General features: G+C 59.9%; 54 protein-coding genes and 1 riboswitch (1 of these 55 running past the window's edge). Of the genes, 22 read left to right on the plus strand and 32 right to left on the minus strand.

All coding sequences use genetic code 11. From position 1 onward, the window contains the following. On the minus strand, positions 1 to 197 hold the 5' portion of the coding sequence (locus tag ACIPIZ_RS06510) for a cystathionine gamma-synthase (protein WP_105705022.1). It extends 976 nt beyond the left edge of the window; the window shows 197 of its 1,173 coding nt (coding positions 1-197); its start codon is at positions 195 to 197; its stop codon lies off the left edge, out of view. Beyond that, entirely contained in the window at positions 194 to 1,570 is a 1,377-nt protein-coding gene (locus tag ACIPIZ_RS06515) for a pyridoxal-phosphate dependent enzyme (RefSeq protein ID WP_122660907.1), read from the minus strand. Before ACIPIZ_RS06515 ends, ACIPIZ_RS06510 begins: the two co-directional genes overlap by 4 nt. A 423-nt stretch (positions 1,571 to 1,993) precedes the next feature. Here ACIPIZ_RS06515 and metE point away from each other — a divergent pair, with 423 nt between their 5' ends. Together metE and ACIPIZ_RS06525 are read left to right on the plus strand one after the other, a co-directional pair. Then, positions 1,994 to 4,282: a 5-methyltetrahydropteroyltriglutamate--homocysteine S-methyltransferase gene (gene metE / locus ACIPIZ_RS06520; RefSeq protein WP_122854406.1), complete on the plus strand. Its 2,289-nt coding sequence runs from the start codon at positions 1,994 to 1,996 to the stop codon at positions 4,280 to 4,282. A gap of 217 nt (positions 4,283 to 4,499) precedes the next feature. Then, entirely contained in the window at positions 4,500 to 5,051 is a 552-nt protein-coding gene (locus tag ACIPIZ_RS06525) for a GNAT family N-acetyltransferase (RefSeq protein WP_401164612.1), read from the plus strand. Here the strand turns inward: ACIPIZ_RS06525 and ACIPIZ_RS06530 are convergent. The 4 genes from ACIPIZ_RS06530 to ACIPIZ_RS06545 form a co-directional block, all read right to left on the minus strand. Beyond that, a complete protein-coding gene (locus ACIPIZ_RS06530) occupies positions 4,990 to 5,754 on the minus strand; it encodes an ABC transporter ATP-binding protein (RefSeq protein WP_150647349.1) in 765 nt (254 codons plus the stop codon). The two genes, ACIPIZ_RS06525 and ACIPIZ_RS06530, sit on opposite strands and share 62 nt — an antisense overlap. Beyond that, the gene (locus ACIPIZ_RS06535; protein WP_177330988.1) at positions 5,751 to 6,755 is read right to left on the minus strand and encodes an iron ABC transporter permease; all 1,005 of its coding nucleotides are present in this window, start codon (positions 6,753 to 6,755) and stop codon (positions 5,751 to 5,753) included. The genes ACIPIZ_RS06530 and ACIPIZ_RS06535 overlap by 4 nt, the downstream gene beginning before the upstream one ends. A gap of 8 nt (positions 6,756 to 6,763) precedes the next feature. Continuing rightward, positions 6,764 to 7,777 carry an ABC transporter substrate-binding protein gene (locus ACIPIZ_RS06540; protein ID WP_064392993.1) on the minus strand — a complete coding sequence of 338 codons (1,014 nt, stop codon included), beginning with the start codon at positions 7,775 to 7,777 and terminating at the stop codon, positions 6,764 to 6,766. Between the two features lie 143 nt (positions 7,778 to 7,920). Beyond that, positions 7,921 to 8,115: riboswitch (cobalamin riboswitch) on the minus strand. Between the two features lie 42 nt (positions 8,116 to 8,157). Continuing rightward, on the minus strand, positions 8,158 to 9,093 hold the full coding sequence (locus ACIPIZ_RS06545; RefSeq protein WP_401164615.1) for a Ppx/GppA family phosphatase: 936 nt from the start codon (positions 9,091 to 9,093) through the stop codon (positions 8,158 to 8,160). A gap of 8 nt (positions 9,094 to 9,101) precedes the next feature. Between ACIPIZ_RS06545 and ACIPIZ_RS06550 the strand changes: the two genes are divergently transcribed. Continuing rightward, entirely contained in the window at positions 9,102 to 9,380 is a 279-nt protein-coding gene (locus tag ACIPIZ_RS06550) for a hypothetical protein (protein WP_146117521.1), read from the plus strand. Positions 9,381 to 9,445: 65 nt separating this feature from the next. On the opposite strand, the gene phnX is transcribed toward ACIPIZ_RS06550, so the two are convergent. From phnX to phnD, 7 genes are all read right to left on the minus strand, one after another. Beyond that, entirely contained in the window at positions 9,446 to 10,273 is an 828-nt protein-coding gene (phnX, locus tag ACIPIZ_RS06555; protein WP_064392991.1) for a phosphonoacetaldehyde hydrolase, read from the minus strand. 74 nt (positions 10,274 to 10,347) lie between these two features. After that, on the minus strand, positions 10,348 to 11,217 hold the full coding sequence (locus ACIPIZ_RS06560) for a LysR substrate-binding domain-containing protein (protein ID WP_064392990.1): 870 nt from the start codon (positions 11,215 to 11,217) through the stop codon (positions 10,348 to 10,350). A gap of 10 nt (positions 11,218 to 11,227) precedes the next feature. Then, a complete protein-coding gene (locus tag ACIPIZ_RS06565; protein WP_110720946.1) occupies positions 11,228 to 12,523 on the minus strand; it encodes an MFS transporter in 1,296 nt (431 codons plus the stop codon). Positions 12,524 to 12,654: 131 nt separating this feature from the next. Beyond that, positions 12,655 to 13,746 carry an iron-containing alcohol dehydrogenase PsrA gene (psrA, locus tag ACIPIZ_RS06570; RefSeq protein WP_401164618.1) on the minus strand — a complete coding sequence of 364 codons (1,092 nt, stop codon included), beginning with the start codon at positions 13,744 to 13,746 and terminating at the stop codon, positions 12,655 to 12,657. A 110-nt stretch (positions 13,747 to 13,856) separates the two neighbouring features. Then, positions 13,857 to 14,675 carry a phosphonate ABC transporter, permease protein PhnE gene (gene phnE / locus ACIPIZ_RS06575; RefSeq protein WP_105705032.1) on the minus strand — a complete coding sequence of 273 codons (819 nt, stop codon included), beginning with the start codon at positions 14,673 to 14,675 and terminating at the stop codon, positions 13,857 to 13,859. 2 nt (positions 14,676 to 14,677) lie between these two features. After that, positions 14,678 to 15,469, minus strand: a complete 792-nt coding sequence (gene phnC / locus ACIPIZ_RS06580) for a phosphonate ABC transporter ATP-binding protein (protein WP_401164619.1) — start codon at positions 15,467 to 15,469, stop codon at positions 14,678 to 14,680. Further along, positions 15,466 to 16,332, minus strand: a complete 867-nt coding sequence (phnD, locus tag ACIPIZ_RS06585) for a phosphonate ABC transporter substrate-binding protein (protein ID WP_105705033.1) — start codon at positions 16,330 to 16,332, stop codon at positions 15,466 to 15,468. Before phnD ends, phnC begins: the two co-directional genes overlap by 4 nt. 109 nt (positions 16,333 to 16,441) lie before the next feature. Here phnD and ACIPIZ_RS06590 point away from each other — a divergent pair, with 109 nt between their 5' ends. The 3 genes from ACIPIZ_RS06590 (at position 16,442) to map (ending at position 18,379) form a co-directional block, all read left to right on the plus strand. After that, the gene (locus ACIPIZ_RS06590) at positions 16,442 to 17,299 is read left to right on the plus strand and encodes a LysR substrate-binding domain-containing protein (RefSeq protein ID WP_253484445.1); all 858 of its coding nucleotides are present in this window, start codon (positions 16,442 to 16,444) and stop codon (positions 17,297 to 17,299) included. A gap of 64 nt (positions 17,300 to 17,363) precedes the next feature. Beyond that, complete coding sequence (locus ACIPIZ_RS06595) at positions 17,364 to 17,591, plus strand: ParD-like family protein (protein WP_007918027.1); 228 nt, start codon at positions 17,364 to 17,366, stop codon at positions 17,589 to 17,591. Beyond that, positions 17,588 to 18,379, plus strand: a complete 792-nt coding sequence (gene map / locus ACIPIZ_RS06600) for a type I methionyl aminopeptidase (RefSeq protein WP_122854178.1) — start codon at positions 17,588 to 17,590, stop codon at positions 18,377 to 18,379. Before ACIPIZ_RS06595 ends, map begins: the two co-directional genes overlap by 4 nt. A gap of 210 nt (positions 18,380 to 18,589) precedes the next feature. Here map and ACIPIZ_RS06605 read toward each other — a convergent pair whose 3' ends face one another. Together ACIPIZ_RS06605 and ACIPIZ_RS06610 are read right to left on the minus strand one after the other, a co-directional pair. Beyond that, on the minus strand, positions 18,590 to 19,483 hold the full coding sequence (locus ACIPIZ_RS06605) for an alpha/beta fold hydrolase (RefSeq protein ID WP_322846892.1): 894 nt from the start codon (positions 19,481 to 19,483) through the stop codon (positions 18,590 to 18,592). A gap of 31 nt (positions 19,484 to 19,514) precedes the next feature. Further along, positions 19,515 to 20,312 carry a crotonase/enoyl-CoA hydratase family protein gene (locus tag ACIPIZ_RS06610; RefSeq protein ID WP_064392982.1) on the minus strand — a complete coding sequence of 266 codons (798 nt, stop codon included), beginning with the start codon at positions 20,310 to 20,312 and terminating at the stop codon, positions 19,515 to 19,517. 149 nt (positions 20,313 to 20,461) lie between these two features. Here ACIPIZ_RS06610 and ACIPIZ_RS06615 point away from each other — a divergent pair, with 149 nt between their 5' ends. Together ACIPIZ_RS06615 and ACIPIZ_RS06620 are read left to right on the plus strand one after the other, a co-directional pair. Then, positions 20,462 to 21,037 carry a TetR/AcrR family transcriptional regulator gene (locus ACIPIZ_RS06615; RefSeq protein ID WP_038368069.1) on the plus strand — a complete coding sequence of 192 codons (576 nt, stop codon included), beginning with the start codon at positions 20,462 to 20,464 and terminating at the stop codon, positions 21,035 to 21,037. An 82-nt stretch (positions 21,038 to 21,119) separates the two neighbouring features. Beyond that, positions 21,120 to 21,845, plus strand: coding sequence for a transporter substrate-binding domain-containing protein (locus ACIPIZ_RS06620; protein WP_122660897.1), 726 nt, complete (start codon positions 21,120 to 21,122; stop codon positions 21,843 to 21,845). Positions 21,846 to 22,125: 280 nt separating this feature from the next. Here ACIPIZ_RS06620 and ACIPIZ_RS06625 read toward each other — a convergent pair whose 3' ends face one another. From ACIPIZ_RS06625 to ribBA, 5 genes are all read right to left on the minus strand, one after another. Next, complete coding sequence (locus ACIPIZ_RS06625) at positions 22,126 to 23,280, minus strand: ABC transporter ATP-binding protein (protein WP_134173701.1); 1,155 nt, start codon at positions 23,278 to 23,280, stop codon at positions 22,126 to 22,128. A 17-nt stretch (positions 23,281 to 23,297) separates the two neighbouring features. Then, a complete protein-coding gene (locus tag ACIPIZ_RS06630; protein WP_007918021.1) occupies positions 23,298 to 24,107 on the minus strand; it encodes an ABC transporter permease in 810 nt (269 codons plus the stop codon). 6 nt (positions 24,108 to 24,113) lie between these two features. Next, entirely contained in the window at positions 24,114 to 25,061 is a 948-nt protein-coding gene (locus ACIPIZ_RS06635) for an ABC transporter permease (protein WP_401164793.1), read from the minus strand. Beyond that, positions 25,058 to 26,083 carry an ABC transporter substrate-binding protein gene (locus ACIPIZ_RS06640; RefSeq protein ID WP_064392978.1) on the minus strand — a complete coding sequence of 342 codons (1,026 nt, stop codon included), beginning with the start codon at positions 26,081 to 26,083 and terminating at the stop codon, positions 25,058 to 25,060. Before ACIPIZ_RS06640 ends, ACIPIZ_RS06635 begins: the two co-directional genes overlap by 4 nt. 320 nt (positions 26,084 to 26,403) lie before the next feature. After that, positions 26,404 to 27,513, minus strand: a complete 1,110-nt coding sequence (gene ribBA, locus ACIPIZ_RS06645; protein WP_122660895.1) for a bifunctional 3,4-dihydroxy-2-butanone-4-phosphate synthase/GTP cyclohydrolase II — start codon at positions 27,511 to 27,513, stop codon at positions 26,404 to 26,406. Positions 27,514 to 27,581: 68 nt separating this feature from the next. Here ribBA and ACIPIZ_RS06650 point away from each other — a divergent pair, with 68 nt between their 5' ends. Further along, positions 27,582 to 27,878 carry a DUF1330 domain-containing protein gene (locus ACIPIZ_RS06650; RefSeq protein ID WP_401164622.1) on the plus strand — a complete coding sequence of 99 codons (297 nt, stop codon included), beginning with the start codon at positions 27,582 to 27,584 and terminating at the stop codon, positions 27,876 to 27,878. Between the two features lie 144 nt (positions 27,879 to 28,022). On the opposite strand, the gene ACIPIZ_RS06655 is transcribed toward ACIPIZ_RS06650, so the two are convergent. The 7 genes from ACIPIZ_RS06655 to ACIPIZ_RS06685 form a co-directional block, all read right to left on the minus strand. Next, positions 28,023 to 28,586 (minus strand): NUDIX hydrolase, encoded by a 564-nt coding sequence (locus ACIPIZ_RS06655; protein WP_105705040.1) that lies wholly within the window; start codon positions 28,584 to 28,586, stop codon positions 28,023 to 28,025. 1 nt (position 28,587) lies between these two features. After that, on the minus strand, positions 28,588 to 29,340 hold the full coding sequence (locus ACIPIZ_RS06660) for a GntR family transcriptional regulator (RefSeq protein ID WP_064392974.1): 753 nt from the start codon (positions 29,338 to 29,340) through the stop codon (positions 28,588 to 28,590). A gap of 42 nt (positions 29,341 to 29,382) precedes the next feature. Next, positions 29,383 to 29,787 carry a carboxymuconolactone decarboxylase family protein gene (locus tag ACIPIZ_RS06665; protein ID WP_064392973.1) on the minus strand — a complete coding sequence of 135 codons (405 nt, stop codon included), beginning with the start codon at positions 29,785 to 29,787 and terminating at the stop codon, positions 29,383 to 29,385. Between the two features lie 135 nt (positions 29,788 to 29,922). After that, positions 29,923 to 30,408, minus strand: a complete 486-nt coding sequence (locus ACIPIZ_RS06670) for a flavin reductase family protein (RefSeq protein ID WP_016984497.1) — start codon at positions 30,406 to 30,408, stop codon at positions 29,923 to 29,925. A gap of 12 nt (positions 30,409 to 30,420) precedes the next feature. After that, positions 30,421 to 31,902: an aldehyde dehydrogenase gene (locus ACIPIZ_RS06675; RefSeq protein ID WP_008088056.1), complete on the minus strand. Its 1,482-nt coding sequence runs from the start codon at positions 31,900 to 31,902 to the stop codon at positions 30,421 to 30,423. Continuing rightward, positions 31,899 to 32,732 carry an alpha/beta fold hydrolase gene (locus ACIPIZ_RS06680; protein ID WP_008088048.1) on the minus strand — a complete coding sequence of 278 codons (834 nt, stop codon included), beginning with the start codon at positions 32,730 to 32,732 and terminating at the stop codon, positions 31,899 to 31,901. The genes ACIPIZ_RS06675 and ACIPIZ_RS06680 overlap by 4 nt, the downstream gene beginning before the upstream one ends. Before the next feature lie 31 nt (positions 32,733 to 32,763). Then, positions 32,764 to 33,354 (minus strand): amino acid synthesis family protein, encoded by a 591-nt coding sequence (locus tag ACIPIZ_RS06685; RefSeq protein ID WP_007917992.1) that lies wholly within the window; start codon positions 33,352 to 33,354, stop codon positions 32,764 to 32,766. A 237-nt stretch (positions 33,355 to 33,591) separates the two neighbouring features. Between ACIPIZ_RS06685 and ACIPIZ_RS06690 the strand changes: the two genes are divergently transcribed. From ACIPIZ_RS06690 to ACIPIZ_RS06700, 3 genes are all read left to right on the plus strand, one after another. Beyond that, positions 33,592 to 34,560, plus strand: coding sequence for a hypothetical protein (locus ACIPIZ_RS06690; RefSeq protein WP_064392972.1), 969 nt, complete (start codon positions 33,592 to 33,594; stop codon positions 34,558 to 34,560). 267 nt (positions 34,561 to 34,827) lie between these two features. Further along, on the plus strand, positions 34,828 to 35,871 hold the full coding sequence (locus ACIPIZ_RS06695; RefSeq protein WP_122854173.1) for a YCF48-related protein: 1,044 nt from the start codon (positions 34,828 to 34,830) through the stop codon (positions 35,869 to 35,871). Then, entirely contained in the window at positions 35,868 to 38,252 is a 2,385-nt protein-coding gene (locus ACIPIZ_RS06700; RefSeq protein ID WP_064392970.1) for an RND family transporter, read from the plus strand. Before ACIPIZ_RS06695 ends, ACIPIZ_RS06700 begins: the two co-directional genes overlap by 4 nt. Positions 38,253 to 38,617: 365 nt before the next feature. On the opposite strand, the gene ACIPIZ_RS06705 is transcribed toward ACIPIZ_RS06700, so the two are convergent. Further along, positions 38,618 to 39,337 carry a FadR/GntR family transcriptional regulator gene (locus tag ACIPIZ_RS06705; protein ID WP_064392969.1) on the minus strand — a complete coding sequence of 240 codons (720 nt, stop codon included), beginning with the start codon at positions 39,335 to 39,337 and terminating at the stop codon, positions 38,618 to 38,620. Between the two features lie 185 nt (positions 39,338 to 39,522). Next, positions 39,523 to 41,259, minus strand: coding sequence for an IlvD/Edd family dehydratase (locus ACIPIZ_RS06710; protein ID WP_007917984.1), 1,737 nt, complete (start codon positions 41,257 to 41,259; stop codon positions 39,523 to 39,525). A 193-nt stretch (positions 41,260 to 41,452) separates the two neighbouring features. Between ACIPIZ_RS06710 and ACIPIZ_RS06715 the strand changes: the two genes are divergently transcribed. The 8 genes from ACIPIZ_RS06715 to ACIPIZ_RS06750 all read left to right on the plus strand — a co-directional run bounded on the left by ACIPIZ_RS06715 (position 41,453) and on the right by ACIPIZ_RS06750 (position 48,316). After that, on the plus strand, positions 41,453 to 42,775 hold the full coding sequence (locus ACIPIZ_RS06715; RefSeq protein WP_008088041.1) for an MFS transporter: 1,323 nt from the start codon (positions 41,453 to 41,455) through the stop codon (positions 42,773 to 42,775). Positions 42,776 to 42,921: 146 nt separating this feature from the next. Beyond that, positions 42,922 to 43,914 carry an AraD1 family protein gene (gene araD1, locus ACIPIZ_RS06720; RefSeq protein ID WP_122660890.1) on the plus strand — a complete coding sequence of 331 codons (993 nt, stop codon included), beginning with the start codon at positions 42,922 to 42,924 and terminating at the stop codon, positions 43,912 to 43,914. Between the two features lie 9 nt (positions 43,915 to 43,923). Continuing rightward, positions 43,924 to 45,504 carry an aldehyde dehydrogenase (NADP(+)) gene (locus ACIPIZ_RS06725; RefSeq protein ID WP_064392967.1) on the plus strand — a complete coding sequence of 527 codons (1,581 nt, stop codon included), beginning with the start codon at positions 43,924 to 43,926 and terminating at the stop codon, positions 45,502 to 45,504. 166 nt (positions 45,505 to 45,670) lie between these two features. After that, a complete protein-coding gene (locus tag ACIPIZ_RS06730; RefSeq protein WP_064392966.1) occupies positions 45,671 to 45,982 on the plus strand; it encodes a DUF5629 family protein in 312 nt (103 codons plus the stop codon). Beyond that, on the plus strand, positions 45,969 to 47,144 hold the full coding sequence (locus ACIPIZ_RS06735; protein WP_105705046.1) for a lactonase family protein: 1,176 nt from the start codon (positions 45,969 to 45,971) through the stop codon (positions 47,142 to 47,144). Before ACIPIZ_RS06730 ends, ACIPIZ_RS06735 begins: the two co-directional genes overlap by 14 nt. Before the next feature lie 156 nt (positions 47,145 to 47,300). After that, positions 47,301 to 47,480 carry a hypothetical protein gene (locus ACIPIZ_RS06740; protein ID WP_026000548.1) on the plus strand — a complete coding sequence of 60 codons (180 nt, stop codon included), beginning with the start codon at positions 47,301 to 47,303 and terminating at the stop codon, positions 47,478 to 47,480. Positions 47,481 to 47,849: 369 nt separating this feature from the next. Further along, positions 47,850 to 48,062, plus strand: coding sequence for a hypothetical protein (locus tag ACIPIZ_RS06745; protein WP_236430203.1), 213 nt, complete (start codon positions 47,850 to 47,852; stop codon positions 48,060 to 48,062). Continuing rightward, entirely contained in the window at positions 48,059 to 48,316 is a 258-nt protein-coding gene (locus ACIPIZ_RS06750) for a hypothetical protein (protein ID WP_064392963.1), read from the plus strand. Before ACIPIZ_RS06745 ends, ACIPIZ_RS06750 begins: the two co-directional genes overlap by 4 nt. Before the next feature lie 134 nt (positions 48,317 to 48,450). Here the strand turns inward: ACIPIZ_RS06750 and ACIPIZ_RS06755 are convergent, their stop codons facing one another. From ACIPIZ_RS06755 to ACIPIZ_RS06765, 3 genes are read right to left on the minus strand one after another with little or no spacing between them, the layout of a single operon-like run. Further along, positions 48,451 to 49,035, minus strand: coding sequence for a glutathione S-transferase (locus ACIPIZ_RS06755; protein ID WP_105705048.1), 585 nt, complete (start codon positions 49,033 to 49,035; stop codon positions 48,451 to 48,453). After that, positions 49,032 to 52,673, minus strand: a complete 3,642-nt coding sequence (locus ACIPIZ_RS06760; RefSeq protein WP_401164631.1) for an AAA family ATPase — start codon at positions 52,671 to 52,673, stop codon at positions 49,032 to 49,034. Before ACIPIZ_RS06760 ends, ACIPIZ_RS06755 begins: the two co-directional genes overlap by 4 nt. Continuing rightward, positions 52,670 to 53,914 carry an exonuclease SbcCD subunit D C-terminal domain-containing protein gene (locus ACIPIZ_RS06765; RefSeq protein ID WP_401164633.1) on the minus strand — a complete coding sequence of 415 codons (1,245 nt, stop codon included), beginning with the start codon at positions 53,912 to 53,914 and terminating at the stop codon, positions 52,670 to 52,672. Before ACIPIZ_RS06765 ends, ACIPIZ_RS06760 begins: the two co-directional genes overlap by 4 nt. Before the next feature lie 212 nt (positions 53,915 to 54,126). On the opposite strand from ACIPIZ_RS06765, the gene ACIPIZ_RS06770 reads away from it, so the two are divergent. Continuing rightward, a complete protein-coding gene (locus ACIPIZ_RS06770) occupies positions 54,127 to 54,618 on the plus strand; it encodes a hypothetical protein (RefSeq protein ID WP_122854166.1) in 492 nt (163 codons plus the stop codon). 1 nt (position 54,619) lies between these two features. After that, complete coding sequence (locus tag ACIPIZ_RS06775) at positions 54,620 to 54,964, plus strand: hypothetical protein (protein ID WP_038369275.1); 345 nt, start codon at positions 54,620 to 54,622, stop codon at positions 54,962 to 54,964. The last annotated feature ends 113 nt before the right edge of the window (positions 54,965 to 55,077 follow it).

Raw genomic sequence — 55,077 nt, forward strand, 5'->3', positions numbered from 1 at the left:
CAGCGTTCCAAGGCAAAACGCGTCGGGTTGTGCGAGCGGCCGTAATCGAAACCCTTGTGCACGCCGGGGCTGTCTTGCAGGTAGGTGGAGTTGGCGTAGATCGGCGGCATCAGCGCGCCGGTGGTCGGATCCGGCGCCTGCCCGGCATGGATCACCCGGGTCGCGAAGCCTTGGGATTTATCGTCGTGCTGACTCATGCGAGGGATCTCCGTAATTGGTTGAGCATGTCGGTGCGGGTGATCAGGCCATGGAAGCCTGATGTATCGGCAATGATGGCGACGAGGCCACGGCTGAGCACCGATTCCAGTTCAGCGAGGCTGGCGCCGGGCGCGAGGGTCTGCAGCTTGTCGGTCATCACGCTGGACACCGATTGGCTGAAGCGGGCCGCATCTTCGTGCACCGGCAACAGGATGTCGGATTCGTCAATCACGCCGACCAGTTGCTTGCCTTCAACCAGCACCGGCAATTGCGAAACATCCGCCAGACGCATGCGCTGGAACGCGGTCAGCAGGGTGTCGTCGGGGCCGACGCTGATCACGCGGCCGTCCTCGAAACGCCGGGCGATCAGGTCGCGCAAATCGCCGTAGCCCTTGCGCTGCAGCAGGCCTTGATCGGTCATCCACTGATCGTTGTAGACCTTCGACAGATAGCGCGTGCCGGTGTCGCAGACAAAACTCACCACACGTTTCGGCTCGGTCTGTTCGCGGCAATAACGCAACGCCGCAGCGAGCAGGGTGCCGGTCGACGAGCCACCGAGAATGCCTTCAGCCTTGAGCAACTGGCGGGCGTGATCGAAGCTTTCCTCATCGCTGATGGAGTAGGCGTGGCGCACGCTGGAGAGGTCAGTGATCGACGGAATGAAATCTTCACCGATGCCTTCCACCGCCCATGAGCCGGGCGTCGGCAGGGAGCCGTCGCGACTGTATTGCGCCATCACCGAACCGACCGGGTCGGCCAGGACCATTTCCAGATCCGGTTGCACACGTTTGAAGAAACGGCTCAGGCCCGTCAGCGTGCCCGCCGAACCGACACCGACGACGATGGCGTCCAGATCATGTTCGGTCTGCGCCCAGATCTCCGGCGCGGTGCTGCACTCGTGGGCCAGCGGGTTGGCCGGGTTGTTGAACTGGTCGGCGAAGAATGCGCCGGGAATGTCTTTCGCCAAACGGGCGGCGACGTCCTGGTAATACTCGGGATGACCCTTGCCGACGTCGGAGCGGGTGATGTGTACTTCGGCGCCCATGGCCTTCAAGTGCAGGACTTTCTCGGTAGACATTTTGTCCGGTACCACCAGCACCACGCGGTAGCCTTTGGCGCGGCCAACCAGTGCCAGGCCCAGGCCGGTGTTGCCGGCGGTGGCTTCGACAATCGTGCCGCCGGGTTGCAGGCGACCATCGCGCTCAGCGGCGTCGATCATGGCCAGACCGATGCGGTCCTTGATCGAACCACCGGGGTTCTGCGACTCGAGTTTGAGAAACAGCGTGCAAGGCCCGGTGTCGAAGCGGGTGACTTGAACCAGTGGAGTATTGCCGATCAGCCCAAGTACGGCAGGGCGTGATTCCTTTGACATTTCTTCACCTCTTTGTGGTGTTGATCGCGTTCCGTTCGCGGGGAAAAGACTCGCGTGCAACATAGGCTCAGACATCGGCTGTCGCAACCTTTAGTCGGTCGCCAATTCAGCCATTTCGATCTAACGATAGATCGAAATCAAAGACCTGCCGGGGTACTTTCGGGTGCGTTTATACGGAGGCGTCATCGAGTTTTCAAAGGGCGTCTTCATGGCGACGAACAGCTTGAATTGCCGAGAAATTTCCTGCTGCAAAAACTGTTCAGCCGTCGGGCGCTCGCTCAGCTCTGGAGTGCTTTCAGGCGTCTGGCTGTGATCATTTGATCATGAGGGAAACTTGTGTTGATCAAGATTAAATTGAGTTTGTCTCACTAACGACCGATGCCGACAATGGCCACCATCAACAAGACATTGGAGTTGTTTGTTATGGCACTGGCCCATTCCCTTGGATTTCCGCGCATCGGTCGCGACCGCGAACTGAAGAAAGCGCAAGAGGCGTTCTGGAAAGGAGAACTGAACGAGGCCGGCCTGCGTGAAGTGGGTCGCGAACTGCGCAAGGCCCATTGGGACTTGCAGAAAAACGCCGGCATCGAGTTGCTGCCGGTTGGTGATTTCGCCTGGTACGACCAGGTGCTGACCCACTCGCTGATGTTCGGTGTGATCCCTGAGCGCTTCCGTCCGCACGACGGCAAAACCAACCTGCACACCCTGTTCGGCATGGCCCGAGGCGTCAGCGACAGTTGCTGCGGCGGGGCACACGCTCAGGAAATGACCAAGTGGTTCGACACCAACTATCACTACCTGGTCCCTGAATTCAGCGCGGATCAACAGTTTCAGTTGGGTTGGGATCAACTCTTTGAAGAAGTCGAAGAAGCTCGCGCACTGGGTCACAATGTCAAACCGGTGATCATCGGCCCGCTGACTTATTTGTGGCTGGGCAAGGCCAAGGGCGCCGAGTTCGACAAGCTGGAACTGCTTGATCGCCTGCTGCCGCTGTACGGGCAGATTTTCGCGCGTCTCGCCGCTCAAGGCGTGGAGTGGGTGCAGATCGACGAGCCGATTCTGGTGCTCGATCTGCCGCAAGAATGGAAGAACGCTTTCGAGCGTGCCTACAACCAGATCCAGCGCGATCCGCTGAAGAAGCTGCTGGCGACTTACTTCGGTGGCCTGGAAGAAAACCTTGGCCTGGCCGCCAACCTGCCGGTCGACGGTTTGCACATTGATCTGGTGCGCGCACCGGAGCAATACCCGACCATTCTTGATCGCTTGCCGGCTTATAAAGTGTTGTCCCTGGGCGTGGTCAATGGCCGTAACGTCTGGCGCTGCGATCTGGAAAGTGCCTTGGCGACTTTGCAGCACGCACATGAGCGTCTCGGTGATCGCCTGTGGGTTGCGCCGTCCTGTTCGCTATTGCACAGCCCGGTGGATCTCGGTCGTGAGGACAAACTCGATGCCGAGCTGAAAAGCTGGCTGGCCTTTGCCGTACAGAAGTGCGAAGAAGTGGCTGTGCTGGCTCAGGCTGTCAACCAGCCCGAAGCGCCGCAAGTCCTGCGTGCACTGACCGAGAGCCGTTCGGTGCAGGCCGCCCGCGCGGCGTCGCCACGTATTCACAAGCCTGCCGTTCAGGCTCGGGTGGCGGCAATCACCGCCAAGGACAGCCAGCGTCAATCACTGTTTGCCAAGCGCATTGCCAAGCAGCGCGCTGGCCTGGATCTGCCGCTGTTCCCGACCACGACCATCGGTTCGTTCCCGCAAACTGCATCGATCCGCCTCGCGCGCCAATCGTTCAAGCAAGGCAAACTGACCCTGGCCGAATATACCGAAGCCATGCACAGCGAAATTCGCCATGCGGTGGAAATCCAGGAGCGTTTGGGCCTCGATGTGCTGGTGCACGGTGAAGCCGAACGCAACGATATGGTCGAATACTTCGCCGAGCAACTCGACGGCTACGTGTTCACCCGTTTCGGCTGGGTACAAAGTTACGGTTCGCGCTGCGTGAAACCGGCGGTGATTTTCGGCGACCTCAGTCGTCCGAAAGCCATGACGGTCGAGTGGATCCGCTACGCCCAGGGCCTGACTGACAAGGTCATGAAAGGCATGCTGACCGGCCCGGTGACCATGCTGATGTGGTCGTTCCCGCGTGAAGACGTCAGCCGTGAGGTACAGGCTCGGCAACTGGCGCTGGCAATCCGTGACGAAGTGATCGATCTGGAAGCCGCCGGCATCAAGATCGTGCAGATCGACGAAGCAGCATTCCGTGAAGGCCTGCCGTTGCGTCAGGCGCAGTGGCAGCATTATCTGGACTGGGCGACCGAAGTGTTCCGTCTGTGCGCCTCTGGTGTGCGTGACGAAACCCAGATCCATACGCACATGTGCTACAGCGAATTCAACGATGTGATCGAATCGATTGCGGCGATGGATGCCGACGTGATCACCATCGAAACCTCGCGTTCGGACATGGAACTGCTGGATGCCTTCGAAGCTTTCGCTTACCCGAACGAAATTGGCCCGGGCGTCTATGACATCCACTCACCACGCATTCCGGACGCTTCGGAAATGGCCAACCTGTTGCGCAAGGCCGCCAAGCGCATTCCTGCCGAGCGGCTGTGGGTCAACCCGGATTGCGGTTTGAAAACCCGTGGCTGGCCGGAGACCGAAGCGGCGCTGGTGCACATGGTCACCGCCGCCCGCCAGCTGCGCAAAGAGCTGGCGTAACACCTGAATCACCTGAATGCACACAACCCCTTGTAGGAGTGAGCCTGCTCGCGATAGCGGTGTGTCAGTCAAATCATCGGTGACTGACACACCGCTATCGCGAGCAGGCTCACTCCTACAGGGGGTGTGTATGTATTCTCAGAAACGGGAATTCTCATGGCATCGCCGGGAGGCTGTTGCTACTGTGCCCAGCCGCAGTCCAGGTGTTTGCCGCTACATGAGTGATCAACCCGTTATCCAGGCTGTTTCCGACGCCGACATTCCTGAAGTTCTTGATTTTGTACTAAAGGCCCGTGCCGAGCTTTTCCCCAAGCTCAGCGCGACCGGCATGCCTGATGATCTGGCGCGTTTTGCCGAGGTTTATCTGCGTGGGGCAGGGCGCTTTCTGATCGCTCGCCACGAAGGGCAGATCGTTGCCTCCATCGGCTATCTCGCCTATGACCGGCGCTTCCCGCACTTGCTCTATCCGGACGTTAAAGTGGTGGAAATCGTCCGTCTGTTTGTCTTGCCATCGCAGCGCCGCTCAGGGCTGGCCGGCGCGCTGTATCGATCACTCAAGGAACTGGCACTCGCCGACGGAGTTGAGGTGATCTACCTGCACACCCATCCGTTTCTGCCGGGGGCCATCGCGTTTTGGCAACGGCAGGGTTTCGAGATTATTGACGTCGACGCTGACCCGGTCTGGCAGACCACGCACATGCACGCCGTCATGAGTGGAATCGAAGAATCTGCGCCCCATCAAACGGGTCCGTCAAATAGTGCGCCCTGACCCCGAACGTCTCCTGTAAGCGCTGCGGTGTCAGCACCGTCAAGGGTTCGCCCAACGCCACCAGTCGCCCGCGCTCCAGCACCGCCAGACGATCGCATTTCAACGCCTGATTAAGATCGTGCAGAGCGATCAGCGTGGTCACCGGCAACGCTTGCACCACGTTGAGAATGGTCAGTTGATGCTGAATGTCGAGGTGGTTGGCCGGCTCGTCCAGCAACAGGATTTGCGGTCGCTGCGCCAGTGCCCGAGCGATGTGTACCCGTTGTCGCTCGCCGCCGGACAGACTGCGCCAGAGACGGGTGCGCAGGTGCATCGCGTCAACGTCAGTCAACGCCTGCTCAACGATGGCGTCGTCCACCTGCGACCACGGTTGCAGCGCCGACAACCAAGGGGTGCGTCCCAGCGCCACCGCATCGAAGACGCGGATGCCGTCATCGGTGTCGGCCTGTTGTTCGACCACCGCAAGCTTTTGCGCAATGCTGCGCCGGGCCATTATGCCCAGGCGCTGACCTTCGAGCAGGACCTCGCCAGCGCTCGGTTCACGTAGCCCGGCCAGCAACTTCAACAGGGTGGATTTGCCCGAGCCATTCGGTCCGACGATGCCCAGGGTTTCGCCGCGCTGAACCTCAAGGCTGACACCGTTGAGCAACTCGGCGCCGCGTACCTTGAAGGTCAACCCGGCGCAACTCAGAACACTGCTCATCGCGCCGATCTCCGACCCACCAGAATCAGGGCAAACACCGGCGCCCCGACCAGTGCGGTAATCACCCCGACGGGAATCACCTGACCCTTGATCAAGGTGCGTGACAACACGTCAGCGGCAATCAGAAACACCGCGCCACCCAACGCACTGGCCGGCAACAGCCGAGCATGCCCGGTGCCGAGCAACAGCCGCGCGGCGTGGGGAATTACCAACCCGACAAAACCGATCGAACCGACAATCGACACCATCACCGCCGTCACCAGCGCCGCACAACCAATCAGCAAAATCTGTACGCGCCGCACCGGTATTCCCAGGGACGCAGCGGAATCGGCGCCAAAGGTAAACGCATCCAGCGCCCGCCGATGCCACAGACACACGACCAATCCCGCCACGGCCACCGGCACTGCCAGCCACACCGATGGCCAGCGCACCCCGCCAAGATTACCCAGCAGCCAGAACATGATGCCGCGCGCCTGTTCGGAACTGGCCGAGCGGGTAATCAGAAACGCCGTCAGCGCATTGAACAGCTGCGAGCCGGCGATCCCTGCGAGAATGATCTGCCCGGTGCCACTGGCCGAGCCGCTGACCCGCGCCAGCACAATTACCAGCACGAACGCCGTGACTGCACCGGCGAAGGCACCGACTGACAAGGAGATGATACCGGCGCCAACACCGAGTAACGCCACCATCACCGCACCGGTCGAAGCGCCGGCAGAAATCCCCAGCAGATAGGGATCGGCCAGCGGGTTGCGCAACAGCGACTGCAAAATCACCCCGCACGTCGCCAGTCCGGCACCGCATGCGGCCGCGACCAGTGCGCGGGTCAGGCGATAGTTCCAGACGATGCCTTCGTCGATAGGATCCAGCGCGTACCCGGCGCCCCACAATTTGTTCGCCAGCACTTGCACGACCACGCCCGGTTCAATCGAGGTTTCACCGATGGCCACGCCAGCGACCACTGCCATCAACAGTGTCGCCAGGGCCAGCAGCGTGCGGATCAGGCTGGCACTCATTGCGACAGGTCATAGCCGTTGATGGCCGTGGCCAGTTGCTCGATGCCGTCGAACATGCGCAGGCTGGCCTGCATGGCCATGGCGTCGAGAATGATGATGCGGTTGTGTTTCACCGCGTCCATGTTGCGCGTCACCGGGTCGCTGCGCAGGAAGGCAAGTTTCTTTTCATAGTCGTCGGCGGGAAAGCGTCGACGATCCATGCGCGCGATGACCAGGAAGGTCGGGTTGGCCTTGGCGATGGTTTCCCAGCCAACCGTTGGCCACTCTTCATCGGACTCCACCACGTTGCGCACGCCGAGGGTGCTGAGCATGAAATCGGGAATGCCTTTGTGCCCGGCCACAAACGGCTCGATGTCCATTTCGGCGCTGGAGAACCAGACCAGTGCGCTGGCGTCCTTGAGCTGTTTGCCCTGGGCGGTGGCGATGGATTTGGCGAGGCTGGCCTTGAGCTGATCATTGAGCTGCTGCCCGCGATCCTGCACATCAAAGATTTGCGCCAGTTGGCTCACGCTTTTGTAAATCGTATCGATGCGAAACGGTGCCAGCCGCGTGCCGTCGGCGCCAACGAGGTTGTCCTTGGCTTCGCAATCGGAGGGCAGCAGGTACGTCGGAATCTTCAATTCATGAAACTGCTCGCGGGTGCCGACCGCGCCTTGCGGGCCGACCATCCATTCCAGCTCCACGGCGACCAGTTCCGGGCGCTTGCCGATGACCGCTTCAAAACTCGGTTCGTTATCGGCCAGACGCTCGATCTTGTCGTCCTGCGGCTTGTACTTGGCCAGCACATTGTTGAACCACAGCGAGGTGCCGACGACTTTGTCGCCCAGGCCCATGGCGTAGAGCATTTCCGTGCCGGCCTGGCCGATGGTCACGGTGCGCGTCGGTGCGTGTTGGAAGGTCAGGGTGCTGCCGCAGTTCTCGACCGTCAGCGGATACACCGTCGGGGCCGCCTGCGCCAAGGCGCCAAGGGTCAGGCCGGTGATGAGGGTGGCGATGCGGGGCAGCAGCATGGGGCAGTCTCCGAGGGAACCGTACGGGGAGCGGGAGAGTACGGTCTGGAAACACACCATCGAACGCGGTCAGGAAAACAGCGCAAGGCCGGTCATCAAACAAAGACGCGCACGGCACGATGTCCTTCCCGGACACCCCGCCGGTTAGTAGTCACTGTGCCGGCAGGTCTCCTGACTGATGCGTCATCGCCTGGCTCCGGCCTTCCCGGGATTCACCCAGTGGCAGTCGTGGAGCAGGCTCGGCACCTACAGTTGCGGGGGCAGTTCCGATCAGTGCTGAGCAAGCACCTCGGATTCCCTATTATTCCCGTTCGGGAACCGGCGGCGGCATGGTAGTCGATCGAGCCGCTGAAGGGGAGACGAATCTGCCGTGGCGAGGATTAGTGTTGGCTCATCAAACCGTGCAGCACGCCTAAACGCAGGCCCGGTTCGGAGGGCACCATCTGCGCAATGCCGAACACTTTGAAGGCCGCCAGCATCAACACCAGCCCACCAGGCAGAATGCTTTGGCGATGGGGTTGCAGGCCGGCGAGCTTGAGCTGGTGCACGTTGTTCACTTTCAGCAAAAGCAGCGACAGGCGCAGCAGCCCGCCGTAGGTGATGCCGTCCTGACCGAAGTCGTTGAGACGATTGGCCTTGAGCACTTTGGCGAGCATGCGTGCGGTGCCGGAGGAACCGATGGTCTGCTGCCAGCCCTGAGCACGGTAGCGTCGTGCAACTCTTTCAAACTGCAGGATGGCGAAGCGTTCGGCTTCCTGTAGCGCGCCGGCGGACAGATCACCGCCGCGAAAGAACCGCGTGCTCAGCGTGCCGCTGCCGATGGCGATGCTTTCGGTGAGCAACGGCTGTGAACCCTGGCCGAGGATCAGCTCGGTGGAGCCGCCACCGATGTCGACCACCAGGCGCATGTCTGCGGCGCTCGGCAAGGCGTGAGTCACGCCGGCATAGACCAGCCGCGCCTCTTCATGGCCGCAAATGACATCGATGGGAAAGCCCAGATGCCGTTCGGCACTGGCCAGAAACAGTTGCGCGTTATCGGCCTCGCGTACGGCGCTGGTCGCCACCGCACGAACCCGGCCGGCCTCGAAACCGCGCAGTTTTTTACCGAACCGCGCCAACGCCTGCCAGCCACGATCCAGTGCCAACGCATCCAGCACGCCGCCGTCAAAACCCTCGGCCAGACGCACCGGTTCGCGCAAGGTTTTCACTTCCTGAATCTGCAAGCCCTTTCGACAGCGCACCGATTGGCCGATCATCAGGCGAAAGGCATTCGAACCCAGGTCGATGGCGGCAAACAGCGAGGCGTCGTCTTTCATGGGAATCCTTGCAGAGCATCCGTCGCGAGGCTCAAGACGGTTTGCGAGGATTCTGCCGTGATCTTGATGACATCCTGATGACGGGGCAGGGGCGGTTGAATGAATTTTCGGCTGTCATGACACTGTCATTATCCGGCGTCTATGCTGAGGCCAATACATCGCGTGTTCTTAAAGTTTTTGCTGCCGGTTTTGGCAGCTTTTTTTTGCCCGCGATTTGGCAATGCCGCGAACTGATCGTTCCCACGCTCCGCGTGGTAATGCCTCTAGGGACGCTCCGCGTCCAGTGACGCGGAGCGTCACGGGCTGCATTCCCACGCGGAGCGTGGGAACGATCAGGGGTAAGGGGGATGCGTCAGCAGGCTTGCGGGGTTTCGCCGCGCGCCAGGCGTGCGTTGATGTCGTCGATGACCTCAGGCAGTTCGGCGATGGTTTCGATCAGGTAGTGCGGACGTGAAGGCGCGAACATCTTGCCGATCCGCGCACGTTCCTCTGCCAGTCGATCCGACGGCAACGCCTTGTATTGCTCATAGGTCAGGCCCAGTGCGTTGCCGGAACAGGTCAACGCCACCGTCCACATACCGGCGGCGCGCCCTTCGAGAATCCCCGGCCAGGTGTCGTCGACCTTGACGCAAGCTGCCACGTCATCGATGCCCAAGGCAATCACGTTAGCCAATGCCTGCGCCGGATATGGCCGGCCATTCGGCACCTCATCGGTGGCGACGACATGATCAGCGACGTAGCCATTTTCCCGCGCCAGTTCGACGACCTTGGCCATCACCACCGCCGGATAACCGGAGCACGAGCCGATTTTCAAACCTTTGTTGCGCAACGCCGCAATGGCTTCGAGTGCGCCCGGGATCAACGCCGAATGCAGGGCGATTTTCTCGATTTGCAACGGCATGAAGCGCTCGTAGATCGCCGTCACATCGTCATCGCTCGGCAAGCGGTCGAACGCCGCACGATAACGCTCGGCAATCTGCGGCAGGTTGCACAGGGTGCGGATGTGATCCCACTTGCCCATGCCCATCGGCCCGCGCGCTTCTTCCAGCGACACGGCGACGCCGAACTCGGCAAAGGCCTCGACGAATATCTGCGTCGGTGCAAACGAGCCGAAATCGACAACGGTGCCGGCCCAGTCGAGGATCGCGGCTTGCAGGTGAGTCGGTTGTTGGTACTGCATGGTCAATCTCCGTTTTCAGGTAAGCGTGGACCGTCCCTCGGTGATGAGGTAGGCGGTTCAAGGGTCAGTGCTGATCAGGTCAGCGGTGGATTCGCATCAAACAGTTCGGCAATTACTGGCCGGTTCCTGCGGATACCGAGGCAGCACAGGTGGTATTCGATAAAGAACGGGTGGCCGACAAAGGTGATCGGGGTGGTGCCGGGTGTTTCGGCGTACTCGACGGCCGAGACAAACCCGATGCCGATGCCCTTGACGATGGCGTGCACGATGGCTTCGCGGCTGTTGAGTTGCATGACGCAATTGAGCTCGATGTCGAGGCGCTTGCAGCTTTCTTCCACCAGTTGGCGGGTGCGCGCACTTTGCTCGCGCATCACCCATTTTTCGCGGCTGATTTCGTTGATGTGTACCTGCGCCTGACTGGCCCACGGATGGTCATCGCGCACCACAGCGATGATCGGATAACGGTGATACAGCCGCGTATGGAAGCGCTCATCGAATTCCGAAAGCGCCAGAATCGCCACGTCGATGTCGAAGTTGAACAGCCGCGCCAGGGTGTCCTTTTCCGAAGAAAACGAGGTTTCCAGTTCGATATCCGGGTGGCGCTGCATCAGCTCATACGTCAGGTTCATCGCAATCGGCGGCGACACTGCGCCGAGGCGCAACATGCCGGTCTTGCGCTGCTTGAAACTCTGCAACAGCTGCACGGCCTCATCCTCCTGACCGAACAGGCCTTGGGTGATGGCGTAGAGCTTGTGTCCGGCTGCACTCATCTCGATGTAGCGTCCACGCCGATGGAACAGCTCGACCGAGAAGGTGTTTTCCAGCGCGTTGACCTGCTCGCTGACGGTCGGCTGACCGACGCTGAGAAACTCGGCAGCAAGGGTAAAACTGCCGGTCTTGGCCACCGCATGGAACGAACGCAACCACTTGTGATACTGGTACATGCAAGCCCCGTCAGCGTCGAATGAACAAGGCCACTGCCGCGCTGCACAGGCAGGCGCTGGTGACCACTATGAAGATGAGAGACGTGTTTGCCGTGGTGTCAAGCAGACGCCCGATCAGTGGCTCGGCCAATCCGGCGAACAGGTAGGACGAAAAATTCATGATCCCGGTCGCCGTACCGGCGCGTTTGGCACCGACCAGATCCGGGCACAGTGCCCAGAAACTCGACGCCGGGCCATAAACGAAGAAGCCACAAAGGAACAACGCCACCAGGCCGATCACGCTGTGCGGCGGCAGGCTCCACATCCACAGGCTGGTCGCGGCGCCGAGGAACATGTAGAGCATGATCGCCAGATACCGCTTGGAGCCGAACAACTTGTCCGACACCCAGCCGTTGCTCAGTGCACCGACTGCCATGCCGACGGGGAGGGCGACGGTGATCCATTTCGGATCGATCATGCCGTCACCGCTTTTCCAGTCAGCGCCGAGAAAGTGCACCGGTACCCAAACGATCAAGCCGTAGCGCGCCGCGTTTTGAAAGCCCAGTGACAGCGCGGCGATCAGCAGCCGGGGATTTTTCAGCACGGCTTTATAGCGTTGAGCCGAGGACTCGACTTCGCCATGCGCGGCTTCCTGATGTTTGTCGTCGGCGTTGGCCACGCCAGTATCACCTACCGGTTCGAAGCCCAGATCCTGCGGCCGTTCGCGGGCAACCAGATAGAAAATGATCCCGCCGGCGAGCATCAGCAGCACCGGCAAACGGAAGATCCAGCGCCATTCCAGTTGCAGCACTTCGAGCACGACGATGGAGGTGACGTACGACAGAATCGACGCGCAACCGGCGGCGAAAGTGTAGAAACCATAGACCTTGCCGCGCTCGCCCGCCGCCCACCAATTCGCAATCAACCGACCGCCCGGCGCCCAGCCCAAGGCCTGAAAGTAGCCGTTGACGCCCCACGGCAGGATCAAACTGGTGAAACCGCCGGCAAAACTGGTCACCCAGTTCGCCGCGCAGGACAGCACTGCGCCGAGGGTCATGATGCGCCGGCCACCGAACTTGTCGGCGAGGTTGCCGTTGATTGCCTGACCAATCGCGTAGGCCCAGAGCATCGCCGCAGAGGCCCAGCCGAGGGTTTCCTTGCTCAAACCGAACTCGGCCTGAATCCCCGGAATGGCAAAACCGAAGGTCTGCCGACCGGTGTAGAAAAACAGGTAACAGAACATCGCCGCCAGCAGCATGCGCCACTGGGCGACCCGGAACGAGGCAGAACGGACGGCGAGACCAGGCATTGTTTCGGCACGATTCATGATCTTTTCCTTATTGTTGTGGGTTCCCGCCGTTTGTCGTCGGCGGGTGCACTCTTTTTTGGTGCGGCAGGAAATCACCGCGGCGTTGTACGCCGCCGGCTGTGCTTGGGTCGTTCAGGTTGCGGGCGAGGTCAGGCGGCTTGTGAACCGATGAAGTTCTTGCCGCGCGCGCCCTGCATCGCGAGGTGGATGATGTCTTCGGCGTCCTTGGCCGAGACGCCGTAATCGGCAAACTCGGTCTTCACCCCGAGGCTGTGCAGGAACTCGCGCAATTGCTGTTGCGCAGTGAGCAGATCTTCGCCGAATACCCGTTGCAGGACGCGGTCACGTGTTGCGTCATGACCCCAAGCCAAGCCGAGCACCAACGGCAGGGTGAAAGAGCAGGCGATGCCGTGGGGCAAGCCGTGGCGCAAGGTCATCTCATAGGAAATCGAATGCGCCAGCGCGGTTTTGGTGTTGGAAAACGCCAGCCCGGCCTTGAGTGCGGCCAGTGCCATGCGCGTGCGCAACTCTTGGCTCGACAGGTCTTTGTGCAAACGGGGCAGGCATTCGAGAATGTCCTCAATCGCAGAAATGGCGAAAGTGTCGGAGACCGGGTTGGCGTTGACGTTCCAGATCGCTTCCAGCGCGTGGGACAACGCATCGAGACCGGTGGACACGGTGACGCTGGCCGGCACGGTGAGCATCAATTGCGGATCAATAATCGCCACGCGCGGCCAGGTGCAATCCAGGTGCAGCGAGTATTTCTTCTGGCTGGCGCTGTCCCAGATCGTCGCCCACGGCGTGACTTCGCTGCCGGTGCCGGCGGTGGTCGGCGCGGCGATCAACTGTTTGCAGCGTGCCGGGGTGAACGGTTTGCCGGCCGCCAGCAGCGCCAACAGTTCATCGAAATGCCCGGATTCGGTGCCGACGATCAACGCTTTGGCGGTGTCGATGGCGCTGCCGCCACCCACGGCGAGTACCACGTCACATTCGCCGGCGTGCTGCCAGAAATGCTCGTAAGTGCTGCGCAGATGGCCGACGTCGGGGTTGGGCTGGACGTCTTCGACAATGTAGATCAGACGTTCGCCGAGCAAGCGTTGCAAACGGTCCACCAAGCCCAGCCCTCGGGCTTCAGGGAAGGTTACGAGGGCGACGCGCTGTTGCTCGGTGATGGCGGCGAGGTCTTGCAGGCTGCCCCAGCCGAAGCGGGTATCGACGGGGTTCTGAAAACGGGCAGTCATGGTGGATCCTTCTTGTTGTTGTCGTGTGGCCACATACTCGATGGCGGTCGACAACGGTACAAATCGATAAATCGCAGGTTTGAATCGGCTCAGCCGATAGCCGCTTTGCGCTAGCGCGCCGAACCGCTCTGGATAGCCGCGCGCAGGCGACTGGAGATGGCGTCGGCGACGATCACCATGAAGGTGATAACGATGATGCAGGTCGCGGTTTCCTGATATTTGAACAACTTCAGACTGCTCACCAGTTCGAAACCCAAGCCACCAGCGCCGACCATGCCGAGCACCGTGGCCGAGCGCAGGTTGACCTCGAAGCGGTACAGAATCACGGCAATCCACGCGGTGATGACTTGCGGCAAAACGCCAAACACGATCACCTGTAGCGGCCGGGCACCGGTCGCTTGCAGCGCTTCAATCGGGCCTTGGTCGATCTCTTCGATGCTCTCGGCGAAGAACTTGCCGAGCATGCCCAGGCCATGCAGCGCCAATGCCAATACACCGGGGAACGGGCCGAGGCCGACCGCCGAGACAAAGATCAGCGCGAGGATCAGTTCGTTGATGCTGCGGGTGAAATTCAGCGCCTGACGCGTGGTGTGAAACAGCCAACGATTGCGGCTCAGATTACGCGCCGCGAGAAACGACAGCGGAATCGCCAGCAACACGCCGAGCAGGGTGCCCCAAATGGCGATCTGCAAGGTTTCCACCGCTGGCGCGACCAGACGCGGAAGAATGCTCAGGTCCGGTGGGAAGGTGCGTGAAAGGAAATCACCGATTTGCGGCAATCCCGCTGCAAGTTCTCCGAGACTGAGTTGAGCACCTTGCGCGCTCCAGTTCAGTGTCCACAGCACAATCAGGACGACGGCGCCCGTAGTCAGCCAACTGCGCGGGCCACGCGGACGATCGCCGACCCACTGATAGTTTTGCGATTGCATGTTCAGGCCCTCGAGGCAGCGCGGTAGGACAGGGTGGGCGTCGGGATGTCAGCGGAGAACTCTGTGGATTGCCCCGGATAGATTCGCGCCAGATCCGCTTCGGTCATGCTCGACGCTTGGCCATCGAACACCAGACTGCCGTGAGCGAGGCCGACCACGCGGTCGCCAAACTCGCGGGCGTATTCGACCTGATGCAGATTGCACAGCACGGTGATGCCCAGTTCGCGGGTGGCATCGCGCAGGTACTGCAACATCAGTCGCGCGGTTTTCGGGTCGAGGCTGGCGATCGGCTCATCGGCCAGAATCACCTGCGGCCGCTGCGCCAAGGCGCGGGCAATGCCGACGCGCTGCTTCTGCCCGCCGGACAGCGAATCGGTGCGCTCACCAGCCTTGTGCGCCAGTTCGACGCGCTCCAGGCATTGCATTGCCAGCGCCACATCGTCACGGCGAAACAGTTGCAGAATCGAGGCGAGGGTGCCGACGGAACCGAGGCGCCCGGTCAGCACATTCTTCAATACGCTCAGGCGCGGCACGACGTTGTGGTGCTGAAAAATCATCGCGACTTCACGGCGCAAAACGCTGGTATCAGGGCAGGCGAGGGCGTCGATGCCGGCCACGTTCAACGTGCCGCTGTCGGCCTGCGCCAAGCGATTGATGCAACGCAGCAAAGTCGATTTGCCGGCGCCCGACTGACCGAGCACCACGACGAATTCGCCCGCAGCGACGTCAAGGTCGATGCCGCGCAACACCGGGTTGCTGCCGTAATGCTTGGTCAATTGACGGATGCTGATCATTTCATGCTCCGCAAATCGAGATCGAGCACCTTGGCGGTTTCGCGTACCACGTCATAGGACGCGTCGGTGGTGGGCTGGAAGCCATTGAGCACGCCCTGATCACCCCACGGCACGTCCTTGATCGAAGCCAGCGCGTCGGCGATTTTCTTCTTCAGTTGCGGATCGAGCGCCTTGCGCCAGACCATCGGCGATTCGGGGATCGGCCTGGAACTCCAGACAATTTCGAAGTCATCCTGCTTGACCACACCTTTGGCCACGGCGCTGGCAAAGATGCGGTCAGCCACGGCGGCGGCGTCGACTTTCTTGTTCTCGACCGCGAGGATACTGGCGTCGTGGGAACCGGAGAAAATCACCCGTTTGAACAGCGTGTCCGGGGCGAACCCTGCCTGCTCCAATCCTGCTTTCGGGAACAGATGACCGGATGCCGAACTCGGGTCGACGAACGCGAATGTATGGCCCTTGAGGTCGGCCAGCGAATGAATGCCGCTGTCCTTGCGTGCCAGAATCACGCTTTTGTAAGCGCTCTGGCCGGTCTTCTTGGTCACCGCCACCGAGAACGCTTCGACGTCCGCCACCGAGGTCGCCAGCACGTAGGAGAACGGCCCGAGGTACGCGACGTCGAGTTTGCCCGAGCGCAGCGCTTCGATGATGCCGTTGTAGTCGGTGGCCACGAACGGCACCACCGGCATGCCGATTTTGGCTTGCAGATCGTCGAGCACTTGTTTGCTCGATTCGATCATCGCTTGGGAGTCTTCCGAAGGGATCAGGCCAATGGTCAGTTTGTCCTTGGCCCAGACCTGGCTGGCACTCAAGGCAAGTACGGCAAGGCTGGCGGCACGCAGAAACTGGTTAATTGTTTTCATGGCATTCCACGGTGTGGTTGGGAGTTGCCACAGGCTAGGTCTGTCACGTGACAGTCATTCAATCAATTCAATATGGGAAACGGCAGTTAACTATTGATGGAGTCTATGGATGTCGAGCGCTAAGTTGCGGGCCTTTCTCGCCGTCGCCCGCCACGGCAGTTTCAGTGCCGGGGCGCGGGCGTCAGGCTTGAGCCAACCGACCCTGACCACTCAGGTGCAGGCCTTGGAACGTCAGCACAATGTTGAGCTTTTCCACCGGCGTGGGCGGCGGATCGAGTTGTCGGATGTGGGTCGGCAACTGCTGCCTATCGCTCAGCGCATCGCCCTGCTGGAACTGGAAGCGCATAACCTGATGCGTGATTCCGGGCGGCTCGACAGCGGCCAGCTCAAGGTCGGTGCGGTGGGGCCGTTTCATGTGATCGAGATGGTCGACAGTTATTTGCAACAGCATCCGAACATCGACGTGTCGATCCGCGTCGGCAACTCGGCGCAAGTGTTGTCGGATCTGGAAAATTACGTGACAGATATCGCCGTGTTGGCTGGGCGTCAGGATGATCCGGCGTTGAGTTCAGTGCGTTATGCGCGGCACGCAATCATCTTGTTTGCGCACCATGAGCATCCGCTGGCCAATCGTGGCAGCGTGCGGCTGGAGGCACTGGAAGGGCAGCGTTTGCTGCAACGCGAACCCGGCTCGACCACGCGGCTGGTACTGGAACAGGCGCTGATTGCCGCGCAGGTCAAACCGCGCATTGCCATGGAAATCGGCAGTCGTGAGGCGTTGCGGGAAGCGGTGGTGCGTGGGTTGGGGTTGGGTGTGGTGTCGGAAGCGGAGTTTATTGCTGACCCCAAAATACGCACGATCAGAATCGAAGGCGAGGAGCTGTTTACGGAAACGTATTTGTATTGTCTGGCCGAGCGGCGTTCCAGTCGGCTCATCTCATCGTTTTTCGACGCGGCGCTGGGTTAATTTGCAATTTCGCATAAGGCTTGGCTAATATACGTTCCATATACACATCGTATCGGATCCATATATGGGCATCGTAAAGATTTCAGAGGACATGCACGAGAACCTGCGTATCTCCAGCAACGCCCTCAGCCGCTCGATCAACGCGCAGGCCGAGCACTGGATGCGCATCGGCATGCTCGCCGAACTGCATCCCAACCTCGACCACAGCGCCATTTGCCGCTTGCTGATCCGCGCCGAACAGAACGGCGGGCTGGATCTGCAACAACTGACTCAGGAAGCCGTCAGCGCATGAGAAACCAGATCAAGATCAACACCCCGGCCGACATCGCGCAATCTCGCGCTGCCGGCAAACTCGCCGCTGAAGTGCTGGCGATGCTAGTGCCACACGTCAAGGCGGGCGTCACCACTGATCAGCTCGATCAACTGTGCAACGACTACATCGTCAACGTGCAGAAAGCCGTGCCGGCCAACGTCGGCTATCACGGTTTTCCGAAAACCGTCTGCGCCTCGGTCAATGATGTGGTCTGTCACGGCATTCCGTCGGGCACGCCGTTGAAGGATGGCGACATCGTCAACCTCGACATCGCGGTGATCAAGGACGGCTGGTTCGGCGACACCAGCCGCATGTACGTGGTCGGTGAGGCAACACCCGAGGCGCAGCATCTGATCAAGACTACCTATGACGCCATGTGCGCGGGGATTCGCGTGGTCAAGCCGGGCGCCACCTTGGGCGATATCGGCCACGCGATCCAGACGTTGGCGGAAAAGGAAGGCTTCAGCGTCGTGCGTGAGTATTGCGGGCACGGGATCGGCAAGGTCTATCACGATGAGCCGCAAATCCTGCATTACGGCTTTCCCGATCAGGGCATGAAGCTCAAGGCCGGGATGATTTTTACCGTGGAGCCGATGCTCAATGCCGGTAAACGTCATGTGAAAAACATGCCGGATGGCTGGACGGTGCTGACCAAGGATGGCTCGTTGTCAGCGCAGTGGGAGCATATGGTGGCGGTGACGGAGACGGGCTTCGAAATCCTCACCGCCTGGCCCGACGACATCGAAGGCTATTCCCCGATCACCTAAACACCATAAACCCTCTGTGGGAGCTCGCTCGCGAAGACGCCGTGTCAGTCAACATCAACATTGAATGACACAGCGCATTCGCGAGCAGGCTCGCTCCCACAGTTGGAATGCACTCCTGTAGGAGCTGTCGAGTGAAACGAGGCTGCGATCTGTTGATCTTGTTTTTAACAGCAAGATCAACAGATCGCAGCCTGCGGCAGCTCCTACAAGTTATGTGGTGTGTGCAGGGGCGCTTTGCAGCCAATCAAGCACCTCATCCCACAACGGCTGTGCGCTTTCGCGGAAGTAACCCATGTGCCCGTACGGTTTGCTGCCCAGTGGCGGCTGCAGATCCAGCAATGTCAGCGGTGCATTCACCATGGCTTTGACAAACGCATCGCGCGAACGCGGTGGCGCCCACGGATCATCGACCGACGTGGCGAAAACGCATGGCGTTGTGACCTCGGCGTAGAGCGCATGCAGATGGCTCATCTGGGGGTCGTCGAAGTAGTAGTGGGGGAATTTGCACCAGCGTTTCCAGTCGTTGTAAACGCCCAGCGGCAAATCATCGCCCATGCCCAGCATGCTCCAGGCCATGTAGCCTTTGCGGGCGACAATCACCGGCAGCACAAACGTCCACATCAGACGGATTTTCCAGGCCTCGGTTCGGGACATCCAGCCGCTCCACCCCGCGCCACTGCCCAGGGTGTAGCAAGCTGTCAGGGCGGGGTGATTGGGCAACAGACCAATCGCGTGACCACCAAACGAATGGCCGACCCAATACAACGGCAACGCTTCCTGGCTTAGCAGGTCCACTGCCGCCGCCAGATCCTGATAAGCCCAATCCAGATAAGACATCTCAAAGCCTTTGAGGGAAGCCGGCTTCGATTCACCGATGCCCCGGTAATCGAGGGTCAGGACATTGAAGCCCTGACGCGCTGCATGCTCGGCAAAGCGCCGATAAAAACGCTGTTGCACCCCGGTGGCGCCGGCCATGATCAGGTTGCCTTTGACCGCGCCCGGCGCGCTGTAGCGCTTGGCTGACAACGGATAACCATCGCGGGCAATGAGGGCGATGTCCTGTCTCTGGATCGATTCGGTGAAGGCTGCGGCCATGGTGTTCATGAAATTGTTCCGAGTGAGTTGAGCAAAGCCTTCAGCGACCTTTGAACTGCGGTTCGCGCTTTTGCATCATCGCCATGACGCCTTCGCGGACATCCTCGGTTTTGATCAGGGCCAGCAGTTGTTCATCAAGCTTCGACAGTGCCACATCGTCTCCCTGATCCTGCGCCAGAAACGCCGATTGCAGCGTCGCCTGAATCGCCAGAGGCGCAGCCTTGGCAATGCATTCGGCGTATTCGATGGCGCGTGCCAGAGTCTGGCCGGGTGCGACCACTTCGGTCAGCAGGCGCATGTGCAGGGCGGCAGTGGCATCGAACTCTTCCCCCGTGAGCATGTAGCGCATGGCGGCGGTCCAGCCCGCTGCGCGGGTGAAGCGCACGGTGGAACCGCCGGCGGGTGAGATCCCGCGCAACACTTCCAGATGAGCGAAACGGGCATTGGTGGCGGCAATGCTGATGTCGGCGTTGAGCATCAATTCGATGCCCGCCGTCCAGCAAATGCCTTCAATGGCAACCACCACCGGTTTACGCCTGCGCGGTTTGGAAACGCCCCATGGGTCGATGCCTTCTTCAGGATACTTGAAGGCGCCTGACACCAGTTTTGGCGTCAGTTCCATCAAGTCCAGACCCGCAGTGAAGTGCTCGCCATGGGCGAACAGCACGGCGCAGCGCAGTTCGTCATTGCGCTCATACTCGCCGATGGCCAATGCCAGGTCCGTCAGCATTGCACTGTCGAATGCGTTGCGTTTGCCGGCGCGATCCAGACCGATCAAAAACAACTGACCGCGTTGTTCGCGGGTGACTCGGCCGGGGCCACTGTTGGCTTCGTTCATCTCTGCTCTCCCTGATTTTTTGTCGGCGGCCAGTTACTGACCATCCGTTCGGTAAATAGAAACTAAACGAACAGTTGGTAACCGTCAAATTGAGAAGGGCAGGCTTATGTCATAGAATCACCGCCAGTTATCCGGATCAGGAAATACTCGTGCGACCGTTGAAAATCCCCCGTGAAGAGCTGCTTCTGCGGTGCGCCAATACCTTCAAGCGCCTTGGCTATCATGGCACCACCATGGACGTGCTTGCGTCCGCTTGCGGCTTTACCAAGGCTTCGTTCTATCACCACTATCCGAACAAGGAGGCCTTGCTGCGTGACGTGCTCGACTGGACGCATCAGGTCATCAACCAGACCTTGTTTGCCGTGGCCTTCGACGAAAAACTCACGCCACAAGAACGCCTGAGCAAAATGGGCCGCAAGGCTGCGCGGCTGTTTCAGGATGACTCGATTGGTTGCCTGATGGGCGTGGTGGCGGTCGATGCGGCGTACGGTAAAAGTGAATTGCTGGAGCCGATTCGCGGTTTTTTCGATGCATGGGCCAAGGCGTTTGCGCATTTGCTGGAAGGCGAGGTCGATGAGGGACAAGCCTTGCTGACCGCTCGACAATGGGTGGCGGATTACGAGGGGGCGATTCTGCTGGCGCGGGTCTATGGTGACGCGGCTTACATTGATGCGGTGACGCGTCGGGCGCTGGAACATTTGAGTGCCTGTCAGGCACCGACATAAGGCTTACCCGCTGGGTGTTGTGTCCTCGACAGTTGTCAGTCACGACACACACTGATTTCTTATCCAATCAGGGAGCAACACGATGAGTGTAATCACCCCGGCCGTGATGGCCGATCTCGCGCCCGACGGCGTGCTGCATGCCGCCATCAACTTCGGTAACCCGGTGCTGGCGCAGCGCAGAGCAGATGGTGCGCCGCAAGGTGTTTCGGTGGCTTTGGCGATCGCGCTGGCTGCCGAGCTGGGTGTCGAACTGGAGATGCGCACCTTTGATGCGGCGGGCAAGGTCTTCGCGGCGTTGGAAGAGGGCGTATGGAATCTGGCATTCCTCGCCATCGAGCCGGTGCGTGAGGCGCAGATTGCGTTCAGCGAGCCGTACGTGATCATTGAAGGGACTTATCTGGTCGAGGCGCAGGCCTCGTATCGCAACGTCGAGGATCTCGATCAGCCAGGATTGCGACTGGCCGTTGGCAAAGGCGCAGCCTACGACCTGTTCCTCAGTCGCACGCTGCAGCACGCACAATTGGAGCGTGCCGAAACCTCGGCGGGTGCCGTTGACCTGTTTATCGAGCAACACCTGGATGCCGCCGCCGGTGTCCGTCAGCCATTGCAGAAAGTCGCGGATGCCGACGCGCGTTACCGCGTGCTGGACGGCGCGTTCACGGCGATTCGCCAGGCCATGGCGGTGCCCCGTGGGCGGGAGGCAGGCGCAGCGTATGTGCGGGCGTTCGTCGAGCGCAAGAAGGCTGAAGGGTTTGTCGCTGCAGCGCTGGCCGAGAGTGGGCAGGGCGATGTGACGGTCGCGCCTTGAGAGCAAAAAAAAGAGCCACCGCAGCCCGACGCTGGGGTGGCCCTGAGGGGGACATTCTTGAAATGACGGCAGACCCTGTGGGAGCGAGCTTGCTCGCGAATGCGGTGTGTCATTCAACATTGCTGGTGACTGACACGGCCCCTTCGCGAGCAAGCTCGCTCCCACATTTGCAATGCATTCCTGTAGGAGCTGTCGAGTGAAACGAGGCTGCGATCTTTTGATCTTGTTTTTAACGGCAAGATCAAAAGATCGCAGCCTGCGGCAGCTCCTACAGGGGATTTCAGTGAGAACCGGCGGCTTTGTTGAGGTCGCTTTCGGTCCATTCGGTGTAGACGCAAGCATCAGCGGTGGCCCAGCGTACCTGCACCGGATCCCCGGCCTTGAGCGGCATGCCGGCAGCGGACAAGGCCTTGACTGTCATCGAAGTCCCGCCCGAAGTGACCACGCTGCACGTCTGGCTCTCACCCAGAAACAACACTTCCACAACCTTCGCTGATACCTCATTCCAACCCGACGGCAGCGGTTCGCTGATTGCTTGCGCCACGCTCAACGCCAGTGCCTTTTCCGGCCGCACCATCAGCAAAACATCCTGATCGGTGTGCAACCCAGCGGTCAGGCGAATCGACAATGACTGTCCTTCAAACGAAGCCGCCGCATTACCCTGCGCCTTGAGCTTGAGGAAGTTCGAGTTGCCCAGAAACGACGCCACAAACGCATTCGGCGGATTCTGATAAAGGTCGTAACCGCTGCCCAATCCCACAATCTTGCCGTGACTGAAAATCGCGATGCGTTGCGACAAGCGCATGGCTTCTTCCTGGTCGTGGGTCACGTAAACAATGGTGATGCCCAGACGGCGATGCAGTTGGCGCAGTTCGTCTTGCAAATCCTCGCGCAGTTTTTTATCCAGCGCACCGAGCGGTTCGTCCATCAGCAAAATGCGTGGTTCGTAAACCAGCGCCCGGGCGATGGCGACACGTTGTTGCTGGCCGCCAGACAGTTGCGAAGGGCGGCGATGCGCGAACTGCTCAAGCTGCACCAGTTTCAGCATCGCATCGACGCGTTTGTCGCGCTCAGCCGCTGCGAGTTTGCGAATCGCCAAAGGAAAAGCAATGTTGTCGCGCACCGACAGATGCGGGAACAGCGAATAGCGCTGGAACACCATGCCGATGTCACGCTTGTGCGGCGGCACATTCACCAGCGATTGACCGTTGACGAGGATCTCGCCGCTGCTCGGCGTTTCAAACCCGGCGAGCATCGATAGTGTGGTGCTTTTGCCCGAGCCGCTGGAGCCGAGGAAGGTGAGGAATTCACCGTCCTTGATGTCCAGCGAGATGTTGTCGACGGCGGCAAAGTCGCCGTAGTGTTTGTTCAGGTTGCGCAGGCTGACCAGGGGTTTGTCGTTCTGCTGGGAAGCGTCTTTGATCACGGCACTCATGTCGTACTCCTGGGCGCTCAGGCGCTGATTTCGTTGCGCCGGCGCAATGCGGCGGCGATCACCATGACTAGAACAGACAAGCCGATCAGCAACGTCGAAGCGACGGCGATCACCGGTGTCAGGTCCTGGCGCAGGGTGGTCCACATTTTCACGGGAAGGGTTTGCAGGGTGGGGCTGGCCATCATCACGCTGAGCACCACTTCGTCCCACGAAACGAGGAAGGCGAAGAGGGCGCCGGCGACCATGCCCGGACGGATCGCCGGGAAGGTCACCTTGAACACCGCTTGCAGGCGCGAGGCACCGCAGATCACCGCCGCGTCTTCAATCGACTGATCGAACAGCTTCAGCGAGTTGATGATCGAGATGATGGTGAACGGCAACGCGACAATCACATGGCTGACCACGAAGGCGAACATGGTCCCGGTGTAACCGAGCTTGAGGAACAGCGCGTACACCGCCACGGCGATGATCACCAACGGCACAATCATCGGCAGGGTGAACAGACCGTAGAGCATTTCCCGGCCGGGAAAACGTCCGCGCACCAGCGCAAACGCCGTCGGCAAACCGAGAGCCACGGCGCAGATCGTGGTCAGTACAGCGACCTTGAGGCTGGCCGCTGCAGCGTTCATCCAGTCGGGATTGGAGAAGAACTGGCCGTACCATTTCAGCGTCCAGCCCGGCGGCGGAAACACCAGCCACTGCGAAGAGCCGAACGACAGCAGCACGATAAACACGATCGGCAACAGCAGGAACAGACCGATCAGCCCGGTGGTGGCATACAAGCCGAAGCGCATGCGCCGGCTCATCGCATTGGGGGTCAGGAGCATGTCGGCTTACCTCGCGTTACTGGCGCCAACCGGGGATTCCGGCTGAAGCTTCAGGTAGAAGTAGAACAGCACCAAAGTGATCGCGATCAGCAACGCGGCGCCGGCACTGGCCAGGCCCCAGTTGAGGAACGATTGCACCTGCTGAATGATGAACTCCGGCAGCATCATGTTCTGCGCCCCGCCGAGCAGCGCCGGGGTGACGTAGTAACCGAGCGACATGACGAACACCATCAAGCCACCGGAGGCCAGACCCGGCCGACACAGCGGCAGGAACACCCGGAAGAAGTTGGTCCACGGACTGGCGCCGCAGATCGAACCGGCCTGCAGAATCATCGGGTCAATGGCCTGCATGGTTGCCTGCAACGGCAGGACGATGAACGGGATCATGATGTAACTCATGCCGATCACCACGCCGGTGAGGTTATGGACCATTTCCAGCGGCTGATCGATGATGCCCATCGCCATCAGAGCCTTGTTGATCACGCCCGACGCTTGCAGCAAAACCAGCCATGAATAGGTGCGGGCGAGCAGGCTGGTCCACATCGACAGCAGCACGATGTTGAGGATCCAGCGCCCCCAGCCGCGCGGCACCAGGGTGATCGCCCAGGCCAGCGGAAAGCCCAGCAGCAAGCTGAACAGTGTCACCAGCCCGGCCACCGAAAAGGTGTTGAGCAGCACTCGCGCATAAGCAGAGTTGGCGAAAAGTTGTTCATAGTTGCCGAGGCCCGGGGTCGGTTCGAGCACGCCGCGCAACAGCAGGCCAATCAACGGCGCGAGAAAGAACAGGCCGATGAACAGCAGCGCTGGTACGAGGTTGCCGGCGCCGCGCCAGCGTTGTTTGAGGGACGGGGCTTGCTGCATCGCAACCGCCTGGGTTCCGTGGGCCGAGCCGGCAGCGCAGGTCGCGCTCCCGGTGGCAGTGGAGGGACGGGACGCGGTGGCCGCCATTTTCATTTGACCAGCCATTCGTTCCACCGTGTCGCGATGGCCTGGCCGTTTTTGGCCCAGTACGCGAAATCTAGAGTGATCTGATCCTTAGCGTAGGCAGTCGGCAGGTTGGGGGCCAGCGTCGAATCCAGACGCTCCACACTGTCGAGGTTGACCGGGGCGTAGGCGGTCAGGTTGGAGAAGTCGGCCTGGCCCTTGGCGCTGCTGGCGGCGGCGAGAAACTTCATCGCCGCGTCCTTGTTTTTCGAGCCTTTTGGAATCACCAGAATGTCGGCCATGACCAGGTTCTGTTTCCAGCTCACACCGACCGGTGCGCCGTCTTCTTGCAGGGCATGAATGCGGCCGTTCCAGAACTGGCCCATGCTCGCTTCACCGGACGCCAGCAGTTGCTGCGACTGCGCGCCGCCGCCCCACCAGACGATGTCTTTCTTGATGGTGTCGAGTTTCTTGAAGGCGCGATCCAGATCCAGCGGGTAGAGCTTGTCGGCGGCCACGCCGTCGGCCAGCAGCGCCAATTCGAGCACGCCGGGGCTTGGCCATTTGTACAGGGCGCGTTTGCCGGGCCAGGTTTTGGTGTCGAACAGGGCGCTCCAGTCCTGCGGTTTGTTGGCGCCGAGTTTGCCCTCGTTGTAGCCGAGGACGAAGGAGAAGAAGAACGAGCCGACACCGTGATCGCTAACGAATCGCGGGTCGATCTTGTCGCGCTGGATGACTTTGAAATCGAGGGGTTCGAGCAGGCCTTCAGCGGCGGCGCGCAGGGCAAAGTCGGCTTCGACATCGACCACGTCCCACTGAACGTTGCCGCTCTCGACCATGGCTTTCAGTTTGCCGTAGTCGGTCGGGCCATCCTGCACGACGGTGATGCCGCTGGCCTTGCTGAACGGATCGGCCCAGGCCTGTTTCTGCGCGTCCTGGGTGCTTCCGCCCCAGCTGACGAAGTTCACGCTTTCGGCAGCCATTGCAGCCTGGCCGGTGACGCTGAGCAGTCCCGCAAAAAAGATCGCGGTTGCAGCTTTGTTCAACACCATGTTCACGCCCTCATTGTTGTGTTTTTGAGCGGGCTTGCGTTGTTGCCCGCCTATCGGGAGCAGTAGATGGACGTTCGTTGGAGTGTCCGGTCTATGGAATATCATATTATGGTATTCCAAACTTTGTGCAAGCACTTTGCCTTACCGGTTATCTGGCGGCTGTCCTTTTTCGTGGTTCGAAGAAATGGATCTGAAATGCAAACCCCCTGTAGGAGTGAGCCTGCTCGCGATAGCGGTGTGACATTCAGCAATAATGTTGACTGACACACCGCTATCGCGAGCAGGCTCACTCCTACATTTGGATTTGTGTTCGTCGTGGGTTATTCGGTGAAGGGGATGCTCTCGACCACTTCCAGGTCATACCCGGTCAACCCGGCGTATTTGAGTGGCGGCCCAAGATGCCGCAGCTTACCCACCCCCAGATTCTGCAAAATCTGCGCCCCAGTCCCCACCTCCGAATAAATCCGCGATTGCGAACGGCTGAACTGCCGTGGCGGCTGGGTCAATTGCGGTACGCGCTCCAGCAACGCCTGCGAAGACTCATGATTGGCCAGCACCACAACAACCCCATGCCCCTCAGCCGCGACCCGTTGCAGCGCCGCCCACAGCGTCCAGTTGCTCGGCCCGCTGTACTCGGCGCCGACCAGATCACGCAGTGGATCGATCACGTGCACGCGCACCAGCGTCGGCTCTTCACGGCGCAGATCGCCCATGACCATCGCCATGTGCACGCCGCCCTCGATGCGATCCTCAAAGGTGATCAAGCGGAACGTGCCATGCACCGTCGGCAGCTCGCGTTCGCCAATCCGCTCGATGGTGTGCTCGGTGCTCAGGCGATAGTGGATCAGGTCGGCGATGGTGCCGATCTTGATCCCGTGCTTGCGCGCGAACACTTCCAGATCCGGGCGACGGGCCATGGTGCCGTCGTCGTTCATCACCTCGACAATCACCGAGGCCGGGGTAAAACCGGCCAATCGAGCCAGATCACAACCGGCTTCGGTATGCCCAGCACGCGTCAGCACGCCACCTTCCTTGGCGCGTAGCGGAAAGATATGGCCCGGCTGCACCAGGTCTTCAGCGCGAGCATTTGGCGCGACGGCGGCGGCCACGGTGCAGGCGCGATCAGCCGCCGAGATGCCGGTGGTCACGCCAACCGCCGCTTCAATCGACACGGTGAACGCGGTGCTGAACACGCTGCCATTGGCCGGCACCATTTGCTCCAGGCCCAGACGCTGGCAGTGGGCGTCGGTGAGCGTCAGGCAAATCAGCCCGCGCGCTTCACGGGCCATGAAGCTGATCGCCTCAGGCGTGCAACGGTCGGCGGCCAGCAACAGGTCTCCTTCGTTTTCGCGGTCTTCGTCATCGACCAGCAAAACCATTTTGCCGAGGCGATAATCTTCGATGATTTCTTCAATGCTGTTGAAGGCCATGCTGGACTCTCAGGGTTCGTTGGAAATATATTGGTATACCATAATACAAAATCAACAAAGAGGTCACTATGAAGGCGTACTGGATTGCTCATGTGGATATAGCCGATGCCGATCACTACAGCCAATACACCCAGCGCGCGCCGGCAGCCTTCGCCGCGTTTGGCGCGAAGTTTCTGGCAAGAGGCGGGCGCAGCGAGGCGATGGAAGGGCGCGAGACGCCGCAACGCAGCGTGGTGATTGAATTCGACAGTTATGAGCAGGCGGTGGCGTGCTATCGCTCGGCGGCGTATCAGGAAGCGAAAAGTTATCGCGAGGAATGGGCGAGGGCGGAGATCATCATCGTCGAAGGTATCGCCCCAGCTTAAGCAACACCACAAACCCCGCGTATTGATCGTTCCCACGCTCCGCGTGGGAATGCAGCCCGGGACGCTCCGCGTCCCTTTCAACGCCGAACGCGGAGCGTCCGAAGAGGCATTCCCACGCGGAGCGTGGGAACGATCAGATCGTGATCAGCGGATAAAGTGGATCTTGCCGCTGTCGTCATTGCCCATGTAAATCCCATACACCCCAGCCTGGCGCTCTTCGATATAGCGCTCAAGAATCTGCCGGATCGCCGGGTAATAGATCTGTTCCCACGGAATGTCTTCAGGCGCGAAGAATTTGTAATCCATGGTCTCAGGCCCGTACTGCCCGGTGATCTCCTGCGCGATCGCACGAAAGATGATGTACACCTCGCTGATCTTCGGCACGCTGAAAATCGAGTACGGCGAGACGATTTCCGCACGCACGCCGCTTTCTTCCCAGACTTCGCGGATCGCCGCTTGCTCGGTGGTCTCGCCGCTTTCCATGAAGCCGGCCGGCAGCGTCCAAGTGCCCGGGCGCGGGGGAATCGCCCGTTGGCACAAGAGGTATTTGCCGTCCTGCTCGATGATGCAGCCGGCGATGATCTTCGGGTTTACATAGTGGATGTAGCCGCAACCGCGGCACATCAGGCGCTCGTGCGTATCGCCCGGCGGTATCTGCTGACCGAGGTCAGGGCCACCGCATTTCGGGCAAAAGCTCGGGCTGAACATGTCATTGACCTATGCGTGGTTCTTTCAGCGCGATCGGCAGGGTGATCGCGGGCGTAGCGCCGGTTTCTTCCTGTTTGCGCTTGAGATAGTCGAGGGCCACGGCAGCCGCTGCGCGAACGTGATCGACACAGGCCTGATGCGCCGCCAGCGGATCGCCGCTCTTGATCGCCGCGACCATTTTTTCCATTTCCTGATTACTCGCGCCGCGACGGTTTTCCTGGGACACCGAGGTCGCGCGCAAGTAGCTGATGCGCGCCTGCAACTGACGCAACTGAGTGGCCGCAACATGGTTGCCCGAGCCTTCGAGCAGCACATCGTAGAAGCCCTGCACCGAGTCGATGACCTGTTGCAACTCGCCGTCCTTCAACGCTTTGCGATTGTCGTCGAGGGCTTTTTCCAGGGCTTTGATGTCCTTGGCCTTGGCGCGCAGGGTGAACAGCTGCACGATCAAACCTTCAAGCACGCAGCGCAGTTCGTAGATATCGACGGCGTCGGCCAATGTGATGATGGCGACACGCGGACCTTTGGCATCGGCGAACTCGACCAGGCCTTCGGATTCCAGGTGACGCAAGGCTTCACGCACGGAGGTGCGGCTGACGCCCAGGCGATCGCACAGATCGCGCTCGACCAGACGATCACCGGGCATGAGCTGAAAATTCATGATCGCGCTACGCAGTTTGTCCAGCACGATTTCGCGCAGGGTAACGGGGTTGCGATTGACCTTGAAGCTGTCGTCGAGGGGCTGGCGTTTCATGGGGTCCGCTCTTTAAGTTGGCTGTCCATGCCAGACGGGCATCTAAACAGCCGAGGGGTTAACTGAGGCTTCGGCGTCGGCTTCGGCAAAGGCTTCACGGGCCAGCCGGAAACTGTCCACGGCTGCCGGAACGCCGCAATAAATGCCGACCTGAAGCAGAATTTCGCGTATTTGCTCACGACTCAGGCCGTTACGCAAGGCGCCGCGTACATGCAGTTTCAGTTCGTGCGGGCGGTTGAGCGCCGAGATCATCGCCAGGTTGATCATGCTGCGCTCCTTGAGCGACAGGCCTTCGCGTCCCCAGACGTGGCCCCAACAGTATTCGGTGACCATTTCCTGCAGGGGGCGGGTGAAGTCGTCGGCGTTATCGATTGAGCGCTGCACGTAGGTTTCACCGAGTACCTGAGTGCGGATTTTCAGGCCTTTTTCGTACTTTTCGTTACTCATAAATCCTCCAGTCACCACAAATCCCTTGTAGGAGTGAGCCTGCTCGCGATAGCGGTGGATCAGTCGACATCAATGTTGAATGTCAGTCCGCCAATCGCGAGCAGGCTCACTCCTACAGGGGGTGGTGTGAATCCGTCAGGCCAGTGTCGGCAACGGCCCGAGCTTGCCTTTGTGGTAAATCATCGGCGTCACCGGTTGCGCGGGCAGGATCAGGTTCTTCACCGCGCCAACGATAATCGCGTGATCACCACCATCGTATTCCCGCCACAACTCGCACTCGATGATCGCCGTCGCCTTGGCCAGAATCGGGTTACCGAGCTCGCTCAGATGCCACTCGATGTCCTTGGCCTTGTCCTTGCCCTTACCGGCGAAGGCGTAGGCCTCGGCAGTCTGGTCAGCTGACAGCAAATGGATCGCGAACTTCTTGCTGTCGCGCAACACCGGATACGTGTCGGAAGCATAGTTGGGACAGAACAACACCAGCGCCGGGTCAATTGATAGCGCGCTGAAGGCGCTGGCGGTGATGCCGACAATGCCGCCTTCCGGGTCAACGGTAGTAACCACCGTGACGCCGGACGGGAACGAGCTCATGACGTCTTTGTAAATGCCGGGTTCGATCATTTCGCAGGACTCCTAGCGCATCACAAACGGATCAGGCATCGGTGCCTGGGAGAGGTTGATCCACACCGTTTTCAGTTCGGTGTAGGCCAGCACCGAATCGATGCCGCTTTCGCGTCCATAGCCACTGTTCTTGAAGCCGCCGATCGGTGCCATCGCTGACACCGCGCGGTAAGTGTTGACCCAGATAATCCCCGAGCGCACATCGCGAGCGAGGCGATGGGCGCGACCGAGATCGCGGGTCCAGATGCCGGCCGCCAGGCCGAACTGCGAGTCGTTGGCAATCGCCAGCGCTTCGGCTTCATCCTTGAAACGAATCACCGAAGCCACCGGGCCGAAGACTTCTTCCTGCATGATCTTCATCGAATTGCGGTCGCATTCGAACAGCGTTGGCTCGTAGAACCAGCCTTCGCCGAGATCCGTTGGGCGCTTGCCGCCGGTACGCAAACGCGCGCCCTCGGCGATAGCATCGGCAACCAGACCTTCGACCACCGCCAGTTGCTGCGCGGTGGCCATCGGGCCCATTTCGCTGTTGTCTTCCTGCGGATTACCGATGCGAATGCGCTGGGCGCGCTCGACCAGTCGGTTGACGAATTCGTCGTAGATTTCATCCTGCACCAGCAAGCGCGAACCGGACACGCAACTCTGCCCGGAGGCGGCATAGATCCCGGCAATCGCGCCGTTGATCGCGCTGTCCAGATCGGCGTCGGCGAAGATGATGTTCGGCGACTTGCCGCCCAGTTCCAGCGACAGCTTGGCGAAGTTCTCCGCGCTGCTGCGCACCACATGCCGCGCCGTCGCCGCGCCGCCGGTGAAGGCGATCTTGCGAATCAGCGGATGGCGGGTGAGGGCGGCGCCAGTACTCGGGCCGTAACCGGTGACGACGTTGACCACACCCGGCGGAATCCCCGCTTCGAGGGCCAGCCGCGCCAGCTCAAGAATGGTTGCCGAGGCGTGTTCGGACGGCTTGATCACAATCGTGTTGCCGGCGGCCAGGGCCGGGGCGAGTTTGATCGCGGTCAGGTACAGCGGGCTGTTCCACGGAATGATCGCCGCGACCACGCCCATCGCTTCGTGCACGGTGTAAGCGAACAAATCCGGCTTATCCAGCGGCAACGTGCCGCCTTCAAGCTTGTCGGCAAGGCCGGCGGTGTAGTGGAAAAACTCCGGCAGATAGCTGACCTGACCACGGGTTTCGCGGATCAGCTTGCCGTTGTCGCGGCTTTCCAGCTGCGCCAGTTGTTCCTTGTTCTCTGCGATCAAATCACCGAGACGGCGCAGTAACTTGCCGCGTGCGGTGGCGGTCAGGCCGCGCCACGCCGGGCTGTCGAAAGCAGTCTGTGCCGATTGCACGGCGCGTTCGACGTCCGCCTCATCGGCGTCAGGCAGTTCGGCCCAGGCTTGCGCCGTGGCCGGATTGAGGCTTTCGAAGGTTTTCCCGGAGAGGGCGTCGACCCATTCTCCGCCGATGCACATCTGGAAGCGTGCGAGTGTCATGCAACGATCCCCTTTATATGGTTTTGTCGGGAGTGTGCGAATTGGAGAAATTCCAGCAGCGTCTGATTGACCAGACGCGGCGACTCTACGGGCATCATATGCCGTTGCTCGGGCAGCACGGCAACCTTTGCACCGGGGATGCGTCGTGCCAGTTGCTCGGCCATTTCCGGGGTCGAACCGGGGTCGAGTTCGCCCGTGGCGATCAGCGTCGGCGCCTGAATGCTGCCCAGGTCGTCGGCGCGGTACATGTCTTGGGTGGCGAACAATTCATAAGTGGTCAGGTAACCCTGCGGATCATTATTGGCGAGGGTCTGGCGCAATGCGGCGATCTGCGCCGGATTGGCCGCCTGATACTCGCGGCTGAACCAGCGTGACAGCGCCGCTTCGGCATTGGCGTCCGGGCCGTGTTCGGCCGCTTGCGCGGTACGAGCGATGACACCGGCACGCTGTTCTTCACTGCGGTTGAACACGCTGTTCAACACCACCAGGCTTTGCAGGCGCTGCGGGTAATGCAGGGCAAAGGCCCGCGCGACCAGACCGCCCATGGAGAAACCGATCACTGCGGCCTGTGGCAAATTCAGGTGATCGAGCAGCTCCAGCAACTGATCGGCGTAACCGAGCAGGTTGGTGCCGCTGGCCGGTCGCGGGCTGGCGCCATGGCCGAGCATGTCGTAGGCGATCACTTGATATTGGCTGGACAGGCCGACAATCTGCCCGCCCCACATTTCTTTGTTCAGGCCCACGCCGTGGATCAAAACCACGGGCTGGCCTTGGCCGGTCGCCAGGTAACTGGTGCCAGCCGGGGTGAGTTCAGCGGTGAGCCGAATCATGGAGCGCTCCTGCAATGCCTTTTTATTGTGGTTACTGGGCTTTTTCGGCGGCCAGTTCTTCCAGATCGATGTAGCGGTTGCCGATGCGCGGGTGCAGACGACCACCGTCGGCGCAGCCGAGTACGACAACGATTTCGTCGGCGCGCGGCGCGTCTTCGATCTGCATTTCCAGGGTGATGTAGTGCGAACGCTGACCTTCGTCGTCCTTGTGCATCATCGGGATCTGGATCGAAGTGCCCGGACCGCCGCGCTTGTTGGTGAAGCTCAGGTAGCTCTTGGCGTTGACGGCTTCGCGGTAGTGGTTGCCGAAGCGCAGGGTGTGGATCACGGCGGAGGCGTGTTCGATCTCGCCGTCAGCGCCGACCACAGCGGCCTTGCCGTAGGCCTCGATCTTTTCCGCACCGCCGATGATGCCGACCAGACGCTCAACCATCAGCGCACCGAGGTCGGAGCAGTTGGCGCGGATCTGCGGCTTGAGGTCTTCGACGAAACCGTTGCCCACCCAAGGGTTTTTCATCACCACGGCGAGGCCGACCATGGTCACTGGCTTGTCAGTGGCTTTGCCGCCTTCGATGAAGGTTTCTTCGACATAGCTGACGATCTTGCGAATTTCGAAACTCATGAGCTGCTCCGTTGAGGGATTGAGAGTGTCTGTGCGTCTGATGGTATACCATAATACCGATCGTGCAAGTCCTCGTAGAGAATTTATGGATCAATGGATGGGCGAGGTGTGAAACGACCACGGCGGGTGGCCTCTGGCTGTAGAGAGAGGCTGCGGGGAACCTGAAAATCTGATCGAACATCACCGCCGACCGTGAGATAAAGTCGGCATTTTTTCAGGAAAGGGTGTTCACGGAAGATGCTTGTTTACATTTCAACCTATTTGATTGCCGCTCTGATTCTCGAAGTAATCAGGCGCAACATGAAGGCTCCGCTGTTTATTCGAACAAGGCTCAAACATTTTCCGTGGAAGCTCAATTACAGCCTTGGTTGGTGGGGAACTGATGAATACCTGGCTGCCGTGACTGCTGGATCCTTCCTGTTGCTGATCGTCTTCACCTTTTGGGTAGCCTTCGGTAGTTCAATCAGCAAACTGGTCGGATGGGGGTTATGGGCGATTATCTCTATCAGCTCGTCAGTTTTATTCATCAGATATTTCAAACTGATTCCCAAACTTCTGGCCAATATCTGGTGGCTCACCTTGTTGACTGCGTTGATAGCTATCGGTATCGGGCAATATTCGAGCATTTTGGCTGATAACTTTATTGTCAGTTACACCCGAACCGATGCTGGACAGTTCCCTGCCGCACAGAAAGCTATAGGAGTGGTGATATCGGTATTTTTATGGACATTTTTTGCATCCCTGATACTTGGTATTCTGGCCTTTGGCGCGTTCGTGATTTTGAACATTTTGGCGCAGAGCTCTGTTGATCCGCTGAAGCATTTACGTCTACCCCCTCAGTTTGGAAGAGGATACAAACCGGGCCGTAGCGAAATAAGATTCAGGAGTTTGCGCATGATCGTACTGGGCGGGCCTTTTTTTACGTTCTTGAGCCTTCTATATATGTGGGAGTTTCCGCTCACGCATGCGGATGAGGGGCTGCAAGAAACACTAGTGTTCTCCTCATTCCATCTTCATCCCCGAGACTGCGCCATTCCCGGCATGCCACAAGGCGCCAGAGCGGCATTGATCAGCGAAAAACAAGCGGTTATCGCCATTCCTGAGGCCAAGGGTTATGTCTTCGAGACCATGCCCTGCGATGTCCAGTCAACGCGGGTTCTCGAAGAAGAGGCTGCCAAAAGACTGAAGCAGGATGACTACTTTTGACGGTTGTTGCCAAACCCGAGTTCTCGGCGCGTCATTACCTCGGCGAATGACCGGACATTCACCCTGAACCTTGATCCCGCGCGGTTAACAAAAGATAACGTGGCGCCGATTGTCAGACGTTTCTAAAGCCCGATAGGATGAGCCAGCTTCCGAAGTGGCTCTGGATTGCGGGTTTCAGGACTATGCTCCTGAGCAGCCATCAGCGGAGCACACTTGCGGCGCCCTTGAAGGCCAGATGGCCTAACAATAATAAATAGGGGAAGGTCTATGAGTCGTTGCCGCCCGCCGGCGTTACGCAACACCGCGTTGCTGGCCACAGCACTCTCTCTGCTGGGCTTTGCCACGTTATCGGCACCGTTGATGGCCGCCGAGGCGCCTGCCGACGTGGTCTATGCCACCGAATCCAGCAAAGCGGCGAAAAGCCTGATTCTCGATGTCGTCCACGCCGGTGCGCGTCTGGTCGCGGTCGGGGATCGCGGGCACATTCTCTATTCCGATGACCAGGGCAAGACCTGGACCCAGGCCAAGGTGCCGAGCCGGCAACTGCTGACCGCGGTGTATTTCGTCGATGACAAGCACGGCTGGGCGGTCGGTCACGACGCACAAATCCTCGCCAGCGCAGACGGCGGTCTGACCTGGACCAAACAATTCGAAGACCTCAAACGTGAATCGCCGCTGCTCGACGTCTGGTTCAAGGACGTCAACAGCGGCCTTGCCGTGGGCGCGTACGGCGCGCTGCTGGAAACCACCGATGGCGGCAAGAACTGGGAAGACGTCAGCGACCGCCTCGACAACGAAGATCAATTCCACCTCAACGCCATCGCGGCGGTGAAGGACGCCGGTCTGTTTATCGTCGGCGAGTCGGGCAGTATGTTCCGCTCCGCCGACGACGGTCAGACCTGGGAAAAACTCGAAGGCCCGTACGAAGGCTCGCTGTTCGGTGTGATCGGCACGGCACAACCGCAAACCCTGCTGGCTTACGGCTTGCGCGGCAATCTTTATCGCTCCACGGATTTTGGCAGCAACTGGGAGCAGGTCGAGCTGAAAGCCGCGCGCGGTGCGCTGGAGTTCGGCCTGTCCGGCGCGACCCTGCTTGAAGACGGTTCGATCGTCATCGTCGGCAACGGCGGTTCGGTGATCAGCAGCAGCGACAACGGCGAAACGTTCAGCGTGTTCAACCGCCCGGATCGCATCTCGCTGTCTTCCGTCACCGCTGCCGGCGACGGCAACCTGATTCTGACCGGGCAGGGTGGCGTTCACACCACACAGCCAAACGGCGCCGAAGTTAATAATAAGAAGGCGGGGCTATGACTTCCTTGATCACTCCTCAGCAGGACAAGGCGACGTTTCTTGAGCGCCTGATCTTCAACAACCGCCCGGCCGTGATCCTGATCTGTCTGGTGGTGAGCATTTTCCTGTTCTGGCAGGCCACGCTGATTCGGCCGTCGACCAGTTTCGAAAAAATGATCCCGCTCAAGCATCCGTTCATCGAGAAGATGATGGAGCACCGCAACGATCTGGCCAACCTCGGTAACACCGTGCGCATTTCGGTGGAAGCCAAGGACGGTGACATCTTCTCCAAGGAGTACATGGAGACCCTGCGCCAGATCAACGACGAGGTGTTCTACATCTCCGGCGTTGACCGCTCCGGGCTGAAGTCGCTGTGGAGTCCGAGCGTGCGCTGGACCGAAGTGACCGAAGAGGGTTTCGCCGGCGGTGAAGTGATCCCGCAGAGCTACAACGGCTCGCAGGACAGCCTCGACCTTCTGCGCAACAACGTGCTCAAGTCCGGCCAGGTCGGGCGGCTGGTGGCCAACGACTTCAAGTCGAGCATCGTCGACATCCCGCTGCTGGAGTCCTACCCGGACCCGGAAGACCAGGGCAAGTTGCTCGCGCTGGACTATCGCAAGTTCTCCCATGAACTCGAAGACAAGATCCGCAACAAGTTCGAAGCGCAGAACCCTAACGTCAAAATCCACATCGTCGGTTTCGCCAAGAAGGTCGGCGACCTGATCGACGGTCTGGTGATGGTGGTGTTGTTCTTCGGCATCGCTTTCGTCATCACCCTGATCCTTCTGTTGTGGTTCACCAACTGCGTGCGCAGCACCATTGCGGTGTTGAGTACGACACTGGTGGCGGTGGTCTGGCAGCTTGGTCTGATGCACTTCTTCGGTTTCGGGCTCGATCCGTATTCGATGCTGGTGCCGTTCCTGATTTTCGCAATCGGTATTTCCCACGGCGTGCAGAAGATCAACGGTATCGCCCTGCAATCCAGCGAGGCCGACAACGCATTGACCGCGGCGCGGCGCACCTTCCGGCAACTGTTCCTGCCGGGGATGATCGCGATTCTCGCCGACGCGGTGGGCTTCATCACGCTGCTGATCATCGATATCGGTGTAATCCGTGAACTGGCCATCGGCGCGTCGATCGGCGTGGCGGTGATCGTGTTCACCAACCTGATCCTGCTGCCGGTGGCAATTTCCTATGTCGGCATCAGTAAACGCGCGATCGCCAAGAGCAAGAAGGATGCTAATCGCGAACACCCGTTCTGGCGCCTGCTGTCGAACTTCGCCAACCCGAAAGTCGCACGCATCTCGGTGCTGCTGGCGCTGATCGCCTTTGGTGGCGGCCTCTGGTACAGCCAGAACCTGAAAATCGGTGACCTCGACCAGGGCGCGCCGGAGCTGCGTCCGGACTCGCGCTACAACAAGGACAACAATTTCATCATCAGCAATTACTCCACCAGCTCTGACGTATTGGTGGTAATGGTCAAGACCAAGGCTGAAGGTTGCTCGCGTTATGAAGCCATGGCGCCGATCGATCAGTTGATGTGGAAGATGCAGAACACCGAGGGCGTGCAGTCGGCGATCTCGCTGGTGACCGTGTCCAAGCAGATGATCAAGGGCATGAACGAGGGCAACCTGAAATGGGAAACCCTGTCGCGCAACCCGGACGTGCTGAACAACTCGATTGCCCGTGCTGACGGTCTGTACAACAACAGTTGCTCGCTGGCGCCGGTGCTGGTGTTCCTCAACGATCACAAGGCAGAAACCCTCGATCGGGCAGTTCACGCGGTGCAGGAATTCGCCAAGGACAACAACAAGGACGGTCTGGAATTCATCCTCGCGGCCGGTAACGCCGGGATCGAAGCGGCCACCAACGAAGTCATCAAACAGGCTGAGCTGACCATCCTGATTCTGGTGTACATCTGCGTGGCGGTGATGTGCATGATCACCTTCCGTTCTTGGGCGGCGACCTTGTGCATCGTCCTGCCGCTGGTACTGACCTCGGTACTCGGCAACGCACTGATGGCGTTCATGGGCATCGGCGTGAAGGTTGCGACCTTGCCGGTGGTGGCGTTGGGTGTGGGGATTGGTGTCGACTACGGCATCTATATCTACAGCCGTCTGGAGAGTTTCCTGCGTGCTGGCTTGCCGTTGCAGGAAGCCTATTACCAGACGCTGAAGTCCACCGGTAAAGCCGTGCTGTTCACCGGCCTGTGCCTGGCGATTGGCGTGTGCACCTGGATCTTCTCGGCGATCAAGTTCCAGGCTGACATGGGCCTGATGCTGACCTTCATGTTGCTGTGGAACATGTTCGGTGCGCTGTGGCTGCTGCCGGCACTGGCGAAGTTCCTGATCAAGCCGGAGAAACTGGCGGGGCAGAAGGGTAACTCGCTGTTTGCGCATTGATCTGAAGGGCTGAAACGACAAAGCCGCAACCTTTGGGTTGCGGCTTTTTTTGTGGCTGAAGATCAAGAGCCCCTCACCCTAACCCTCTCCCGGGGGGAGAGGGGACTGACCGAGGTGTGCGGCTTGATCCATCGACCTGAGATACCGAGTTGATTATGGCTTTAAAGCAAATCACTCGACTTGAGATACCGAGTCGATTATGGATTCACAGCAAATCGTTCGACTGGAGATGTCGAGTCGGTTATGGATTCACTACAAATCGTTCAAGTCGGCGTAAATCTCGAATATCCCCCGGTCGGTCCCCTCTACCTCTGGGCGGTCCGACGTTTCGGGAGGGCTAGGGTGAGGGCAAGCAGTCTCAAGCCTTAAGTCAGTTCAGCGCCAAGCACAACACTCAAAGCACTACGCGCATCATCCAGCTGCACCAACGTCGCATGCCGAGCACCGAGGGCATCACGATTCTCGATCGCCGTCAAAATCGCCTTATGCCGAGGCAACGCCAACTCATGCAGATTCGGCCGCTGATTCGAATGCTTCAACGCCTCGGCAATCGCCACCGACAACATGTTGCACAGGTTCGCCAGCAAATCATTGTGCGTCGCATCGGCAATCCGGCTATGGAAATCCAGATCCGGCTGCAACAGCGCCTCCGGCGTCGGCGCCGCTTCCATGCGCTGATAGGCCTCACCAATCGCGGCAATATCCGCCTCTGTCGCATGTTGAGCGGCGAGGGCGGCAGCAGCGGGTTCAATAATGCTGCGCACACTGGTCAGCACATTGAAGAACTCATTCTGCGGGCTGCTTTGCATCAGCCAGTGCAGCACGTCCGGGTCGAGCATGTGCCATTCGCGGCGCGCCTTGACCACCGTGCCGACGCGGGGTTTGGAATACACCAGACCCTTGGCCACCAACACCCGCGTGGCTTCGCGCAAGACCGGCCGGCTAACCGCGTACTCCTCGCAGAGCAAGGCTTCGGCGGGCAGTTTATCGTCGGGCAAAAAGCGTCCGGAGACGATCTGCATGCCCAGTTCCTGGACGATGCGCGAGTGCATGCTTTTGCGGTCGGAGGGTTTGCGGTAATCCATGGGGAACGGCGCGATCCTGAGCGATGGAGATGCCGCGCATCATAGCAGGCGTGCGGCATTCTTGAGGCTGATGCATAGCAAATGTAGGAGTGAGCCTGCTCGCGATTGCGGTGTGTCAGTTACCAGAGTTATCAACTGACAGATTGCTATCGCGAGCAGGCTCACTCCTACAGGGGGCGGTGGGCTTAGTGAGAATGGCGCGGTACTTCGGCGCCTCGGCAACCAACGAGGAAATCAAAGTCACAACCCTGATCCGCCTGCAGCACATGATCGATGTACAGCTGACGATAGCCACCCACCAGCAACTGCTGCGGTGGCTGCAGATCGGCCATGCGCGCGGCCAGTTCGGCATCCGGAATATCCAGATGCAAACGCCCGGTGGCGCAATCCAGCTCGATCCAGTCGCCTTCCTTCACCGTGGCCAAAGGTCCGCCAGCCGCCGCTTCCGGCGCCACGTGCAACACCACTGTGCCGTACGCCGTGCCACTCATCCGCGCATCGGAAATGCGCACCATGTCGGTCACACCCTGCGCCAGCAACTTGGCCGGCAAGCCCATGTTGCCGACTTCAGCCATGCCCGGATAACCCTTCGGCCCGCAGTTCTTCATCACCAGAATCGAATCTTTATCGACATCCAGCTCCGGATCGTTGATCCGCGCCTTGTACATGTCGAAGTTCTCGAACACCACCGCGCGCCCACGATGCTGCATCAGTTCCGGCGTCGCGGCGGACGGCTTGAGCACCGCACCCAGTGGCGCCAGATTGCCGCGCAACACACAGATGCCACCGTCGGCGCGAATCGGATTGTCGAGGGTGCGGATCACCTCGTCTTCGCCATAAATCGGCGCGTCCTTGGTGTTCTCGCCGATGGACTTGCCGTTGACCGTCAGCGCATTCGGGTTGGGAATCAGATTGGCTTCACCGAGACGACGCAGCACCGCTGGCAAACCACCGGCGTAATAGAACTCTTCCATCAGGAAACGCCCGGACGGTTGCAGGTCGACGATGGTTGGCATGCCGCGACCGATGCGCGTCCAATCGTCCAGATCCAACTCGACGCCAATGCGCCCGGCGATGGCTTTCAAGTGAATCACCGCGTTGGTCGAGCCACCGATGGCGGCGTTCACGCGGATAGCGTTTTCGAAGGCTTCCTTGGTCAGGATCTTCGACAGTTTCAGATCTTCGCGAACCATCTCCACCGCACGCATACCGGACATGTGCGCCAGCACATAACGTCGTGCGTCCACCGCCGGAATCGCCGCGTTGTGCGGCAGCGAAGTGCCGAGCGCTTCAGCCATGCAGGCCATGGTCGATGCGGTGCCCATGGTGTTGCAAGTGCCTGCCGAACGCGACATGCCGCCCTCGGCCGCGAGGAAATCGTCGATGGTGATGGTGCCAGCCTTGACCTGTTCGCTGAGCTGCCAGACCACAGTGCCGGAGCCGATGTCCTTGCCCTTGTGCTTGCCGTTCAACATCGGCCCGCCAGTCACAACAATCGCCGGCACATCGCAACTGGCCGCGCCCATCAGCAGCGCCGGGGTGGTTTTGTCGCACCCGGTCAACAGCACCACGCCGTCAATCGGGTTACCGCGAATCGCTTCTTCAACGTCCATGCTCGCCAGGTTGCGGGTGAGCATGGCGGTCGGGCGCAGGTTCGATTCGCCGTTGGAGAACACCGGGAATTCCACCGGGAAGCCACCGGCCTCGATCACCCCACGTTTAACGTGCTCCGCGATCTGGCGGAAGTGCGCGTTGCACGGGGTCAGTTCCGACCAGGTGTTGCAGATGCCGATGATCGGCTTGCCATGGAACTGGTGGTCGGCGATGCCCTGATTCTTCATCCAGCTGCGGTACATGAAGCCGTTCTTGTCGGCCGTGCCAAACCATTGGGCGGAGCGCAGGGTGGGTTTCTTATCAGACATGATCGATTCTCTTATTGTATGACTATAGTGTTCCAGCTACGGCCTAATCTAAGCGTAAAATCCTGCGTTTGGAAGTGTTGTTGGTGAATTAGTATTACTATATAGTCGTTTTCGACGGAGGGATGGCCCTGACGGTTTTCCGTGAGAGGCGTCCCCCGAGGTTCTATAAAAACAACAATCGGAGACCGATCTCATGAGCCAGGAACTGCGGCTGATACGGCGCATAACGCTGAAACTGATTCCCTTCCTGATCCTGCTGTACCTGATCGCCTATGTGGATCGCTCCGCCGTCGGCTTCGCCAAGCTGCACATGGGCGCCGACATTGGCATCGGCGATGCGGCTTACGGCCTCGGCGCCGGGCTGTTCTTCATTGGCTACTTCCTTCTCGAAATCCCCAGTAACCTGATGCTCGAACGCTTCGGCGCACGCCGCTGGTTCGCGCGGATCATGATCACCTGGGGCGCCATCACTATCGGCATGGCCTTCGTCCAGGGCCCGCACAGTTTCTACGTGATGCGCTTTCTGCTCGGCGCGGCAGAGGCGGGGTTCTTCCCCGGCGTTCTCTACTACATCACCCAATGGTTCCCGGTGCGCCATCGCGGCAAGATCCTCGGGCTGTTCATCCTCTCGCAACCGATTGCGATGATGATCACAGGTCCCGTTTCCGGCGGTTTGCTTGGCATGGACGGCGTTCTCGGTCTGCATGGCTGGCAGTGGCTGTTCATTGTCATTGGCACCCCGGCGATCCTGCTGACCTGGCCGGTGCTGCGCTGGTTGCCGGACGGCCCACAGCAAGTGAAATGGATGGATCAGGCCGAGAAAGACTGGCTCACCGGCGAACTGAAAAAGGATCTGCAGGAATACGGCCAGACCCGTCACGGCAATCCGCTGCATGCGCTGAAAGACAAACGCGTGTTGCTGCTGGCGCTGTTTTACCTGCCGGTGACGTTGAGCATTTATGGCTTGGGTTTGTGGTTGCCGACGCTGATCAAACAGTTCGGTGGCAGCGATCTGGTCACCGGTTTCGTCTCGTCGGTGCCGTACATCTTCGGGATCATCGGATTGCTGATCGTACCGCGCAGTTCTGACCGCTTGAATGATCGCTACGGGCACCTCGCCGTGCTTTATGTGCTGGGCGCGATTGGCCTGTTCATGAGCGCCTGGCTGTCGTTGCCGGTGGCGCAACTGGCGGCATTGTGCCTGGTGGCGTTCGCGCTGTTTTCCTGCACAGCGGTGTTCTGGACCTTGCCGGGGCGGTTCTTTGCCGGTGCAAGTGCGGCGGCGGGGATTGCCTTGATCAATTCGGTGGGCAATCTCGGCGGGTACATCGGGCCGTTCGTAATTGGTGCGTTGAAGGAATACACCGGCAATCTGGCGTCCGGGCTGTACTTCCTCTCGGGGGTGATGGTGTTCGGCTTGATCCTGACCGGCATCGTCTACCGTGTACTGGAACGCAAACACGTCCTGCCGGTTGACCAATTTGCCGCCAGCGCCCGCGGCGCCACCCGAACCTGACAGACCAACGCTGACCCCCTGTAGGAGTGAGCCTGCTCGCGATAGCGGTGTATCAGTAAAAAAGTTGTCACCTGACACACCGCTATCGCGAGCAGGCTCACTCCTACAAGGGGGCGGCGGTGTTTCGAATAACACAGGAGAAGAATATGCATCTGGTTCAATTCGAATTAAGCAACCGCGAACGCCGCGTCGGCGTGGTCGACAACGGTCTGGTGCGCGAAGTGCAGGACGCCCGCACAGTGCGCGATCTGGCACTCGCCGCCATCGAGGCCGGCAACACCCTTGAGCAGCAAGTGCAAACCCTCGGCCTCGGCATCAGCCATGACTACGCCGAACTGCTGTCGCAACTGCGCATCCTGCCGCCACTCGACCACCCGGACCCGGCGCACATGCTGATCAGCGGCACCGGCCTGACCCATCTGGGCAGCGCCTCGGCGCGGGACAAAATGCACCAGCAAGCCGGCGACGAAGCGGCGATGACTGACACCATGCGCATTTTCAAATGGGGTGTGGAGGGCGGCAAACCGGCGGCGGGGCAGGCCGGTGTGCAACCAGAATGGTTCTACAAGGGCGACGGCAGCATTGTCGTCCGTCCAGGCCAACCCTTCCCGGTACCGCCGTTTGCCGAAGACGCCGGCGAGGAGCCGGAAATGGCCGGCCTGTACCTCATCGGCAACGACGGCAAGCCCTATCGACTGGGCTTTGCGGTTGGCAACGAGTTCTCCGACCACGTCATGGAACGCAAGAATTACCTGTACCTCGCACACTCGAAACTGCGCAGTTGCAGCTATGGGCCGGAACTTCGCACAGGTGAATTGCCTCAACATCTGGCAGGCAGCAGCCGCATCCTGCGTGACGGCGAAGTGCTTTGGCAGAACGAGTTTCTCAGCGGCGAGGCGAACATGTGCCACAGCCTCGCCAACCTCGAATACCACCACTTCAAGTACAGCCAGTTCCTCCGTCCCGGTGATGTACACATTCACTTCTTCGGCACCGCGACCCTGTCGTTCGCCGATGGCATCCGCACCCAACCGGGTGACGTGTTTGAAATCAGCCAGGCCGAATTCGGTGCGCCGCTGGTCAATGGCATCGTCCCGGTCCCAGCGGCTTATGAACCGGACAGCATCGGCACCCTTTAAGGAGATCCCATGACTCAGATTCTCGGTCACAACTACATCGGCGGTCAGCGCAGCGCCGCTGGCAACGTCAAACTGCAATCGGTCGACGCCACGACGGGCGAACAGCTGCCACACGATTTCATCCAGGCCACGGCTGAAGAAGTCGACGCCGCTGCCAAAGCCGCCGCTGCCGCATACCCGGCCTATCGCAGCCTCAGCGCCGAACGTCGCGCGCAGTTTCTCGATGCGATTGCCGATGAACTGGATGCCCTCGGCGATGACTTCGTTGCCGTGGTATGCCGCGAAACCGCATTGCCGGCCGGACGGATTCAAGGCGAGCGCGGGCGTACCAGCGGGCAGATGCGTCTGTTCGCCAAAGTGCTGCGCCGGGGCGATTTCTACGGGGCGCGGATTGATCAGGCGCTGCCGGATCGGCAGCCATTGCCACGCCCGGATCTGCGCCAATACCGCATCGGCCTCGGCCCGGTGGCGGTGTTCGGCGCAAGCAACTTTCCGTTGGCATTTTCCACCGCTGGCGGCGACACCGCCTCGGCGCTGGCCGCCGGCTGCCCGGTAGTGTTCAAGGCCCACAGTGGTCACATGGCCACGGCTGAACTGGTCGCCGATGCACTGATCCGCGCCGCAGAAAAAACCGCGATGCCGGCTGGTGTATTCAATATGATCTACGGCGGTGGCGTCGGTGAGTGGCTGGTCAAGCATCCGGCAATTCAGGCCGTAGGTTTCACCGGTTCGCTCAAGGGCGGTCGGGCACTGTGCGACATGGCCGCTGCACGCCCGCAACCGATCCCGGTGTTTGCCGAGATGTCGAGCATCAACCCGGTGATCATCCTGCCGCAGGCCCTTGCCGAGCGTTCAGAAACGGTCGCCCGCGATCTGACTGCTTCGGTGGTACAGGGCTGCGGTCAGTTCTGTACCAATCCGGGTCTGGTGATCGGCATTCGTTCGCCAGAGTTCAGCGCGTTCGTGCAGCAGGTTGCGGGTTTGATCGGTGATCAACCGGCACAAACCATGCTCAACGCCGGCACTCTCGGCAGCTACGGCAAAGGCTTGCAGAAGCTGTTGGCACACGCCGGTATTGAACATCTGGCGGGTAATCCGCAGCAAGGCAATCAAGCGCAGCCACAGTTGTTCAAGGCCGACGTGAGTCTGCTGATCAATGGCGATGAAGTGCTGCAGGAAGAAGTGTTCGGCCCAACCACGGTGATTGTCGAAGTGGCGGATCAGGCGCAACTCAGTGCGGCATTGCATGGCCTGCACGGGCAACTCACTGCGACTATTATTGGTGAGCTGGCGGACTTCGAGCGCTTCGCAGAACTGACACCGCTGCTGGAACAGAAGGTCGGGCGGATCCTGCTCAACGGCTATCCGACCGGTGTCGAGGTGTGCGATTCGATGGTCCATGGCGGGCCGTATCCGGCGACATCCGACGCACGCGGCACCTCGGTCGGTACGCTGGCCATCGACCGCTTCCTGCGCCCGGTATGCTTCCAGAATTACCCGGACAGCTTGTTGCCCGAGCCGCTGAAAAATGCCAACCCGCTGCGCATCCAGCGCCTGGTCGACGGCAAACCTAGCCGCGAAGCCCTCTGACACCCACCAATCCCCTGTAGGAGTGAGCCTGCTCGCGATAGTGGTTTCGCATTCAACATATCTGTTGGATGACACACCGCCATCGCGAGCAGGCTCACTCCTACAAGGGGCAGGTACGACAATGAGCTATCATTGGCCCTTTCCCCCCTTAGAAAGACTGTTTGCCATGACTGCCCAAACCCTTCTCAACGCCCTCGAACACTGCGGTATGGTCGAAATCGACGGCCTGCATGCCTTCGAATTCGCCCTCGACGAGGACGATAACCTGCACATCGAATGCATCGATGGCCGAGCGGCCAAGCATTGGGAGTTCACCCCGGCTCAGGTTGCAGCGGCAACGTTTGATGACTCCCTACAAAGCTGGCTGATCGTCGGTTATTTCAATGAAACCAAAGCGGTCGGCGAACACCGCCTGGTCTGCCACGGCGATGTAGTCAGCAGCAGCGACGATGAGGATGACACTGATGAAAATGCGTAAATTCTGGCCGCTGCTGATGGCCGGCAGCGTCGGTGCCATGGGCCTGTCCACGGCTTCCGCAGAAAGCTTCCAATTGCTGGTCGGTTCCTACACCGCCGGCACCAGCCAGGGCATCTATCGAATGAACTTCGACAGCGCTACGGGCCAGATCGACGCGAAACCGTTGCAAGTGGTCAAAAGTGAAAACCCGTCCTGGCTGACCCTGTCCAAAGACCAGCAGCGGCTGTTTGTGGTCAACGAAAACGGCCCGGGCCAGGAAGACCCGGTCGGTCGCGTCAGCAGCTATTCGATCGATCCGAAAACCCACACGCTGACCCTGATCAATCAAGTGCAAAGCCTGGGCAACGAGCCGACCCATTCAAGCCTCAGCGCTGACGCCAGCCACTTGTTCGTCAGCAATTATTCGGTGATGGAAGATCCGGGTGGAACGCTGGCGGTATTGCCGGTCGGTGCCGACGGCAAACTCAAACCTGTCGTGCAGATGAGCGCGCACCCGGCCAGCCGGATCAATCTTGAGCGCCAGGCCTCCAACCACGTGCACTCGACGGTTTCTTCGCCTGACGGCCGCTACGTATTCTCCAACGATCTGGGCGCGGACAAGGTTTTCGTCTACCTGTTCGATCCGAAGGCCAACCCGGACTTGCCGCTGACGCCGGCGATGACCGCCGCAGTGCCCTTGCCAGCCGGCAGCGGCCCGCGTCATCTGCTGTTCAGTGCTGACGGCAAGCACGCCTGGCTGACCATGGAAATGAGCGCGCAGGTCGCGGTGTTCGACTACCACGACGGCGTACTGACGCAAACCCAACTGGTCGATCTGGCCGCCGGTCAGCCGACATCGGACAAGGCCGGGGCGGCATTGCACACGTCTGCCGATGGCAAGTTCCTCTACGTCAGCAACCGTGGCACCGCCAATCAGCTGGTGGTGTTCAGCATCGATCCGGCGACCGCGCAGCTCAAAGAGCTGCAAAAGCGTTCGGTTGAGGGTGATCACCCGCGTGAGTTCAGCCTCGATCCAAGTGGCAAATTCCTGCTGATCGCTAACCAGAAGAGCAACCAGATTGTCGTCGTCGAGCGCGATGCCAAGACCGGTCTGCTCGGTAAAACCGTGCAGAAACTGCCGATGGACGCGCCGAGCGACCTGAAGTTTTTGCTGCGACAATAAGCCACAGGCCCCGGTTTACGGGGCCTGTCTGCTTGTATTAATTGCACTGATATCGGCTAACGTTACAAAGCATTTCAGGCAATCAACCCTCGAGCGTTAAGTTTGCTTCACGGCCCAACCGGGCAAGCAAGCCAACCGAACACGAGGGTTACCGTCATGAACTTCAATCTCTTCTCCGTCATCGCCGCTTCCGCCATCTCTGCCACCGTGGTACTGCCAGCCGGTGCCAACGTTGAAATCGCCAGCAAAAAATCCCACACCCAGAGCTACACCCAGAAATACCTGCAACAGAGCGCCAACTTCTACGCCGCACTGGATCACAAAGCCCAACACTGAACGCCTGCACCGAACTCCCCTGTAGGAGCTGCCGAAGGCTGCGATCTTGATCTTGCCCTGATCGTTCCCACGCTTTGCGTGGGAATGCCTCTAGGGACGCTCTGCGTCCAGTGACGCGGAGCGTCACGGGCTACATTCCCACGCAGAGCGTGGGAACGATCGGCAAAAGCAAAATCAAAAGATCGCAGCCTTCGGCAGCTCCTACGCGTTTGCGTGTGTTTTTCGCAGCACGATAGGTTTCTTCAAACACCCAGATAGACTGGCTAAATAATCAACGAAGCTGATGTTCACTATGGCAAACCCTGAGTGGTTAGCGCGGCTTTTTTGATTGATTCTGTGGGCATCGAAACATGCCCACGGGAGAACACCATGGCCAGCGCAATCATCACTTCAGCCAAACGCGGCGCCTACCTGGCCATCGGTCTGTACCTGGCCGTGGTGCTGGTCGTCAGCATCGCCTCGCAGATGGAACACACGTTCGACGCACCGATCGACGTCGCCCACCCCGGCATCCAGTTCGAAGTCCGCTCGCACAGCGTGATGGTCGACCGGGCCGAACTCGCAGGAGTCGGCGGCGCATGAAAGGCTACAGACTTTGGGTAGTTGCCGGTTTGGCGTTCTTCACCAACGGCGCTTCATTATTGGGCATCGGCCAAGGCTCGGTAGGCGCACTGGCCCGGGCCATAGAGGCCAACCACAACATCGCGCACAACATTGAACGGGCGAATACGCTGGGGCTGATGGCGGGGAATCCACCGGTAAAGGCTTCGGCCGATTTTCTCGGGCCATTCGAAGTGGATTGCATGGCACTCGGCATGTGCAACGCGCTGGCGTAAAGCGCTTGACTGATCGTTCCCACGCTCCGCGTGGGAATGCAGCCCCGGACGCTCCGCGTCCGATTGGAACGCAGAGCGTCCCTTGAGGTATTCCCACGCAGAGCGTGGGAACGATCAACGCAGGAAGGTAAGGGTTATTTCTTCATGATCGAGGTGAAGAGGTCGGATTCGAGGAAACGCTGCAACCAGGCTTGTAAGCGAACATAAGGCGTCTGGGCAAACCACTCACGATCGACATGCGCAAACTGCCGAACAAACGGCAGCAGGGCGATATCCGCCAGGCTCGGATGATCCGCCAGCAAATAATCGCGATCCTGCAGCAACCCCTCCAACCGCTGCAAATACACCGCGCCTTCGGCCCGATAAAACTCCATCGGCTGCTCGGGATAACGCTCGGCATATTTGTAGCGATTGAGATGCACCTTGAATCCCTGATCATTGGCTTCGATCAGCTCGGCAATCCGTGAATCGCCATCAAGCAACCAGTCCTGCGGATCATTCTGCGCCAGTGCCCAGTGCATGATCTCCAGACTCTCATCGATCACCCGCCCACCGGCATCCAGCACCGGCACCGTACCTTTGGGCGAGATCGCCAGCATCTCCGCCGGTTTGGCCTTGAGGCTGACTTCAACGATGTCCACCGGCACGCCCGAATAGCGCAGGGCCATCCGCGCCCGCATCGCATACGGGCAGCGGCGGAAGGAATACAACGTGTTCATTTCACCTCCAGTGTGCTCAAACCGTTGCCCTGACGCTGCACCTGAATCTGCACGGGAATCCGTTCGTGCATTTCCTGCACGTGGGAAATCACTGCGACTTTTCGACCCTGGGCCTGCAAGCCATCGAGCGCATCCATCGCCAGTTGCAACGACTCCGGATCGAGGCTGCCGAAGCCTTCATCGATAAACAGCGATTCGATTTTCAGCGTGCTCGAGGCCATCGATGCCAAGCCCAAGGCCAGCGCCAGCGACACCAGAAAGGTTTCGCCGCCGGACAACGAATGCACCGAGCGCAGTTCGTCACCCATTTCCGTGTCCATCACCAGCAGACCAAGCATGCTGCCGCCGCGCTTGAGGCGATAGCGTTTGACCAGTTGGCGCAGTTGCACGTTGGCGTGATGCACCAACAGGTCGAGGTTGTAGGCCTGGGCAATCTTGCGGAAAGTGTCGCCAGTCGCGGAACCGATCAAGGCACTCAGCCGCGCCCAGCGTTGATACTCGGCGTAGGCGTCGGCGATTTGCTGGGCCAGCGCCTGATTGGCGTTCTGCCGACGTTGATCCTCGACTTGCTCGGCGCGCAGTTCGGCGCACTGCTGTTCGCTGACAGTGAATTGGTTTTGCAGGTCAGCCAGAGCTGTAGCGAGTTGTTCGGCGTCGAGATTGCCGTTGCTTTGTGCCTGATGGTCGAGCAATAACCGCTCACGCTCCTGCAACAGGACCGTGGCCTGCTCGATGGCTTTTTCGTTCTGTTGCAAGCGTTGACGCAGTTCGCCGAGTTGCGTGTCATCGACCCGCAGCAAGTCTTCGAGGCCTCCGTCATCCAGCTCGGGGTGACGCGCACGCCAGTCGGCAATCTTGCTCGCCAGATCCTGTTCTTCGCTTTCCAGCGCCTGCAAGCGTTCTTGCTGCGCCTTGAGTTCAGCGGCGATCTGCACAAGTTGCGTGCGCACGCTTTGCAGCTCCTGCGCGGTGTTGGCTTCTGCGTTGCGTGCCTGTTCCACCCGCTGCTCAAGCTGCTGCTGCCACTGTTCGGCGCTGCTGTGCTCGCCAAGCAATTGCGTGAGTTTCTGCTGGCAGATTTGCTGCTGATCGGCCAACGCGGTGAACTGCTGCTGCGCCGTCTGCGCTTGCACGACTCGGGTCTGCTGACGATCCTGTTCTTTTTCCAGGGTCTGCTGGCGTTGTTGCTGCTCGCTCAACTCTTGCTTTTGCTGATCGACTTGCGCCAGGCGCTCGGCGATCTGCCGGTCGAGCTGCATGAAGGTAGCCGCCGGCTCCTGGCGCAGGGCTTCAAGGGTGTCGGCCGGGAGCAGGGTGGCGAATGCCGTCAGTTCTTCGTCAAGGCGCTGGTGGTCGCTACTCAGTTCGCGTTGCTGGTTGCTCAGCTGTTGCGCGGCCTGCTGATGCGCCGTTTCGGCCTGACGCAATTGCTGGGTCAGACGCGCGGCATCCTGTTGCAGGGTGAGCAGGGCGCTCTGGCGTTGTTCGTCCTGAGCGATGCTCTGGTTCAGTTGCTCATGTTGCCGGATCAGCCAGGCATCGCGCTTGTCGGCGTCCTGATTGAACAACTGCGCGGCCAGCGGATGCGCGTCGAGGCTTGGCGCGAGTGCTTGCTGCTGAGTCGTCAGTTGTTCCTGCTGTTGCAGCAGCTCTTTCTGCTGAGCAATGACCGCCCCCACGTCGGCCCGCAATTCGCTGAGTTTTTCCTTGAGCTGATCGACCACTTGCTGCGCGTTGGCCTGTTCGCTTTCATCGTGACGACCAAGGCTTTGCAGCAGTGCTTCCGGCTGGTGATACGGATGCTCATTGCTGCCACACACCGGGCACGGCTGATTATCCTGCAACTGTGTGCGCAACTCTTCGACACTGGCACTGCGCGCCAGCCGCTGGCGTTCGAGCAGCTCGCGGGTGACGTTGAGGGTTTGTTCGGCGACGGTCAGTTCGGCTTTGCTTTTCACCCCGTCCTGGGTCAGGCGTTCGCGCTCCTGCTGGGCGCTGAGCTGACGCTGTTGCAGTTCGCTGCTGCGCTTGTCCAGATCCTGTTGCGTGGCCCACAGGCGTGACAAGTCTTCAAAGGCGCGCAGTTGTTTGCGGTTGTCCTGCAGCAGCGTGCCGAGGAGGCCGATCTGTTCGGCGACGGCGTCGGGTTCGGCGCCGGCTTCCTTGAACAACACTTCCAGTTGCTGTTTCTGCGTGCTCAATGTATCGGCGCTACGGGCGGCGTTATCTTCCAGGCTCGCCAGCTCGGCCTGACCCTTGTTCAGGCGATTGCCGATCAGCATCAGTTGTTGCAGACGATCACGGTAGGCATTCCACGCGTCGCTCAACGGCGCCAGATGGGCACTTTGCTCAAGCTCAGCGGCGATGCGTTGCAGACGTTCGCCGACCTGAGTCTGTTGTTCCTGCAAAACCTGTATGGCCTTCTGGCCTTCGGTGCAGCCGGTTTGTGCACTGTCTCGGGCTTCAGCGGCAGCCGCCACATCCTTGCTCAGGCGGGCGAGGGTGCTTTGCTCTTCAAAGGCCTGACGCAACAGCGGCGCGTTCTCCCCTTGCCGTTGCTGCGCTTGGCTCAGAGTGACTTTTGCCGCTTCGAGGGCTTGTTCAAGTTGCGTCTGGCGCTCAGTCAGTTCTGTGTGTTGCTGCGTGTGCGCGGCTATTTGCGCAGCCAGTGGCGTCAGCAGCGCATCGAACTCGGTTTTCCGCGCGAACTGGTGCCGCTGCGGGCCGAGCTGTTCGAGTCGTGTCAGTTTCACCCGCTCGCCGGCCAGACTTTCCGATTGCTGCCGTGCACTGTGCAGTTGCTCGGTGGCGGCCTGTTGCGCGTCCTGCAATACGCGCAAATCCTTGAGCCAGCCGTGCTGTTGCTCAAGTTGTTTGAGCTGCGCCTGCTGCAACTTCAGTTGTTGCTGCGCGGCGTTGAAGCGCTCATCCAGTTCCGCTCGCGCCTCGGGTGGCAACGGGGTGACGCCGGTGGCTTGATCCTGCAGTAGCTTGTGCGCTTCGCGAGCCTCTTTGGTCTTGTCGAAGGCGCGACGGCCGAGGCGGGTATACAGCGCGGTGTCGGTGAGTTTCTCCAGCAGTTCGCTGCGATCGTTGTCGTCCGCTTTGAGGAACGCGCTGAACTCGCTCTGCGCCAGCAGCACGGCGCGGGTGAACTGTTCGAAGTTCAGACCCAGTGCCGCTTCCAGCTGGGTTTTGTATTCGCCTTTCTGGCTGGCGAGCAGTTGATCCTGATCGATGTCGCGCAGGCTCTGACGACTGGCTTGCAGCTTGCCGCCTGCCTTCTCACGCGCACGATTGGCTTCCCAGCGCGCCCGATAGCGTCGGCCATCGACACCGACAAAATCCACTTCGGCATAGCCTTCACCGGTGCCGCGCCGCAACAGGGTGCGCGGGTCACCGGTGGCGATTTCGCCGTCGGCATCGGGGACTTTGGCGTCACGCCCGGTGTTGTTCAGGCGCGGCACGGCACCGAACAGCGCCAGACATAAGGCATCGAGCAGGGTACTTTTGCCGGCGCCGGTCGGGCCGGTAATCGCAAACAGCCCAGCGCTGGCCAACGGTTCAGCGGTGAAATCAATTTCGAACGGACCGGCCAGCGAGGCGAGGTTCTTCAAGCGAATGGCGAGAATCTTCATGGCTGCTCACCCTCCAGTTGTACGTCTTGCAGCAGTTCGGCGAAGTCCTTCAGCGTTTGCTCATCGACCTCGTTGCCGTAGTTGTCGAGCCAGGCGCGGCTGAACAGTTCCTGCGGCGTCAGTTGGTCGAGTTCGATCAGTGTGGTGCCTTCCTCCTCGCCGTCAGCGCCACGTTTACCGGCGTATTCGGCGGCAATGCGCACCAGCCGCACGGCTTTGCCTTGCAGGGCATTTTCCACTTGATGGCGCAGGTCTGGCTGCGGCTCGTCGAGGATCACCCGCACTTCCAGCCACGGCTGACGCTGGGTTTCGGCAAGCAGATCGACGTTCGGCAGGTCTGCCAGTTGCAGCAGGATCTCGGCCAGCGGTGCCGGGCCGATACGTTGCAGATTGACCGAACGCGGGATCAGTTTCGGTTCGACGCTGACCAGCGTTTCGCCATCGAGGCTGATATCGAGAATCTGATGCTGATAGCCGATCTCAGAGAACGACAATGGAATCGGCGAACCGCTGTAGCGAATGCGCTCTTCACCGTTGACCTTCTGCGGCTTGTGCAAATGGCCGAGGGCGACATAGCTGATGCTTGGCCCGAAGAGACTGGCGGGCAGGGCTTCGGCATTACCGATGATCAGACTGCGCTCGGAGTCTTCCGATACCGAGCCGCCGGCCATGTGCGCGTGGCTGATGGCGATCAATGCCTGACCGGATTTGCGCTTGGCGTTGGCGGCTTCGATCAGCCATTCGTGCACCTGACCGATGCCACGCAAGTAGTTGTCGCCCAAATGCGCGCCCGTCACTTCCGCCGGGCGCAGGAACGGCAGCGCCAGGCACCACGCGGCAATCTCGCCTTGTGCATTGGGCAGCGGCAGCAGTAGACGTTCGGCATCGAGCTGGCCATCGTCCAGCCACAACACCCGGCCCAGTGCGTGCGTGCGCAAACGGCGCATCAACGGTGCCGGCAGCTCGATACGCGAGCCGGAATCGTGGTTGCCGGCAATCATCACGATGGTCAGCAGCGGTTGCTGTTCGTGAGCGCTGACGATGAAGTCGTAAAGGCGTTCCTGCGCTTTGACCGGCGGATTGACCGTGTCGAAAATGTCACCGGCGATCAGCAGCACATCCGGCTGCGCCAGTTGCAGTTGGCGCAGCAGCCATTCGAGGAAGCACGCATGCTCGAAATCGCGCTCCTGGCCGTGCAGGTTTTGCCCAAGGTGCCAGTCGGAGGTGTGGAACAGACGCAAGGTGGACTCCGCAACAATTAAAGAGGTGATGGCCGCAGGTGAAATGAGGGCGGCGAAAGAGGGGAGAGTTTACAGATTATTGCGGCGGTGGGGCTTGTCCGGACGGCACGCGGCCGGGCATTTCGCTGAATCCCTTCATTGACGCCCAAACAGCAGCTATCTAGTATCTGGCCATCATATTGATATCGCCTCGGCTGCAGGGAGCCAGCGCAGTGCAACTGATCAACTCTATACCCCCGGTCATCGACACTGAACACTATGACGCATGGAAGAAACAGTGGGCGAATCAGCAAGGCCTGGATATACATTCTTACATCAATGATCAATGCCATCCGGAACAGATGCTGGTGTTTTCGACATTGTTCTTCCCGACGTTCGTCGTGTCTCAAGGGGGCGTTTTTCTAGAGCGAAATTTTTCAATTGAAACGTTCGCGCGCTGCTTGAGCCTGGCCTCTCACGACATGGCAGAGACGGAGCGGCTGTTGAATTATGTGAAGCTCTACGATGTTTTTGGTCAATACGGAGATGGCGTATCACCCAGCATATTTCTGCAATTGTGCGATGTCATTGGGTTTGCCTGGCGCATGGTGCTGAAGGAAAAATTCCCGGACAAGTTATTCAGTGTCGAGGTGTCGAACTCCGATGAGAATTACGGCCCGGTGGTTACGTTTTACCAGGTGAAGTGCGAAAAAAGAGAACGTTGAGATGAACGATTTCGAGTCGGTGAAAAACCTGATCATCCAATTGGTGAAAGAAAAAACCGGTGGTTTTGATGGCGACAGTTGGGAAGCTGATTACAAGCTGAATTGGGAGGCCGAGTTGTCGGAAAGGCTTGAGAAAGCTCTTTTCAACATGTCTAAAATGGCCTCCGCCAGGGAGAGTGGGGACGATGTCATGTTGACGGCGGCACTGGTGCATACACGTATGAACTTCATGGATCTCGCGAATTTTTTCAGGGATATATATGACGATCTGGATGCATTGCTCGTAAAACCAGTTTGGCCTGACATTCCCGAAGGGTTTGATTATGGAAAGAGTTCGAAGTCATAAACGGGACAGGCCCTGAGGGATCTGTCCACGGTTCTGCTCGGCCGGTCCTCATCCTGTTGTGGGTGAGATCTTTTATGACATGGCGCAAGTGAATCCTGGACAGGAAGGGGCTC

It is taken from the genome of Pseudomonas sp. NPDC087690, from assembly GCF_044743175.1.
GTDB lineage: Bacteria > Pseudomonadota > Gammaproteobacteria > Pseudomonadales > Pseudomonadaceae > Aquipseudomonas.

Bases quoted from the DNA above. Each gene is read 5' to 3' on its own strand.
- ACIPIZ_RS06515 (WP_122660907.1), bottom strand. From the start codon at position 1,570: ATGTCAAAGGAATCACGCCCTGCCGTACTTGGGCTGATCGGCAATACT.
- metE (WP_122854406.1), top strand. From the start codon at position 1,994: ATGGCACTGGCCCATTCCCTTGGATTTCCGCGCATCGGTCGCGACCGC.
- ACIPIZ_RS06525 (WP_401164612.1), top strand. From the start codon at position 4,500: ATGAGTGATCAACCCGTTATCCAGGCTGTTTCCGACGCCGACATTCCT.
- ACIPIZ_RS06530 (WP_150647349.1), bottom strand. From the start codon at position 5,754: ATGAGCAGTGTTCTGAGTTGCGCCGGGTTGACCTTCAAGGTACGCGGC.
- ACIPIZ_RS06540 (WP_064392993.1), bottom strand. From the start codon at position 7,777: ATGCTGCTGCCCCGCATCGCCACCCTCATCACCGGCCTGACCCTTGGC.
- ACIPIZ_RS06545 (WP_401164615.1), bottom strand. From the start codon at position 9,093: ATGAAAGACGACGCCTCGCTGTTTGCCGCCATCGACCTGGGTTCGAAT.
- phnX (WP_064392991.1), bottom strand. From the start codon at position 10,273: ATGCAGTACCAACAACCGACTCACCTGCAAGCCGCGATCCTCGACTGG.
- ACIPIZ_RS06560 (WP_064392990.1), bottom strand. From the start codon at position 11,217: ATGTACCAGTATCACAAGTGGTTGCGTTCGTTCCATGCGGTGGCCAAG.
- ACIPIZ_RS06565 (WP_110720946.1), bottom strand. From the start codon at position 12,523: ATGAATCGTGCCGAAACAATGCCTGGTCTCGCCGTCCGTTCTGCCTCG.
- psrA (WP_401164618.1), bottom strand. From the start codon at position 13,746: ATGACTGCCCGTTTTCAGAACCCCGTCGATACCCGCTTCGGCTGGGGC.
- phnE (WP_105705032.1), bottom strand. From the start codon at position 14,675: ATGCAATCGCAAAACTATCAGTGGGTCGGCGATCGTCCGCGTGGCCCG.
- phnC (WP_401164619.1), bottom strand. From the start codon at position 15,469: ATGATCAGCATCCGTCAATTGACCAAGCATTACGGCAGCAACCCGGTG.
- phnD (WP_105705033.1), bottom strand. From the start codon at position 16,332: ATGAAAACAATTAACCAGTTTCTGCGTGCCGCCAGCCTTGCCGTACTT.
- ACIPIZ_RS06590 (WP_253484445.1), top strand. From the start codon at position 16,442: ATGTCGAGCGCTAAGTTGCGGGCCTTTCTCGCCGTCGCCCGCCACGGC.
- ACIPIZ_RS06595 (WP_007918027.1), top strand. From the start codon at position 17,364: ATGGGCATCGTAAAGATTTCAGAGGACATGCACGAGAACCTGCGTATC.
- map (WP_122854178.1), top strand. From the start codon at position 17,588: ATGAGAAACCAGATCAAGATCAACACCCCGGCCGACATCGCGCAATCT.
- ACIPIZ_RS06605 (WP_322846892.1), bottom strand. From the start codon at position 19,483: ATGAACACCATGGCCGCAGCCTTCACCGAATCGATCCAGAGACAGGAC.
- ACIPIZ_RS06610 (WP_064392982.1), bottom strand. From the start codon at position 20,312: ATGAACGAAGCCAACAGTGGCCCCGGCCGAGTCACCCGCGAACAACGC.
- ACIPIZ_RS06620 (WP_122660897.1), top strand. From the start codon at position 21,120: ATGAGTGTAATCACCCCGGCCGTGATGGCCGATCTCGCGCCCGACGGC.
- ACIPIZ_RS06625 (WP_134173701.1), bottom strand. From the start codon at position 23,280: ATGAGTGCCGTGATCAAAGACGCTTCCCAGCAGAACGACAAACCCCTG.
- ACIPIZ_RS06630 (WP_007918021.1), bottom strand. From the start codon at position 24,107: ATGCTCCTGACCCCCAATGCGATGAGCCGGCGCATGCGCTTCGGCTTG.
- ACIPIZ_RS06635 (WP_401164793.1), bottom strand. From the start codon at position 25,061: ATGAAAATGGCGGCCACCGCGTCCCGTCCCTCCACTGCCACCGGGAGC.
- ACIPIZ_RS06640 (WP_064392978.1), bottom strand. From the start codon at position 26,083: ATGGTGTTGAACAAAGCTGCAACCGCGATCTTTTTTGCGGGACTGCTC.
- ribBA (WP_122660895.1), bottom strand. From the start codon at position 27,513: ATGGCCTTCAACAGCATTGAAGAAATCATCGAAGATTATCGCCTCGGC.
- ACIPIZ_RS06650 (WP_401164622.1), top strand. From the start codon at position 27,582: ATGAAGGCGTACTGGATTGCTCATGTGGATATAGCCGATGCCGATCAC.
- ACIPIZ_RS06655 (WP_105705040.1), bottom strand. From the start codon at position 28,586: ATGTTCAGCCCGAGCTTTTGCCCGAAATGCGGTGGCCCTGACCTCGGT.
- ACIPIZ_RS06660 (WP_064392974.1), bottom strand. From the start codon at position 29,340: ATGAAACGCCAGCCCCTCGACGACAGCTTCAAGGTCAATCGCAACCCC.
- ACIPIZ_RS06665 (WP_064392973.1), bottom strand. From the start codon at position 29,787: ATGAGTAACGAAAAGTACGAAAAAGGCCTGAAAATCCGCACTCAGGTA.
- ACIPIZ_RS06670 (WP_016984497.1), bottom strand. From the start codon at position 30,408: ATGATCGAACCCGGCATTTACAAAGACGTCATGAGCTCGTTCCCGTCC.
- ACIPIZ_RS06675 (WP_008088056.1), bottom strand. From the start codon at position 31,902: ATGACACTCGCACGCTTCCAGATGTGCATCGGCGGAGAATGGGTCGAC.
- ACIPIZ_RS06680 (WP_008088048.1), bottom strand. From the start codon at position 32,732: ATGATTCGGCTCACCGCTGAACTCACCCCGGCTGGCACCAGTTACCTG.
- ACIPIZ_RS06685 (WP_007917992.1), bottom strand. From the start codon at position 33,354: ATGAGTTTCGAAATTCGCAAGATCGTCAGCTATGTCGAAGAAACCTTC.
- ACIPIZ_RS06690 (WP_064392972.1), top strand. From the start codon at position 33,592: ATGCTTGTTTACATTTCAACCTATTTGATTGCCGCTCTGATTCTCGAA.
- ACIPIZ_RS06695 (WP_122854173.1), top strand. From the start codon at position 34,828: ATGAGTCGTTGCCGCCCGCCGGCGTTACGCAACACCGCGTTGCTGGCC.
- ACIPIZ_RS06700 (WP_064392970.1), top strand. From the start codon at position 35,868: ATGACTTCCTTGATCACTCCTCAGCAGGACAAGGCGACGTTTCTTGAG.
- ACIPIZ_RS06705 (WP_064392969.1), bottom strand. From the start codon at position 39,337: ATGGATTACCGCAAACCCTCCGACCGCAAAAGCATGCACTCGCGCATC.
- ACIPIZ_RS06710 (WP_007917984.1), bottom strand. From the start codon at position 41,259: ATGTCTGATAAGAAACCCACCCTGCGCTCCGCCCAATGGTTTGGCACG.
- ACIPIZ_RS06715 (WP_008088041.1), top strand. From the start codon at position 41,453: ATGAGCCAGGAACTGCGGCTGATACGGCGCATAACGCTGAAACTGATT.
- araD1 (WP_122660890.1), top strand. From the start codon at position 42,922: ATGCATCTGGTTCAATTCGAATTAAGCAACCGCGAACGCCGCGTCGGC.
- ACIPIZ_RS06725 (WP_064392967.1), top strand. From the start codon at position 43,924: ATGACTCAGATTCTCGGTCACAACTACATCGGCGGTCAGCGCAGCGCC.
- ACIPIZ_RS06730 (WP_064392966.1), top strand. From the start codon at position 45,671: ATGACTGCCCAAACCCTTCTCAACGCCCTCGAACACTGCGGTATGGTC.
- ACIPIZ_RS06735 (WP_105705046.1), top strand. From the start codon at position 45,969: ATGAAAATGCGTAAATTCTGGCCGCTGCTGATGGCCGGCAGCGTCGGT.
- ACIPIZ_RS06740 (WP_026000548.1), top strand. From the start codon at position 47,301: ATGAACTTCAATCTCTTCTCCGTCATCGCCGCTTCCGCCATCTCTGCC.
- ACIPIZ_RS06745 (WP_236430203.1), top strand. From the start codon at position 47,850: ATGGCCAGCGCAATCATCACTTCAGCCAAACGCGGCGCCTACCTGGCC.
- ACIPIZ_RS06750 (WP_064392963.1), top strand. From the start codon at position 48,059: ATGAAAGGCTACAGACTTTGGGTAGTTGCCGGTTTGGCGTTCTTCACC.
- ACIPIZ_RS06755 (WP_105705048.1), bottom strand. From the start codon at position 49,035: ATGAACACGTTGTATTCCTTCCGCCGCTGCCCGTATGCGATGCGGGCG.
- ACIPIZ_RS06760 (WP_401164631.1), bottom strand. From the start codon at position 52,673: ATGAAGATTCTCGCCATTCGCTTGAAGAACCTCGCCTCGCTGGCCGGT.
- ACIPIZ_RS06775 (WP_038369275.1), top strand. From the start codon at position 54,620: ATGAACGATTTCGAGTCGGTGAAAAACCTGATCATCCAATTGGTGAAA.